General features: G+C 71.3%; 55 protein-coding genes (1 of these 55 only partly in view). 33 read left to right on the top strand and 22 right to left on the bottom strand.

The window, feature by feature from the left end; genetic code table 11:
- Positions 1-113, bottom strand: the start of a protein-coding gene (locus ACZ4EF_RS14930) for a maleylpyruvate isomerase family mycothiol-dependent enzyme (RefSeq protein WP_355339563.1). 712 nt of this gene lie to the left of the window's left edge; the window shows 113 of its 825 coding nt (coding positions 1-113); the start codon lies at positions 111-113; its stop codon lies off the left edge, out of view.
- Between the two features lie 133 nt (positions 114-246).
- On the opposite strand from ACZ4EF_RS14930, the gene ACZ4EF_RS14925 reads away from it, so the two are divergent.
- Positions 247-1,050 carry a carbon-nitrogen family hydrolase gene (locus tag ACZ4EF_RS14925; RefSeq protein WP_355339566.1) on the top strand — a complete coding sequence of 268 codons (804 nt, stop codon included), beginning with the start codon at positions 247-249 and terminating at the stop codon, positions 1,048-1,050.
- A gap of 121 nt (positions 1,051-1,171) precedes the next feature.
- Here ACZ4EF_RS14925 and ACZ4EF_RS14920 read toward each other — a convergent pair whose 3' ends face one another.
- Positions 1,172-1,666, bottom strand: a complete 495-nt coding sequence (locus ACZ4EF_RS14920; RefSeq protein ID WP_355339569.1) for an LURP-one-related/scramblase family protein — start codon at positions 1,664-1,666, stop codon at positions 1,172-1,174.
- Between the two features lie 39 nt (positions 1,667-1,705).
- Here ACZ4EF_RS14920 and ACZ4EF_RS14915 point away from each other — a divergent pair, with 39 nt between their 5' ends.
- Entirely contained in the window at positions 1,706-3,613 is a 1,908-nt protein-coding gene (locus tag ACZ4EF_RS14915; protein ID WP_467348126.1) for an NHL domain-containing thioredoxin family protein, read from the top strand.
- 99 nt (positions 3,614-3,712) lie between these two features.
- Complete coding sequence (locus tag ACZ4EF_RS14910; protein ID WP_467504734.1) at positions 3,713-6,787, top strand: hypothetical protein; 3,075 nt, start codon at positions 3,713-3,715, stop codon at positions 6,785-6,787.
- 48 nt (positions 6,788-6,835) lie between these two features.
- On the opposite strand, the gene ACZ4EF_RS14905 is transcribed toward ACZ4EF_RS14910, so the two are convergent.
- The 3 genes from ACZ4EF_RS14905 to ACZ4EF_RS14895 all read right to left on the bottom strand — a co-directional run bounded on the left by ACZ4EF_RS14905 (position 6,836) and on the right by ACZ4EF_RS14895 (position 10,491).
- Complete coding sequence (locus ACZ4EF_RS14905; protein WP_188282515.1) at positions 6,836-7,072, bottom strand: hypothetical protein; 237 nt, start codon at positions 7,070-7,072, stop codon at positions 6,836-6,838.
- 159 nt (positions 7,073-7,231) lie between these two features.
- Positions 7,232-8,524 (bottom strand): M18 family aminopeptidase, encoded by a 1,293-nt coding sequence (locus ACZ4EF_RS14900; protein WP_401717706.1) that lies wholly within the window; start codon positions 8,522-8,524, stop codon positions 7,232-7,234.
- Positions 8,525-8,664: 140 nt separating this feature from the next.
- The gene (locus tag ACZ4EF_RS14895) at positions 8,665-10,491 is read right to left on the bottom strand and encodes an acyl-CoA dehydrogenase (RefSeq protein ID WP_355339581.1); all 1,827 of its coding nucleotides are present in this window, start codon (positions 10,489-10,491) and stop codon (positions 8,665-8,667) included.
- A 136-nt stretch (positions 10,492-10,627) separates the two neighbouring features.
- Here ACZ4EF_RS14895 and ACZ4EF_RS14890 point away from each other — a divergent pair, with 136 nt between their 5' ends.
- The 3 genes from ACZ4EF_RS14890 to ACZ4EF_RS14880 all read left to right on the top strand — a co-directional run bounded on the left by ACZ4EF_RS14890 (position 10,628) and on the right by ACZ4EF_RS14880 (position 13,950).
- The gene (locus ACZ4EF_RS14890) at positions 10,628-11,071 is read left to right on the top strand and encodes an SseB family protein (protein WP_391041886.1); all 444 of its coding nucleotides are present in this window, start codon (positions 10,628-10,630) and stop codon (positions 11,069-11,071) included.
- Between the two features lie 181 nt (positions 11,072-11,252).
- Positions 11,253-12,215 (top strand): pirin family protein, encoded by a 963-nt coding sequence (locus ACZ4EF_RS14885; protein WP_467504731.1) that lies wholly within the window; start codon positions 11,253-11,255, stop codon positions 12,213-12,215.
- Between the two features lie 169 nt (positions 12,216-12,384).
- Complete coding sequence (locus tag ACZ4EF_RS14880) at positions 12,385-13,950, top strand: prenyltransferase/squalene oxidase repeat-containing protein (RefSeq protein WP_467504729.1); 1,566 nt, start codon at positions 12,385-12,387, stop codon at positions 13,948-13,950.
- Here ACZ4EF_RS14880 and ACZ4EF_RS14875 read toward each other — a convergent pair.
- On the bottom strand, positions 13,856-14,389 hold the full coding sequence (locus ACZ4EF_RS14875) for an NUDIX hydrolase (protein ID WP_391041883.1): 534 nt from the start codon (positions 14,387-14,389) through the stop codon (positions 13,856-13,858). The two genes, ACZ4EF_RS14880 and ACZ4EF_RS14875, sit on opposite strands and share 95 nt — an antisense overlap.
- A 211-nt stretch (positions 14,390-14,600) precedes the next feature.
- Between ACZ4EF_RS14875 and amcB the strand changes: the two genes are divergently transcribed.
- From amcB to ACZ4EF_RS14845, 6 genes are all read left to right on the top strand, one after another.
- Positions 14,601-15,752 carry a cyclophane-forming radical SAM peptide maturase AmcB gene (amcB, locus tag ACZ4EF_RS14870; protein WP_391041881.1) on the top strand — a complete coding sequence of 384 codons (1,152 nt, stop codon included), beginning with the start codon at positions 14,601-14,603 and terminating at the stop codon, positions 15,750-15,752.
- Positions 15,749-15,937 (top strand): multiple cyclophane-containing RiPP AmcA, encoded by a 189-nt coding sequence (gene amcA / locus ACZ4EF_RS14865; RefSeq protein ID WP_391041880.1) that lies wholly within the window; start codon positions 15,749-15,751, stop codon positions 15,935-15,937. Before amcB ends, amcA begins: the two co-directional genes overlap by 4 nt.
- Before the next feature lie 69 nt (positions 15,938-16,006).
- Positions 16,007-16,693, top strand: coding sequence for a pentapeptide repeat-containing protein (locus ACZ4EF_RS14860; RefSeq protein WP_467504726.1), 687 nt, complete (start codon positions 16,007-16,009; stop codon positions 16,691-16,693).
- A gap of 27 nt (positions 16,694-16,720) precedes the next feature.
- Entirely contained in the window at positions 16,721-17,452 is a 732-nt protein-coding gene (locus ACZ4EF_RS14855) for a hypothetical protein (RefSeq protein WP_467504724.1), read from the top strand.
- Positions 17,453-17,812: 360 nt separating this feature from the next.
- A complete protein-coding gene (locus ACZ4EF_RS14850; protein ID WP_467504722.1) occupies positions 17,813-18,082 on the top strand; it encodes a hypothetical protein in 270 nt (89 codons plus the stop codon).
- Between the two features lie 91 nt (positions 18,083-18,173).
- Positions 18,174-19,007, top strand: a complete 834-nt coding sequence (locus ACZ4EF_RS14845) for an NAD(P)H-binding protein (protein WP_391041872.1) — start codon at positions 18,174-18,176, stop codon at positions 19,005-19,007.
- A 13-nt stretch (positions 19,008-19,020) separates the two neighbouring features.
- Here the strand turns inward: ACZ4EF_RS14845 and ACZ4EF_RS14840 are convergent, their stop codons facing one another.
- Both ACZ4EF_RS14840 and ACZ4EF_RS14835 read right to left on the bottom strand, forming a co-directional pair.
- The gene (locus ACZ4EF_RS14840) at positions 19,021-19,212 is read right to left on the bottom strand and encodes a hypothetical protein (protein ID WP_391041870.1); all 192 of its coding nucleotides are present in this window, start codon (positions 19,210-19,212) and stop codon (positions 19,021-19,023) included.
- Between the two features lie 14 nt (positions 19,213-19,226).
- Positions 19,227-20,078, bottom strand: coding sequence for a helix-turn-helix domain-containing protein (locus ACZ4EF_RS14835; protein WP_391041868.1), 852 nt, complete (start codon positions 20,076-20,078; stop codon positions 19,227-19,229).
- Between the two features lie 224 nt (positions 20,079-20,302).
- Here ACZ4EF_RS14835 and ACZ4EF_RS14830 point away from each other — a divergent pair, with 224 nt between their 5' ends.
- Positions 20,303-20,755, top strand: a complete 453-nt coding sequence (locus ACZ4EF_RS14830) for an ATP-binding protein (RefSeq protein ID WP_467504718.1) — start codon at positions 20,303-20,305, stop codon at positions 20,753-20,755.
- Here the strand turns inward: ACZ4EF_RS14830 and ACZ4EF_RS14825 are convergent.
- Together ACZ4EF_RS14825 and ACZ4EF_RS14820 are read right to left on the bottom strand one after the other, a co-directional pair.
- The gene (locus tag ACZ4EF_RS14825; RefSeq protein ID WP_355339612.1) at positions 20,703-21,908 is read right to left on the bottom strand and encodes an acyltransferase family protein; all 1,206 of its coding nucleotides are present in this window, start codon (positions 21,906-21,908) and stop codon (positions 20,703-20,705) included. The two genes, ACZ4EF_RS14830 and ACZ4EF_RS14825, sit on opposite strands and share 53 nt — an antisense overlap.
- A gap of 221 nt (positions 21,909-22,129) precedes the next feature.
- Positions 22,130-24,247 carry an ATP-binding SpoIIE family protein phosphatase gene (locus ACZ4EF_RS14820; RefSeq protein ID WP_355339615.1) on the bottom strand — a complete coding sequence of 706 codons (2,118 nt, stop codon included), beginning with the start codon at positions 24,245-24,247 and terminating at the stop codon, positions 22,130-22,132.
- A 161-nt stretch (positions 24,248-24,408) separates the two neighbouring features.
- Between ACZ4EF_RS14820 and aspS the strand changes: the two genes are divergently transcribed.
- The 4 genes from aspS (at position 24,409) to ACZ4EF_RS14800 (ending at position 28,437) form a co-directional block, all read left to right on the top strand.
- Positions 24,409-26,187: an aspartate--tRNA ligase gene (gene aspS / locus ACZ4EF_RS14815; protein WP_355339618.1), complete on the top strand. Its 1,779-nt coding sequence runs from the start codon at positions 24,409-24,411 to the stop codon at positions 26,185-26,187.
- Positions 26,188-26,268: 81 nt separating this feature from the next.
- Complete coding sequence (locus tag ACZ4EF_RS14810) at positions 26,269-26,784, top strand: SigE family RNA polymerase sigma factor (RefSeq protein WP_355339621.1); 516 nt, start codon at positions 26,269-26,271, stop codon at positions 26,782-26,784.
- The gene (locus tag ACZ4EF_RS14805) at positions 26,774-27,598 is read left to right on the top strand and encodes a hypothetical protein (RefSeq protein WP_401305580.1); all 825 of its coding nucleotides are present in this window, start codon (positions 26,774-26,776) and stop codon (positions 27,596-27,598) included. The genes ACZ4EF_RS14810 and ACZ4EF_RS14805 overlap by 11 nt, the downstream gene beginning before the upstream one ends.
- Positions 27,599-27,627: 29 nt before the next feature.
- Positions 27,628-28,437 carry a hypothetical protein gene (locus ACZ4EF_RS14800; protein WP_467347722.1) on the top strand — a complete coding sequence of 270 codons (810 nt, stop codon included), beginning with the start codon at positions 27,628-27,630 and terminating at the stop codon, positions 28,435-28,437.
- A gap of 31 nt (positions 28,438-28,468) precedes the next feature.
- On the opposite strand, the gene metG is transcribed toward ACZ4EF_RS14800, so the two are convergent.
- Complete coding sequence (gene metG / locus ACZ4EF_RS14795; RefSeq protein WP_355339630.1) at positions 28,469-30,202, bottom strand: methionine--tRNA ligase; 1,734 nt, start codon at positions 30,200-30,202, stop codon at positions 28,469-28,471.
- A 256-nt stretch (positions 30,203-30,458) separates the two neighbouring features.
- Between metG and ACZ4EF_RS14790 the strand changes: the two genes are divergently transcribed.
- Positions 30,459-30,695, top strand: a complete 237-nt coding sequence (locus ACZ4EF_RS14790) for a DUF397 domain-containing protein (protein WP_355339633.1) — start codon at positions 30,459-30,461, stop codon at positions 30,693-30,695.
- Positions 30,696-30,734: 39 nt separating this feature from the next.
- On the opposite strand, the gene ACZ4EF_RS14785 is transcribed toward ACZ4EF_RS14790, so the two are convergent.
- Entirely contained in the window at positions 30,735-31,211 is a 477-nt protein-coding gene (locus ACZ4EF_RS14785) for an ATP-binding protein (RefSeq protein ID WP_355339636.1), read from the bottom strand.
- Between the two features lie 181 nt (positions 31,212-31,392).
- On the opposite strand from ACZ4EF_RS14785, the gene ACZ4EF_RS14780 reads away from it, so the two are divergent.
- Both ACZ4EF_RS14780 and ACZ4EF_RS14775 read left to right on the top strand, forming a co-directional pair.
- Complete coding sequence (locus ACZ4EF_RS14780; RefSeq protein ID WP_355339639.1) at positions 31,393-32,259, top strand: helix-turn-helix domain-containing protein; 867 nt, start codon at positions 31,393-31,395, stop codon at positions 32,257-32,259.
- 318 nt (positions 32,260-32,577) lie between these two features.
- Positions 32,578-34,041: an LCP family protein gene (locus tag ACZ4EF_RS14775; protein ID WP_355339642.1), complete on the top strand. Its 1,464-nt coding sequence runs from the start codon at positions 32,578-32,580 to the stop codon at positions 34,039-34,041.
- Between the two features lie 420 nt (positions 34,042-34,461).
- Here the strand turns inward: ACZ4EF_RS14775 and ACZ4EF_RS14770 are convergent, their stop codons facing one another.
- Positions 34,462-34,902 carry a PPOX class F420-dependent oxidoreductase gene (locus ACZ4EF_RS14770; protein WP_355339645.1) on the bottom strand — a complete coding sequence of 147 codons (441 nt, stop codon included), beginning with the start codon at positions 34,900-34,902 and terminating at the stop codon, positions 34,462-34,464.
- 32 nt (positions 34,903-34,934) lie between these two features.
- Complete coding sequence (locus tag ACZ4EF_RS14765; RefSeq protein WP_355339648.1) at positions 34,935-35,171, bottom strand: DUF2277 domain-containing protein; 237 nt, start codon at positions 35,169-35,171, stop codon at positions 34,935-34,937.
- 231 nt (positions 35,172-35,402) lie between these two features.
- Here ACZ4EF_RS14765 and ACZ4EF_RS14760 point away from each other — a divergent pair, with 231 nt between their 5' ends.
- From ACZ4EF_RS14760 to ACZ4EF_RS14750, 3 genes are all read left to right on the top strand, one after another.
- Positions 35,403-36,239: a chitosanase gene (locus ACZ4EF_RS14760; protein ID WP_355340133.1), complete on the top strand. Its 837-nt coding sequence runs from the start codon at positions 35,403-35,405 to the stop codon at positions 36,237-36,239.
- 105 nt (positions 36,240-36,344) lie between these two features.
- Positions 36,345-36,806, top strand: a complete 462-nt coding sequence (locus tag ACZ4EF_RS14755) for an RbsD/FucU domain-containing protein (protein WP_467504713.1) — start codon at positions 36,345-36,347, stop codon at positions 36,804-36,806.
- A gap of 96 nt (positions 36,807-36,902) precedes the next feature.
- Positions 36,903-37,265, top strand: a complete 363-nt coding sequence (locus ACZ4EF_RS14750) for a hypothetical protein (protein WP_355339653.1) — start codon at positions 36,903-36,905, stop codon at positions 37,263-37,265.
- Between the two features lie 7 nt (positions 37,266-37,272).
- On the opposite strand, the gene ACZ4EF_RS14745 is transcribed toward ACZ4EF_RS14750, so the two are convergent.
- The 3 genes from ACZ4EF_RS14745 to ACZ4EF_RS14735 all read right to left on the bottom strand — a co-directional run bounded on the left by ACZ4EF_RS14745 (position 37,273) and on the right by ACZ4EF_RS14735 (position 39,410).
- Positions 37,273-37,908, bottom strand: coding sequence for a TetR/AcrR family transcriptional regulator (locus ACZ4EF_RS14745; RefSeq protein ID WP_467504711.1), 636 nt, complete (start codon positions 37,906-37,908; stop codon positions 37,273-37,275).
- 45 nt (positions 37,909-37,953) lie between these two features.
- A complete protein-coding gene (locus tag ACZ4EF_RS14740; RefSeq protein ID WP_467504709.1) occupies positions 37,954-38,439 on the bottom strand; it encodes a GNAT family N-acetyltransferase in 486 nt (161 codons plus the stop codon).
- 122 nt (positions 38,440-38,561) lie between these two features.
- Positions 38,562-39,410 (bottom strand): helix-turn-helix transcriptional regulator, encoded by an 849-nt coding sequence (locus ACZ4EF_RS14735; RefSeq protein WP_391041848.1) that lies wholly within the window; start codon positions 39,408-39,410, stop codon positions 38,562-38,564.
- A gap of 101 nt (positions 39,411-39,511) precedes the next feature.
- On the opposite strand from ACZ4EF_RS14735, the gene ACZ4EF_RS14730 reads away from it, so the two are divergent.
- Positions 39,512-40,225 carry an SDR family NAD(P)-dependent oxidoreductase gene (locus ACZ4EF_RS14730; RefSeq protein ID WP_355339665.1) on the top strand — a complete coding sequence of 238 codons (714 nt, stop codon included), beginning with the start codon at positions 39,512-39,514 and terminating at the stop codon, positions 40,223-40,225.
- A gap of 70 nt (positions 40,226-40,295) precedes the next feature.
- On the opposite strand, the gene ACZ4EF_RS14725 is transcribed toward ACZ4EF_RS14730, so the two are convergent.
- Positions 40,296-40,769 (bottom strand): carboxymuconolactone decarboxylase family protein, encoded by a 474-nt coding sequence (locus ACZ4EF_RS14725; RefSeq protein ID WP_355339668.1) that lies wholly within the window; start codon positions 40,767-40,769, stop codon positions 40,296-40,298.
- Between the two features lie 158 nt (positions 40,770-40,927).
- A complete protein-coding gene (locus ACZ4EF_RS14720; RefSeq protein WP_467504706.1) occupies positions 40,928-41,584 on the bottom strand; it encodes a hypothetical protein in 657 nt (218 codons plus the stop codon).
- Positions 41,585-41,903: 319 nt separating this feature from the next.
- On the opposite strand from ACZ4EF_RS14720, the gene ACZ4EF_RS14715 reads away from it, so the two are divergent.
- The 6 genes from ACZ4EF_RS14715 (at position 41,904) to ACZ4EF_RS14690 (ending at position 48,909) form a co-directional block, all read left to right on the top strand.
- Positions 41,904-43,274 (top strand): efflux RND transporter periplasmic adaptor subunit, encoded by a 1,371-nt coding sequence (locus ACZ4EF_RS14715; protein WP_467504704.1) that lies wholly within the window; start codon positions 41,904-41,906, stop codon positions 43,272-43,274.
- Positions 43,271-44,389 carry an ABC transporter ATP-binding protein gene (locus ACZ4EF_RS14710; protein WP_467504702.1) on the top strand — a complete coding sequence of 373 codons (1,119 nt, stop codon included), beginning with the start codon at positions 43,271-43,273 and terminating at the stop codon, positions 44,387-44,389. Before ACZ4EF_RS14715 ends, ACZ4EF_RS14710 begins: the two co-directional genes overlap by 4 nt.
- Positions 44,386-45,603: an ABC transporter permease gene (locus ACZ4EF_RS14705; protein ID WP_467504700.1), complete on the top strand. Its 1,218-nt coding sequence runs from the start codon at positions 44,386-44,388 to the stop codon at positions 45,601-45,603. The genes ACZ4EF_RS14710 and ACZ4EF_RS14705 overlap by 4 nt, the downstream gene beginning before the upstream one ends.
- Before the next feature lie 51 nt (positions 45,604-45,654).
- The gene (locus ACZ4EF_RS14700) at positions 45,655-46,464 is read left to right on the top strand and encodes a hypothetical protein (RefSeq protein WP_467504699.1); all 810 of its coding nucleotides are present in this window, start codon (positions 45,655-45,657) and stop codon (positions 46,462-46,464) included.
- A 68-nt stretch (positions 46,465-46,532) separates the two neighbouring features.
- Positions 46,533-47,270 carry a response regulator transcription factor gene (locus ACZ4EF_RS14695; RefSeq protein WP_355339686.1) on the top strand — a complete coding sequence of 246 codons (738 nt, stop codon included), beginning with the start codon at positions 46,533-46,535 and terminating at the stop codon, positions 47,268-47,270.
- Between the two features lie 13 nt (positions 47,271-47,283).
- Entirely contained in the window at positions 47,284-48,909 is a 1,626-nt protein-coding gene (locus ACZ4EF_RS14690) for a sensor histidine kinase (RefSeq protein WP_467504696.1), read from the top strand.
- A gap of 497 nt (positions 48,910-49,406) precedes the next feature.
- Here ACZ4EF_RS14690 and ACZ4EF_RS14685 read toward each other — a convergent pair whose 3' ends face one another.
- From ACZ4EF_RS14685 to ACZ4EF_RS14675, 3 genes are all read right to left on the bottom strand, one after another.
- Positions 49,407-50,414, bottom strand: a complete 1,008-nt coding sequence (locus ACZ4EF_RS14685) for an aldo/keto reductase (RefSeq protein WP_355339692.1) — start codon at positions 50,412-50,414, stop codon at positions 49,407-49,409.
- 49 nt (positions 50,415-50,463) lie between these two features.
- Entirely contained in the window at positions 50,464-51,336 is an 873-nt protein-coding gene (locus tag ACZ4EF_RS14680) for a slipin family protein (protein ID WP_355339695.1), read from the bottom strand.
- A gap of 180 nt (positions 51,337-51,516) precedes the next feature.
- Complete coding sequence (locus ACZ4EF_RS14675) at positions 51,517-51,870, bottom strand: hypothetical protein (protein ID WP_355339698.1); 354 nt, start codon at positions 51,868-51,870, stop codon at positions 51,517-51,519.
- A 165-nt stretch (positions 51,871-52,035) separates the two neighbouring features.
- Between ACZ4EF_RS14675 and ACZ4EF_RS14670 the strand changes: the two genes are divergently transcribed.
- The 3 genes from ACZ4EF_RS14670 (at position 52,036) to ACZ4EF_RS14660 (ending at position 54,437) form a co-directional block, all read left to right on the top strand.
- Positions 52,036-53,025 carry a hypothetical protein gene (locus ACZ4EF_RS14670; protein ID WP_467504693.1) on the top strand — a complete coding sequence of 330 codons (990 nt, stop codon included), beginning with the start codon at positions 52,036-52,038 and terminating at the stop codon, positions 53,023-53,025.
- Positions 52,950-53,867 (top strand): aldo/keto reductase, encoded by a 918-nt coding sequence (locus ACZ4EF_RS14665; protein WP_467504691.1) that lies wholly within the window; start codon positions 52,950-52,952, stop codon positions 53,865-53,867. Before ACZ4EF_RS14670 ends, ACZ4EF_RS14665 begins: the two co-directional genes overlap by 76 nt.
- 120 nt (positions 53,868-53,987) lie before the next feature.
- Positions 53,988-54,437 carry a type II toxin-antitoxin system PemK/MazF family toxin gene (locus tag ACZ4EF_RS14660; RefSeq protein ID WP_355339707.1) on the top strand — a complete coding sequence of 150 codons (450 nt, stop codon included), beginning with the start codon at positions 53,988-53,990 and terminating at the stop codon, positions 54,435-54,437.
- Positions 54,438-54,600: the final 163 nt, after the last annotated feature.

Genomic DNA, 54,600 nt, shown 5'->3' with positions numbered 1-54,600 from the left:
TCGGTGTGGCGGTTCCACGCGCCGTCGGGCAGCGGCGTCACCAGTTCGTTGACGGATTCTATGGAGTGGGTCCAGGCGTCGATATACGGCTGGAGCTTGCTGTGGACGGTCACGGGACCCCTCGACGGTCGGTGCGCGGTCGTGGCGGTTGGCGCCTAAGTTACGCTGCGCGCGGGCGCCCACGCAGTGCTTTCGAGTGACGATGGTAGGCCCGGCTTGACGACCCAACGTATGGGCGGTGTCCGAGTGCGCGCAACGCTTCTTCAGATCGACGTGGACCAGAGGGAATCGGTCGCCTCGCGGCGCGACCGTGTGGCAGCGATGGTACGTGCCCACGCGGACGCGGATCTTGTCGTGCTGCCCGAACTGTGGCCGGTCGGCGCCTTCGCCGCCGAGGACTTCGCGGCCGAGGCCGAGACGGCGGACGGCGGCCCGACCGCCGAGGTGATGAGCGCGGCGGCGCGCGACGCCGGGGTGTGGCTGCACGCGGGGTCGATCGTCGAACGCGACGTCGTCGGCGGCGAATTGTTCAACACCTCGCTGCTCTTCTCCCCCGACGGCGCTCTCGCGGCCGTCTACCGCAAGATCCACCGCTTCGGCTTCGACCAGGGCGAGGCCGTCCTCATGTCCTCCGGGCACGACATCGTCACCGCCCGCGTCCCCGGTACCGTCCTCGGCCTCGCCACGTGCTACGACCTGCGCTTTCCCGAGCAGTTCCGGCTGCTGCTCGACGCCGGGGCGCAGACGCTGGTCGTTCCGGCGGGCTGGCCCGCGCGGCGGCTCGCCCACTGGCGGCTGCTGGTGCGCGCCCGCGCCGTCGAGTCCCAGGCGTACGTCCTCGCCTGCGGGACGGCCGGCACCCACGCCGGGGTGGAGCAGGCCGGGCACAGCATGATCGTCGATCCCTGGGGTGAGATCGTCGCCGAGGCCGGGCCCGCCGAGCAGGCGCTCTCCGCCGAGGTCGACGTCTTCCGCGTGGACGTCACCCGCGCCGATTTCCCCGTCCTCCGCGACCGCGTCCTCGGGGTCCCCACCCCGAAGCCCCGCTAGGGCCTGTCCGGCCGCGAGAAGGGCCCGCCGATCTTTCAGGGGCGCTGCGGGCACCCACCCGCGCGAGGTTCGGGCACAGGGGCGGCGCCCCGGAAAGACCGGGTCGCCGCCCTGCGCAGGGCTATTCGTCCTCGTGCTCCTTGTCGACCATGCGGTCGACGCACACCGCCACCGCGATCAGCATCGCGGCATCGGCGTCCTCGCGCTCGATGTCGATGGCGTAGGCGTCACGGAGGGTGAACCACTTGCGGGAGATGCGCGCGAGGCGCTCCCCCTCATACTCGATGTCGAACTCCTTGTCGATGATGTCGCCGCGCACTTCGAGTTCCTCGCCGGAGGCGAGCTCGGCGCGGAAGACGTCGCGGAGCAGGTGGAGGCGCTTCTTGCGGACGGTGACGAGGACGTCGCCGTCGCGCTCGATGGTCATGGCGTCCCGCAGGGACACCAGCTTCTTGCGGATGACGGCGACCTCGTTGCCGTCCGGGTCCTGGAGTTCGAGGGTGTCGCGGATCCGGAGGACCTTCCCGTCGACGTAGAAGGCCCTGCGGCCGTGCTCGTCCTCGATCCAGTAGTCGTCACCGATGGCGAACATCTTCTCTCGCACCACGTATTTCATAGGGAATGCCTACCCCGGCGGATGCTGTTGGATGGGGATATGACTGCACGTGCACGTGTCCGGGCGCCCGAGCTGACCGGCAAGGGCGGCTGGCTGAACACCGGCGACAAGCATCCGACCCTCGCTGACCTGCGGGGCAGCATCGTCATTCTGGATTTCTGGACGTTCTGCTGTGTGAACTGTCTGCATGTCCTGGACGAGCTGCGGGCCCTGGAGGAGCGGCACAGGGACACGGTGGTGATCGTCGGCGTGCACTCGCCGAAATTCGTGCACGAGGCCGAGCACCAGGCGGTCGTGGACGCGGTGGAGCGGTACGAGGTGCACCACCCGGTGCTGGACGACCCGCAGCTCTCGACGTGGAAGCAGTACGCCGTACGGGCCTGGCCGACGCTGGTGGTGATCGACCCCGAGGGGTACGTGGTCGCGCAGCACGCGGGCGAGGGGCACGCGCACGCGCTGGAGCAGCTCGTGACGGCGCTGGAGAAGGAGCACGCGGCCAAGGGCACCCTGCGCAGGGGCGACGGCCCGTACGTACCGCCCGAGCCGGTCGCGACCGACCTCCGCTTCCCCGGCAAGGCGCTCGCGCTGCCCGGCTCCGGGCACTTCCTGGTGTCGGACTCGACCCGGCACGCCCTGGTGGAGCTGGCGGCGGACGCCGAGAGCGTGGTGCGGCGGATCGGCACCGGCACGCGCGGGCTGGCCGACGGCAACGCGGAGACGGCCCGCTTCAGCGAGCCGCAGGGGCTGACGCTGCTGCCCGACGGCAGCGTGATCGTCGCCGACACCGTCAATCACGCGCTGCGCCGCGTCGACCTGGGCACCGGGCACGTGACGACGGTCGCGGGCACCGGAAAGCAGTGGTGGCAGGGCTCCCCGACGTCCGGCCCGGCCCGCGAGGTGGACCTGTCCTCGCCGTGGGACGTGGCCTGGTTCGACGACCGGGTGTGGATCGCGATGGCGGGCGTGCACCAGCTCTGGACGTACGACCCGGCGACGGAGACCGTACGGGTCGCGGCGGGCACGACCAACGAAGGGCTGGTGGACGGGCACGCGGCGCAGGCGTGGTTCGCCCAGCCGTCCGGGCTCGCGGCGGCGCCGGAGCGCGGCGAGGCGGGGGCGCCCCCGGCCGACGGCTGGGGAAGGCTGTGGATCGCCGACTCCGAGACCTCGGCGCTGCGCTGGGTCGAGCGCGCCGACGACGACCCGGACGCGGACGCGGACGCCGCAGGCGGTGACGGCGGTGAGCCGCGCCGCTACATCATCCGTACGGCCGTCGGCACCGGCCTGTTCGACTTCGGCCACCGCGACGGCCCCGCCGGGCAGGCGCTGCTCCAGCACCCGCTGGGCGTCACCGCGCTGCCGGACGGCTCGGTCGCGGTCAGCGACACGTACAACAACGCGCTGCGCCGCTACGACCCGGTGACCGGCGAGGTCACCACGCTCGCGACCGGCCTGCGCGAGCCCTCGGACGCGGTGGTCGTGGACGGCGACATCGTCGTGGTGGAGTCCGCCGGGCACCGGCTGACCCGGATGCACCTGCCGGAGGAGGCCGTCCGCGTGGAGGCCGTCGCCCACCGTACGCAGCGGGACGCGACCGACGTGGCGGCCGGTGCCTTCCGGCTCGACGTGGTGTTCACCGCGCCCGACGGGCAGAAGCTCGACGAGCGGTACGGGCCCTCGACGCGGCTGCTGGTCAGCGCCACCCCGCCGGAACTCCTGGCGGAGGGCGCGGGCAAGGGCACCGACCTCTTCCGCGACCTGGTCCTCGACCCGTCCGTCACCGAGGGCGTCCTGCACGTCTCCGCGATGGCCGCGTCCTGCGACGACGATCCGGCCAACCCCTACCCCGCCTGTCACGTGCACCAGCAGGACTGGGGCGTCCCGGTCCGCGTCGGCGCCGACGGCGACTCCCGGCTGGCGCTGGTCCTGGCGGGCCTGGACGCGTAAGGCGTACAGGCGCCGTACGGGCGTGCCCGGGCGGTGAGTAAGCTCCGGCCATCACTCTTGATCCGCCGGGGGGCGGAGCGTCACCTGGGGAGGGACCGAGTGCCTCGTCGCGCTCTCACACGCGGCTCCGTCGCGGCGGCCACCGTCGTCGTCATGGCCGCCGGGCTCGCCCCGGCCGTCACCGGCGGCACGGCGTACGCGGACGGTACGCCGTCCGGTACCGCGTCGCAGGAGACCGTCATACCCGCCGGTTCGCGGTGGCTGCCGCAGAGCGAGCCGCTGATCACCGCCGGGAACGACGGATACCTGGTCAGGGGGGCCAACGGCGCCCACTGGGTGAATCCGGCGGACGGCAGCGAGGGCCCGGTACTGCCGGATCCCACGCCCCTGGCCAACACCGGCCTGTCCGCGCACCTCATCCGCAACTTCCCGTCCCAGTCGGTGACGATCACCGACTACGACACCAACACCTTCCGCACGGTCACCGCGCCGGTGGGCCAGCGCTGGGTGCCGTTCGGCTTCAGCCTCGACCGCGTCCTCACCAGCGAGACCGCCGCCGACGGCACGCTCGCCGCGCTGCACGTGATCGGCGACGGCAAGGACGGTTCCGCCGACCTGACCGTCGCCGGGCTGCCCCCGGGGACCGCCGTGCCCGACTGGCCCGACCTGCTCGCGCAGAACCGCGACCACGCCGTCCTGCGGCTGACTTCGGGCGCCGCGCCCGGCACCGCGCACAATTACCTGCTGGACTACCGCACCGGCACGCTGCGCGCGATCCTCGCCGACGTGCCCGCCGCCGAGCAGACCACCGTCGTCCTCGGCAGGGACCGGGTGCTGGCGTACGGCGGCGCGGCCACGACGGCGTACACCGTACGGCTCGACGACCCGACGGCCCCCGTCGAGAAGACGCCGCTGCCCACCGACGGCCGGGACGGTACGCCGAAGCTCACCGTCACCGGGGACCGCGTCCTGGTGCTGGAGCGGTCGACGGACAGCCAGTCCGCGGGACTTCCGCTGCGGGCCGTCCCGGTCGGCGGCGGCCCCGCGCGGACCCTGCTGGCCAAGGTGGCCACGGACATGGCGACCGCGCCCGACGGCTCGGTGCTGGTCGAGGGCGGCACCGGACCCGACGACTGGGCGGTCCGCCGGATCACCGCGGCCGACGGCGCCGACGCGACCGTCACCGACCTCAAGACGCTGCCGCCGGTCGCGGCCACGGTCTACGGACTGTCCTACAGCGCCGGGCGGCTGGCGTACTCCGACACCACCCGGCCCTACCCGGCCCTGGTACGGCGCGATGTGGCCGCGGGCCCGGCGCCCGCCGTGTCGGAACCCGAACTGCTGTGGAGCTACGGTCCGAAGCCCGCCGACTGCGGCTCCGGCGTCGCCTGCGTGCACCTCCAGGGCACCGGCACCGGCACCGTGGCCTTCTCCGCCGCCAACATCATCACCGTGCCCCAGCCGCCGTCCCCGACCGATTCGCGCGCCGTCTTCCTCGGCGCGCCCGGCACGGTCACCGACGCCGCGGGACCGTACGTCGTGGTGCACACCGGCACCCCCGCGCGGCAGAAGGTCTTCGACCTCCGCTACGACGGCACCCTGTTCGACGGCCCGGTCACGGCCTCCGCGCTGTGGGGCCGCACCTTGTGGGTGCCCGGCAGCGCCACCGGCACCGTCCGCCCGTACGACCTGGAGCGGCGGACGTACGGCGCCACGGTCCAGACGGGCGCGCCGTGCGTGCCCAAGGAGCTTCAGGCGGACGGGCGTTGGCTGTACTGGTCGTGCGGCACCAGCGCCGGGGTGCACGACCGTACGACCGGCAAGAACGTGCCGGTGCCGACCGGGACCGCGCTGCTGGGCGACGGTTACGTCGTCCGGCACGACACGACGGCGGGCCGTCTGATGCTCACCGACGTGCACACGGGCTCGGCCGTCGGCAGCAACCTCGCGGAACTGGCAGCGAGCGACCTGACCGACGACCGAGGCGTGACGTGGGCGGTGGACAAGTACGGCGGCGGTGTCGCGTACGTCGATGCGCAACACCGCTTCCACGTGCAGCCGTTGACCTCGATACCGCGCAGCGCGGTGTCGGTGCTGAGCAGCGACGTCGGCCCGGCCGTCGTCGACGTCCTGGACCACCCCGAGGACTGGTACGGCAGGTGGACGCTGTCCCGGCCCGTCGCGGGCTGGAGCCTGACGGTCACGGACGAGGCGGGCAGGACGGTCGCCACCCGCCGCGGCTCCAAGGGCGCGCAGGTGTCGGCGAGTTGGAATCTCAAGGGCGCCGACGGGGCGTGGGTCAGGAACGGCCGCTACACCTGGACGCTGACCGCGCCCCCGGCCGACGGCGGCCCCGGCGGGCTCTCCCTCACCGGCCTGATCGTCGTCAAGGGCGCCGCGGGCGTGCACGACTTCACCGGTGACGGGACCGGCGACTTCTTCGGCCTCACCCCGTCCGGCCGCCTGGACCTGCGCGCCGGCAACGGCAAGGGCAACGTCAACGCGGCCCGCTCCACGTCCGGTTGGCCGACGTCCTCGCTGTACGTGCCCTACGGCGACCTCGGCGGCGACCGGGTCAACGACCTGCTGGTCAGGGACGCCTCGGGCCAACTGTGGCGCTACGACGGCAAGGCGGGCACGAACTTCACCCCGTCCCAGCCGCGCACGCTCATCGGCCCCGGCTGGAACGCGTACGACGCGCTGGCCTCGGTCGGCGACCTGACCGGTGACGGCCGCGCGGACCTCGTGGCGCGTACGCCGTCCGGCAGCCTGTACCTCTACGCCGCCGACCGCAACGGCAGGTTCGGGCCGCGCACCCTCATCGGCGGCGGCTGGAACACGTACAACCTGCTGATCGGCTCGCAGCACTCCGAATCCGTCGGCTACGGCCGTCAGCTTCTGGCCCGGGACAAGGCCGGGGTGCTGTGGGCCTATGACGGCGACGGCAAGGGGCACTTCGGGCCGCGCGTGAAGATCGGGTCCGGCTGGAACATCTACAACTCGATCGTGGGCGTCGGCGAAATCCGGCCGGTCCGGGGGGCGTACCTCACCGGACTGGTCGCCCGTGACGCGGCGGGCGACCTGTGGCGCTACGACGGCCGCGACAGCGAGCCGGGCTTTGCCGCCCGCGTCAGGCTCGGCGCGGGCTGGCAGATGTACAAGTCGCTGTTCTGAGATCCGGGGCTGACCTCACGTCAGAACGCCGGTGGTACTGGCCTGGTGTCAGTACCGCCGGTCACCCGGGTAGTAGCGCTCCTCGACGGGCGGGATGTCGCCGTCGGCCGTCGGGGGAATCCGGCGGCGCTTGAAGATGCTGACGTAAGCGGCGAGTCCGATGATGCCGACGGCCATCATGATCAGGCCGAGCAGATCCATGTTGACGCCCTTGGCGTGCCAGTCGGTGGCGAACGTGATGATCGCACCGACCGCGATCAGAATGATGCAGCCTCCGATGCCCACAATTACCGCTTCCTTTGGCCTAGTTGTGCTCCGGCGTTCTGAAGCAGCGCCTACCCCGGACCTCGGGGCACAAGCAGGCGCATCGGGTCGCGGGCGGGCCGGGGCGCGGCCCCGGCCCGGAAGCAGGCCCCGGAAGGCCCCGGGAAGCAGGCCCCGGAGTCAGGCCGCCAGGAAGGCCGTCAGGGCGCTGGCCAGCAGATGCGGGTCGTCGGCGCCGGACATCTCACGGGCCGAGTGCATCGAGAGGATCGGCACCCCGACGTCGACCGTGGTGATGCCGTGCCGGGCGGAGGTGATCGGGCCGATCGTCGTCCCGCAGGGCATCGAGTTGTTCGACACGAAGTGCTGGTAGGGGACGCCCGCGGTGTCGCAGGCCGCCGCGAAGACGCCGCGGCCGGTGCCGTCGGTGGCGTACCGCTGGTTGACGTTGGTCTTCAGGATCGGGCCGCCGTTGGCGCGCGGGTGGTGCGTCGGGTCGTGCCGCTCGGCGTAGTTGGGGTGCACGGCGTGGCCGGAGTCCGACGAGACGCAGACGCTCGCGGCCAGCGCGCGCTGCCGCTCCTCGAAGCCGCCGCCGCGCGCGTGCACCGAGCGGCTGAGGACGTTGCCGAGCAGCGGGCCCTGGGCGCCGGTGTCGGACTGGCTGCCGTTCTCCTCGTGGTCGAAGGCGGCGAGCACCGGGATGTACGTGAGGTCCTGGCCGCCCGCCGCGGCGGCCAGCGCGGCGGCGCCCGCGTGCACCGACAGCAGATTGTCCAGCCGGGGGCAGGCGAACAGCTCCTCGTCGCGCCCGAGGAAGGCGGGCGGCTGCGTGTCGTGCGTCATCAGGTCCCAGCCGACGACGTCCTCCGGGTCGAGGTCCGCCCGCTCGGCGAGGTAGCCGATCAGGTCGCCGTCCTGGGCGTCGCCCAGGCCCCACACCGGCTGGAGGTGGCGCTGCTTGTCCAGCGTCAGCCCGTCGTTCACGCCCCGGTCCAGATGGATCGCGAGCTGCGGCACCCGCAGCAGCGGGCGGTCGGTCGCGACCAGCCGCGTACTGCCGTCGCGCAGCGTCAGCCGGCCCGCCAGGCCCAGGTCCCGGTCCAGCCAGCTGTTCAGCAGCGGGCCGCCGTAGATCTCCACCGCCACCTGGCGCCAGCCCTGCGACCCCATGTCCGGGCGCGGCTTCACCCGCAGATTCGGCGAGTCCGTGTGCGCGCCGACGATCCTGAACGGTGTCTCCGGCCGTGCGCCGTCCGGCACGAACCACGCCACCACCGCGCCCCCGCGCAGCACATACCGCCCGCCCGGCTCGGCCCCCCACTTCTCCGTCTCCGCCACCCGCCGGAACCCGGCCCCCTCCAGCCGCTCCGCCACGGTCGCCACCGCGTGGTACGGCGTCGGACTCGCCTGCACGAAGGCGGCCAGATCTTCGGTGTGCTTACGGCCAAACGCCGGACGCTGAGAGCTCATGCCCTCAGCTTAGTTTTCGGCCACATGGCTCGCCCCGTTAGGGGCGCGGGGAGCTGCGCGAGCAACCCAACACCGGCGGGCAGTCCGGCGACCACCGGACTGCCCGCCGGGGCGGGTTGGAAGGAGTCCCCGGGGGCGGGTCAGAAGGAGTCCTCCGGGAGGTCCATGAGGCCGAGGTCGACGGATTCGGCCAGGGACCGAGCCGTCCCCACGCCGGGAAGGACATTGGCGGCGAAGAACTTCGCGGCGGCGACCTTCCCCGCGTAGAAGGCGGCGTCCTTGGCGGAGGCCCCGGAAAGCTTCTCGGCGGCCACGCCGGCCCCGCGCAGGAGCAGGTACCCGATGACCACGTCACCGGAGGCGAGCAGCAGCCGCGTGGTGTTGAGCCCCACCTTGTAGATCGAGCGGACGTCCTGCTCGGTGGCCGAAAGGTCCGTGAGCATGGCGCCGACGATCGCCTCCAGGTCCACCGCCGCCTTGGCGAGCTGGTCGCGGGCGGCGGCCAGGTCCTCCCCGCCCGTGGCCTCGGCGAGGAACTTCTTGATCTCCTCGCTGAGCGCCGTCATGGCCTGCCCCTGGTCGCGGACGATCTTCCGGAAGAAGTAGTCCTGGCCCTGGATGGCGGTGGTGCCCTCGTAGAGCGTGTCGATCTTGGCGTCCCGGATGTACTGCTCGATCGGGTACTCCTGGAGGTACCCGGAGCCGCCGAAGGTCTGGAGGGACTGGGCGAGCTGCTCGTACGACTTCTCGGAGCCGTAGCCCTTGACGATCGGCAGCAGCAGGTCGTTGAGCCCGTGCAGCCTCGTGGCGTCCTCGCCGGCCGCCTCGGCGACCTGGATGGCGTCCTGCACGGAGGCGGTGTAGAGCACCAGCGCCCGCATGCCCTCGGCGTACGCCTTCTGCGTCATGAGCGAGCGGCGGACGTCGGGGTGGTGGGTGATGGTGACCTTGGGCGCGGTCTTGTCCATGAACTGCGCGAGGTCCGGGCCCTGCACGCGCTCCTTGGCGTACTCCAGCGCGTTCAGGTAGCCGGTGGAGAGCGTCGCGATGGCCTTCGTGCCGACCATCATGCGGGCGAATTCGATGATCCGGAACATCTGCCGGATGCCGTCGTGCTTCTCGCCGATCAGCCAGCCCTTGGCGGGGAGCCCGTCGCCGAAGGTCATCTCGCAGGTGTTGGACGCCTTCAGGCCCATCTTGTGCTCGACGTTGGTGGCGTAGACGCCGTTGCGCTCGCCCAGCTCGCCGGTCTCGAAGTCGAACTCGTACTTCGGGACCATGAACAGCGACAGGCCCTTGGTGCCGGGTCCCGCGCCCTCGGGGCGGGCCAGCACGTAGTGGATGATGTTCTCGGACATGTCGTGCTCGCCCGAGGTGATGAAGCGCTTGACGCCCTCGATGTGCCAGGTGCCGTCGTCCTGCTTGACCGCCTTCGTGCGGCCCGCGCCGACGTCGGAGCCCGCGTCGGGCTCGGTGAGGACCATGGTGGAGCCCCACTGCTTGTCGACCATGAGCGCGGCGATCTTCTTCTGCTCCTCGGTGCCCTCCTCGTAGAGGATTCCGGCGAAGGCCGGGCCAGAGGAGTACATCCACACGGCGGGGTTGGCGCCCAGCACCAGCTCCGCGTAGGACCAGATCAGGGAGCGCGGCGCGGTGGTGCCGCCGATCTCCTCGGGCAGGCCGAGCCGCCAGTACTCGGCGTCCATGAAGGCCTGGTAGCTCTTCTTGAAGGACTCGGGCACCGGGGCGGTGTTGGTCTTCGGGTCGAAGACCGGCGGGTTGCGGTCGGCGTCGGCGAAGGACTCCGCCAGCTCGTTCTCCGCCATGCGCGCCAGCTCGGCGAGGACGTCCTTCGCGGTCTCCACGTCCATCTCGGCGAACGGACCCGTGCCGTAGAGCTGGTCGCGGCCGAGCACCTCGAAGAGGTTGAACTCGATGTCGCGGAGGTTCGACTTGTAGTGGCCCATGACGTCGGCTCCGTATCGCAAGTGGGGTGGTCGTGGCACTCGTGGAAAATAATGCTACCCGTCGGTAATAAGAAGCAACCCCGGAAGGGTCGGATGTGACCGTTTCCTCGTCCCGGGGGCCGTTACTCTTGAGGCCGTGTACGGCTACGAGCAGAGCGTGAATCCCGGACCCGGCCCGGTCCAGGGCGCCGCACCCATGCCCGGTGGCTATCCGGAGCCCTCCCCGCCGTCCCTGGCCGACGCGGTCCGCGCCTTCACCACGGGTTCGATGGCCGCCGAGGACTTCCAGGCGATCTTCGCCACGTCCAAGGTGTACTGCCCGCGCGGCGACAATCCGGGCTTCCTGGCGCTGCACGACACCCAGCAGCCGGTCATCCCGATGTTCACCTCCCTGAAGGAGTTGCGGCGGTACGCGGGCAAGGAGTCCAAGTTCTTCGTGATCACCGGCGCCGAGGTGCTGGACCTGCTGCCCACCGGCTACGGCTTCGTGCTGGACATCGACGGCCAGCATCGCATGGTCTTCGACGCCAAGGCGGTCGAGCAGATGGTCGACTTCACGATGCGCCGGATGTACGGCTGAGGCTGCCCGGCCGCACGCCTGAGGCCGTACGGCGGTACGCCTGAGACCGTACGGGCGCACGTCCCGGACCGTACGCCCGCGCTTTCGATCTTCCCCTCCGGTGAGTGCTGGAATAGTCACGCCTTGCGAGATGTTCAGTGTTCAACTACTTTGGAACCGGAGCATCCCGAAGGAGGCAGTCATGCCCGCCGTGACCGTAGAGAACCCGCTGACCCTGCCGCGTGTGAGCGCGCCCGACGACGCCCAGCCCCGCAAGGCGCTACAGGTGTCCACCGCCCCGAGCGGTTTCGAGGGGGAGGGCTTCCCCGTGCGCCGCGCCTTCGCGGGCATCGACTACCGCAACCTCGACCCGTTCATCATGATGGACCAGATGGGTGAGGTGGAGTACGCGCCGGGAGAGCCCAAGGGCACCCCCTGGCACCCGCACCGCGGCTTCGAGACCGTCACGTACATCATGGACGGCACCTTCATCCACCAGGACTCGCACGGCGGTGGCGGCACGATCACCAACGGCGACACGCAGTGGATGACCGCCGGGTCCGGTCTGCTGCACATCGAGACCCCGCCGGAGTCGCTGGTCACCAGCGGCGGCCTCTTCCACGGCCTCCAGCTCTGGGTGAACCTGCCGAAGGCCGACAAGATGATGCCGCCCAAGTACCAGGACATCCGGGCGGGCGGCCTGAAGCTGCTCACCTCGGGTGACGGCGGCGCGCTGATCCGGCTGATCGCCGGTGACCTCGCGGGCCACGAGGGCCCCGGCGCGACCCACACCCCGATCACGATGATCCACGTCTCGGTGAACCCCGGCGCCTCGGTGACCCTGCCCTGGCGCGCCGACTTCAACGCCCTCGCCTACGGCCTCGCCGGCCGCGGCTTCGCGGGCCCCGACGCCCGCCCCTTCCGTATGGGCCAGGCCGTCGTCTTCGGCAAGGGAGACTCCCTCACCATCCGCGCGGACGAGACCCAGGAGTCCCGCTCGCCCAACTTCGAGGTCGTCCTGCTCGGCGGCCTCCCGATCCGCGAGCCGATGATGCAGTACGGCCCCTTCGTCATGAACACCCACGCCGAATTGGCCCAGGCGTTCGACGACTTCCAGGCCGGCCGCCTCGGCACCATCCCCGCCGACAGCCCCCTCGGCCACTAGTCACGTCGCCCACGCGGTGCGGCCATCCCTTCGGGGAGATCCCGTGCCGCCGTGGAAACACGTACGGCTTCGTGAGCATGCACCCCGGTGCCCCCAGCCCTGGATACGCGTCCGCAGCGGGGAAGTTGGGTACGGTCCGACCGGGCCATCGGGTCGGTCACGGAGGCGAATGGTGAAGAGCGCGGGGTTAGGGCTCACGGCGTTCGAGAGCAGAGCGGGTCAGGCCGGTAGGACACTCCTGCGCAATCAGGGCTACGACGGTGGCTGGGGACTGACCCTGACGTCGGTGTCGTCGATCGTGAACACCGGCGAGGTCCTGACGGTCTTGCGGGCCGCCGGAATCGCCGGTCAGCCGGTACGTACGGCGCTCGGGTTTCTGACCGCCGCCGTTCCGGAGCACTGCCAGCCCCGGCACAAGGGCGGTCGTGGCGAGCACACCCGGTTCGTCGCGTTCGGCCTGGCCGGTCTGCTGTCCCACCCGGCATTCCTCCACCACGCCGGAGTCGCGGAGGCCGTGGTCCGGTGCGTCGGTTGGCTTGAGGGCCACGAGGTCGACCACGGCTGGCCCGAAGTGCTCGGCCTGGATGACACCTCGCTGCACCAGACAGCCCTCGTCGTGCACGCGCTGGCCCAACTCCGCGACATCCTCAACGGTTTCGGCCCCGGCGTCGTGCTTCCGGGCGGGGCCGAAACCGGGCGACTGCTCCATCGTGTCGAGCCGCTGATCGACCACGGCGTGCACGGTTTGCTCTACCACCGTCGTCCCAGCGGGGCGTGGGGATGGCGTACGTACGTCGACACCGACCCGAGCCCGAGCAAGACCGCGCTGTGTTTGCTCGCGCTCTCGGCCGTAGCCTCCGGTACTGGGCCCGGCGGCGAGCCCGCCTCTCGCGACATCCCCTGGGAAACCGGAGGAGTCAACGGCGCGGTGCGGACGAGGCGGCTGTCCGAGGTGGTCACGGAGGCGGGTCAGTGGCTGCTGTACAACCACCACCGTTGGGAGTCGTTCGTTGAGGACGACAAGGACGTGCAGGGCACGGCCTGGGAGCACATGGCGTACGCGCTGTGCACTCAGGCCGCTGTCCGGGCCGGAGCCAGTCCGCGCGATCCCCGGCTCGTCAAGGCATGGCGGCTGATGGACGACCTGTGGGATGCGGAGGCCTCGTTGTGGAACGAGCCGGGCGCCTCAGGCAAGCGAGCCACCATCCGGGCCGCCGCTTACACAGTGGCCGCCTACGAGGAGGCGATGCGGCGCCTGACGCGGTTGAGCCTGGTTGACGGCGATACCGAGCCTGCGGGCGAGGCACCGGCTGAAACGGCCATCGAACACGTCACGCTCGGACCCGGTCAGAGCATCGCTGTCACCGCACACGGCAGCGATACGGAGGTCGTCTGCGGTTTGTCGAACCGGCTGTTCGACCTGGTGCAGATCGTGCACGACGCCCCTGGGCAGGGGCTGACGACGGAGCGGATCGCGGGGAGGCTGTACGTTGCGCCGTCCTCGGTGCCCAAGTACGTCCAGCGCTTGAACCGGGCGGTGTCCGCAGCATTCGGCGGTGCTCCGGCCCGGCTGCTCCTGCCCGGGAAAGTCGGCGGGGCGAGTGGCTATCGTCTCGCGGGACGCGCGAATCCGAGCACCGTCACGCATTCGCCCGCGGCAGGGCGCGCTCCGCTGCCACCGGGTAGTTCAGCAGGGCGAACCGGGCCAACGACCGCACCTGGTCGAACGTCCTGAGACCGTCGATGTCGTCCAGACCGAACCAGGCCGCCCCGTACACCTCGTCGAGGTCCGCCTCCACGGCCTGTCCCCGGGTGCCCGGCTGCCGCCGGACGAAGTAGAACTGGAGCAGCGCCGGGGTTGGGAATCCTTCACGCTCGATGTCCACGTAGAACGGCACCGGCTCCGGGCTCGCGTTACCGTCGGCCGGGTGGATTACCGGCTGGGTGGAGATCGCCTCCACCAGCAGTCCGGTCTCCTCCTTGAACTCGCGCACCGCCGTGCCCGCGAACGACTCCCCGGGTTCGATATGACCGCCCGGCGGAACCCACTTGTCGAAGCGGTTGTGATGCACGAGCAGCACCTTCCCGGCCTCGACCAGGTAACCGGAGCAGCAGTACACCAGACCGGTATCGCGGGCGGTCTGGCCGTCGTGGATCAGAATCGAGCGGGGCACGCTCGCCACGATAGCCCACCGCCCCGCACCGAACTCCCTTGCCGATCAGGTGGGTTCACCGCACTGTCATCGCCCTCGCGATGACATGTCATCGGCAATGACACCGCGATGTCATCACGGGTACGTCTTCCCTGAACTGATGATGGCCGTATCCCGCCTCCGGCTCACACCGGGCCGCGGGCCGCCCTGTCGGCCGAGGAGAGGACCCGTGATGCGCACCCGTCCCGCCGCGTGGCGCACCCGGTACGAGCAGCGGTTCGCATCCCCGCAGACCGTGGTGGTGCAGCCTACGAGCTGGTGCAATCTGGACTGCCGGTACTGCTACCTGCCGTTTCGCAAGCTCACGCATCAGATGCCGGTGGACGTCGCCGTCGCCCTGGGCGCGGCGGTGGCCCAGTTCGAGGACGTCGGGCATCCGATCGGGATCGTGTGGCACGGCGGCGAACCGCTTGCGGTCGGCTCCGCATCGTTCGCGGCGCTGCTCGCGCCGTTCGAGACGCTGCGCCGGGCGGGACGGATCCAGCACTACGTGCAGACCAACGCGACGCTGATCACCGAGACGTGGTGTGATCTGCTGACCGCGTACGACGTCCGCGTCGGGGTGAGCATTGACGGCCCGGCCGCCATGAACGCCGAGCGGGTCGATCTGCGAGGCAATCCTGCCTTCGGCCGGATCCTGCGCGGAATCATCCGGCTACGCGAGCACGGCATCCCGTTCTCCGTGATCTCGGTCGTCGGCGCCGTCGGCATTGAGGCCCCCGAAGACCTGCTGGGCTTCCTCACCGAACTGGGTGCTCGCTCGGTGGGCTTCAACATCGAGGAAATCGAGGGAGTCAACACCGCCCGGAAGCCACCCACGCCAGTGCAGGCCGAGGAGTTCTGGCGGCGCACCCTGACCTGGGCCCGCGAGCACTCCGGCACCCCGCCCGTCCGGGAGATCGAACGGCTCGCCGAATACCTCCAACAGGTCCGCTCCGGACGGAAGGCCGAGTGGGACCGGCGCCGCCTCGACCCGATCCCCACCGTCTCCTGGAAAGGGGACGTCGTCCTGCTCTCCCCGGAACTCGCCGACACCACCGCCCCCGACTACGACAACTTCACAGCGGGCAACATCCTCGACCGTCCCCTGACGGAAATCCTGAATAGCGCCCACCGGCTGCGCTACGTGCGCGATTTCCTCACCGGTCTGGACCGGTGCCAGGCCCAATGCGAGTTCTTCGACTTCTGCCGTGGCGCCCAGGCCGCCAACCGCTACTTCGAGAACGGCAGCCTGACATCCACCGCGACCAACTACTGCCGGGTCTCCCGGCAGGCTCTGGTCACTGCCCTGTCCACGCTCGCAACCAAGGAGACAACCTCATGAGGATTCTGGAGGCGCTGGCCGCATCCGACGCGCCCGTCGTGATGGAGTTGGTGACTACGCACGACGCCCCAGCAGCAGAAATCGTTGAAGGGACATGGGACAACAAGCCCACCTGGGACAACTGGCAGAAATCCCCAGCTCCATTCGACAACCGCCCTACCTGGGACAATTGGAGCAAGAAGTAGCAGACGTATTCTGCGGCCGGCAGGCCCGCCCAGCACCACGGCAGCACCACCGCGCTGAAAGGCCCCCGGATGGACACCCGCACGATTCGCCGCACGACCGTCACGCTGCCCGCCCTCGGCGAGGAAGGCCTGCTCCTGTCCAACGTCACCTCGCTGGAGGGTGGCCGGGGCCGGGTGGACGGCTTCCGGTACGCCGACGCCGATCTGCGGGAACTCGACCTTTACGAGGCCCATTTGGCCAGCGGGCGGATCTCCGCTCTCAGGACCCAGCGCACCCGCCTGGACAAACTCCGCGTCGACTCTGTGGAGTTCACTGGCTGTGATCTGGCCTCGCTTCAGTGGACCGACAGCAAGATCTCCCGCACTGTCTTCCGCGACTGCAAACTCATGGGCGCCACCCTCACCGACGTCCTCCTCGACAACGTCCTGTTCGAGAACTGCAAGCTCGACTACAGCACCTTCACCCGCGTCCGGGCCACCGGTCCCGTGATCGTCGCCAAGACGTCGCTGCGCGAAACCACCTTCACCTCCGGCGATCTCGGCACCGCCCTGTTCGACGACTGCGACCTGCGGCTGACTGAATTCGACGGCGGGAGCTTCCGTGGTCTGGACCTGCGCGGCAACGACCTCTCCCAGATCCGCGGCCTGGCCTCGCTCAAGAAGATCGTCATCGACCCGGCCCAGACCCTCCAACTGGCCGGGGCCCTCACCACCGAACTGGAAGTCACCTTCGGAGACGACCTCGACGACCAGTAGCCCCGCATCTGCTCACGGAGGCATGCCATGGGTCCGCGACTGGCATTCGACACGTTCGACGACATACGCGGCCGGTGCGACATCGCGCCGGTCCGGCACACCCGTGACGTACCCGGATACGACGACGGCGCTCTCCTCCCCGACGACGACTGGACACTCCTCACCGCGCTCGACGCCGCGACGCTGCGCGCCGATGACACCACACCGGACAGCGTTCTGATCGAACTCGTCCGCCCACCGCTGCCCACCCTCTCCCCGGACGAACTCAACGGCCGCCTCGAACTCGCCGCCGGTCTCGACCCCCTCAACGGCCGCTGGCCGACTCGTCTCCTGGGATGCACAATCAGCCCCGCCCATCGCGCCACCACCACCGAGGACTTCACCACCGGCCGCCGCATCGGCCTGCACATCGACAACTTCGACCGCCTGCCGTACGCCCGGCGCCACGAGAGCCGCCGACGGCTCTGCCTCAACCTCGGCCCCGGGCCGCGCTACCTGCTCATCGGCGACCGCGACATCCAACAGATCTGCCGCACCCTCCACACCGGCACCGCACTGGAACGGCACTACCCCCACACCGACGACGTCCGCCGCTACGCTGCCGCAGGACACTCTCTGCGCTGCCTGCGTATCCGCCTCGAATCCGGCGACGGGTACATCGCCCCGACCGAACTCCTGCCGCACGACGGTTCCACCACCGGAACCGACATGCCGTCGGTCGCCGCCTTCTGGCTGGGCCAGCCACCGAGCGTTACCTGAGCGCAGGCGTTCCTGCTCTCTGTCGCTCGGCGTTCGGCGCCAGCCGGGTGAGCTCTTCTCGCAGACGTACGACGCCGGGAGCGGCCGGTGGAGATTTATCCGTCTCATGGGAACCCGGTCCGGTGCACCACCCTCTCTTCACTTGATTCGTTTCACTCTCGACCGTGAGAACCCTGTGATGACACGCTCGATCAGCCGCCGCTTACTTCTGGCCGGTGCGACCGCCACGGCACTGCTGACCCTCGGAGCCTTCGCCGGCAGCGCCAGCGCGTCTGCCGCCCCCGCCGCCACTCCTCCACGTCGGCCTCGGCCGCAGACTCCGGCTCCCTGTCCCCCGCCGATGTCGTCAGTCATCCGTTCGTGTTCTACATCAACGGTGTCTTCGCCGAGTACCTCGCGAACATCTCGGCGAGCGGCAACTATCTGACCGTGACACGCGGTGGTGGTGGTCAGGCGTTCACCGACTGGATCAACGTGAACAAGGTCGTGCGCAACCCGAAGAACATCAGCGTCGTGCTGCATGACTACGCCGACAACCCGGTCAGGACGTACAACTTCTACGCCGCGTATCCCGTCAGCACCGCCGGTACCCAAGTCACCCTCTATTTTTCGGCGTCCAGCGTGTCGTAGGCAGGCGGGGAGCGTCACTCCTTGACTTCAAGTGTGGTTGAGCTTCTAGCGTGTTCTTCGGTTGATCGACTGACGACGGGAGAAGGCGGGCATGATCCTCGTGACGGGGGCCACCGGGAACATAGGCGGGGCTCTGGTGAAGGAGCTGCACGGGTACGGTGCCGGGGCGGTTCGGGGGCTTACTCGTGAGGTGGCGCGGGCCGCGTTTCCCGAGGGGGTCGAGGCCGTTGAGGGGGACTTCGGTGAGGTCGCTTCTCTGAAGCCGGCGTTGGAGGGGGTGCGCGCGCTGTTTCTCGTGTCGCGTATCGGCTCGGACGCCGACATCCTCGCCGCCGCCCGGCAGGCCGGTGTGGAGCACGTGGTGCTGGTGTCGTCCATCACCGTCCAGACCCACCCCCACCTCGGCCCCGCCGGGGAGAACCTGGACGTCGAGCTGCTGCTCAAGGGCAGCGGCATGGCCTGGACGATTCTGCGGCCGACTCAGTTCGCCTCGAACGCCCTGTGGTGGGCCGCGGCGATCCGCGAGGGCCAAACGGTCCTGGCGCCGCATCCGGGCATCGGCATCCCCACGATCCACCCCGCGGACATCGCGTCCGTGGCGCGCGTGGCGCTGACCGAGCCCGGTCACCAAGGCCGGACGTACGCCCTGACCGGTCCCGAGCTCGTGACCGCCCGGCAGCAGGCGGAGGCCATCGCGGTCGCCCTCGGGCGCGAGGTGCCCTTCGCCGAGATCAGCCGCGAGCAGGCCCACCGGGACCTGGCCGTGTTCATGGGTGACGAGGCCGCTGACGCGGTGCTCGACGTGACGGGCGGGGACGTCAACGACGAGTTGGTGAAGGTACGCGACACGGTTTCGCGGGTCACCGGCTCCCCGGCCCGGCCGTTCCACCAGTGGGTATCGGAGAACGTCGCCGCCTTCCGCTGAGGCGTTCCCGTGTCTACAGCAGGTGGTCGGCCTTGCCGGCCTTGATGTCGGTGATCAGGGTGCGGAGGGCTTCGCGGGTGTCGGTGAGGGGACGGTCTTCTTGGCCGTTGACGGCTATGTAGCCGTTGCCGTCGGCGTCGGTGCCGAGGCGGAAGCAGGAGCTGCCTTCGCCGCAGAAGGGGGCTTCCCAGGTGATGTCGGGCATCGGGTCTGATCTCCTCAGAGCTGGTGCGCGATCTCGCGGATGAGGTCGCGGGACCGGTCGGCGGACACGGACAACTCTTCCAACAGGTCGAGTTGCGCTCGGTATTTCGCGAGTTGCGCCTCGGCGTGGAGGAAGACCGGTCCGTGGGAGCTGTCGACCTGCACGGTGTCGAGCTGGCTCACGGCGCCTTCGGCGTAGACGACGGTGTGACCCGCGCCGGGGAAGGCCCCGTGGGCGAAGGGGAGGACCAGCACGGTGACGTTGTCCCGCTCGGAGACCTCCAGCAGGTAGTCCAGTTGGGCGCGCGCCACGTCAGGTCCCCCGAACTGCATGCGCAGCGCGGCTTCGTGGATCACCGCGACGTACGGGAGCGTGCTGGTGCCGGTGACCAGTTGCTGGCGCTCCGATCGGTGGGCGAGGCGCAGGGCGACCTCGTGCTCCGGGAGCTTGGGCACCACGGCGCGGAAGATGGCTATGGCGTGGTCGGACGTCTGGAGCATGCCCGGGATGTGGACCGTGTTGGCGCCGCGCAGCCGTAACGCGCCTGCCTCCATTTCGGAGATGTCCAGGAACCCCTGGGGCAGGCTGCCCCGATAGCGCTCCCACCATCCGGTGCCGCTCGGTTCGGCCATCGCGGCCAAGGCGTTGACGTACCGCTCGTCCGTGCATTCGCAGTTGACGGCCAGCTTGCGCACGCGCTCCGCGCTGATCGCCCGAAGTCCCGACTCCATGTTGGAGATTCGGCTCCGGTCGACGCCCAGGAGTCCCGCCGCGCTCTCGGCGGACATGCCCGCCGCCGTGCGCAGCCTGCGCAACTCGCTTCCCACACGCTTCTGTCGCTCGGTGAGGACCGTCCTCGTCGGCATGCCCTTCCTCCCTGTGCGTGTCTCGACCGCCTGCCACGGTGAGCATAGGCGCATGGCCGGGAGGCCATTTATTTGAAGCGCCTGGCAAAAGTGGCCCCATCCCCCTACCGTAGTAGCGCGCAGCTACGCACAACTATGTCGGAAGCGCACCGCGAGTGACGGCGGCATGCCACCGGCGAACCCTCAAGACGCCACAAGACCCCTTCGACGCAACGGAGTTCGTCATGCCTGAAATCCCCCGCTTACCAGCACTCTGGCGCTTCCCGGCGCGGCCGGAGTCCGTGCGCCGGGCGCGGCATGCCGTCGCGGAGGCGCTCCCTCGTGGGGTGGAGCCCCAACTGGCCGCGGATCTGGGGCTGGTGACCAGTGAGCTGGTCACGAACGCCGTGCGGCACGGGGACCGGTGCGAGGAGGAGGCGGTCATCGAACTGGTGCTGTGGCCCGCCGACGGGCACTACTGGGTGGCGGTGTCCGACGGCGGGCCGGAGAAGCCGGAGTTGGCCGAGGCCGGGCCGGAGAGCGAGGGCGGAAGGGGGCTGGTGCTCATCGACGCGCTCGCGGAGGTCTGGGGAGTCGTGCCGCGCCCGGTGCGCGGGAAGTCGGTGGTCGCCGGGCTCAGCGACGTCAGCCGGTCGAGGCCGGGCGCGGTTCGGACAGGCGGTTGGCCTGGTGGGTGAGCGCGCGGCGCAGGATCGGCGTCAAGGGGCGTTCGACCAGGCGGTAGATGAGGTAGGCGAGCAGCAGCATCGAGCCGATGGCCAGAGCGAGCACGCCGTAGTTCGGTATGCCGGTGTGGGCCTTCAGCTTCTCGATGACAAGCGTGCCCAGGATCTCGTGCACCAGGTAGAAGGGGTACGTCAGGGCGCCCGCCGTGGTCAGCCAGCGCCAGTCGACGTCGGCGACGCGGCGCACGAGCGTCACCGCGGCGATGGCGGCGAAGCCCGCGGCGACGAGGGCGATGACGACGGTCGGCGAGCGGTGGAAGGTGACGGCCACACCGGGCTTGGGGACGAGGCCCAGGACCGCGTAGTGCTGGCCGAGCAGGAAGCCGGTCGCGACGACGCCCCAGGTCAGCAGGTCGTGGCCGAAGCGGCGCAGCAGGTAGAGGCCGATGCCGCCGATGAAGAAGGGCGCGTACTCGGGCATCAGGGCCAGCTTGAGGAACTCCTGGCCGGACGAGTCCGCGTACAGGGCGCCGATCGTCCACAGGGCGCAGAAGGCCAGGACGCGCTTGCGGGTGGCGCCGCGCCACAGGACGGTGACGGCGAAGAGCACGTAGAAGCGCATCTCGGCCCACAGCGTCCAGGAGACGCCCAGGACGCGCTCGGAGCCCGCCGGGGTCTGGAGCATCGTGAAGTTGGTGAGCAGGTCGGTGCGCGAGACGGTCTTGTAGCCGAGGACGAACAGGACGACGGTCACCAGGATCAGCGCCGCCCAGTAGGCCGGGTACAGGCGGCTGATCCGGGAGATCGCGAACGCCTTGACGCTGCGGCCCCAGCCGCTCATGCAGATCACGAAGCCGCTGATGATGAAGAAGAACTGCACGCCCAGCGGTCCGTACGCGGCGGCGTGCGACAGGTGCGGGAAGATCTCCAGCGGCTGTCCGCGCCAGGCTCCGCTGCCCCGGAAGGCCAGGTGGTAGATCGCCACCATGAGCGCGGCCACCAGCCGCAGCCCGTCCAGCGCCCGCAACCGGCCCTTCCCGCCGCCGCGCGGTGCCGGTGCGGCGGACGCCGCCGGTACGTGGCCGGGCGACGTCGGGTCGCCGGGCGCGGTCGGGTCGCCGGGCGACGTCGGATCGTCCGTGGGTGCGGGGAGTTTCAGGCTCATCCCAGTGCTGCCTTTTCGCCGGCGTGAGTGTCAGGGCGCGCGGTCGGCCGTACGATCGCCCGTCACGTAGGCGTTCAGGCTAGGTGGAGGCACCGGCCCCACGGGGCGTTGGAGCGGGCCCAACCGCTCTGTGCGACCAGTGTTTTCCTCCGTTTCACGGCCGGTTCACACGACCGTGACGGATTCGCGTCCGCGGCCGACCCCGCCCCCCCGCCGGGCGGTCACCCGATCGACGGGCTCGTCGCCTCGTACAGCTCGAACCAGATGGACTTGCCGTCGCCGCGCGGGTCGACGCCCCAGGCGTCGGCGAGCTCCTCGATGAGCATCAGGCCGCGGCCTGAGGAGGCCATCTCGCCGGGGGAGCGGCGGTGCGGCATGTCGTCGGAGCGGTCGCCGACCTCGACGTGGAGGCGGCGGGTGCCGGGCATGCCGGTGACCATGGCGGTCAGTACGGCGTCCTCGTCGGTGTGCACCAGCACGTTGGTGACGAGTTCGGAGACGAGCAGGACGGCGGACTCGACCTGGTCGGCCGAGGTCCAGTCGTGCAGCAGGGCGCGGATGTCGTCGCGGGTGGCGCGGATGCGGCCCGGGTCGGTCTGCGAGACGGTCAGCACCGCGCGGCGGACCGGGACCGCGCAGGTCGGGCCGTCGGGGTCGCGGCGCAGCAGGACCAGCGCGATGTCGTCCTCGCGGCGGTCGGCCAGCGGCCCGGTGGTGTGGTGGGAGGCGGGCCCGTGCACCGCGCGGATCAGGGAGTCGGCCAGCTCCTCCAGATCGCCCGCGGGCCCGGCCTCCAGCACATCGCGCAGCCGCTGCCAGCCGGTCTCCAGGTCGTGGCCGCCGGTCTCGATCAGGCCGTCGGTGCACAGCAGCAGCACCTCGCCGGGCTCCAGGACCAGCCGGGTCGTCGGGTAGTCGGTGTCCGGCTCGATGCCCAGCGGCAGGCCGCCCGCCGTACGCCGGACGATCGTCGTACCGTCGCCGAGCCGGATCGCGGGCTCCGGGTGCCCGGCGCGCACCACGTCGAGCGTGCCGGTCAGCGGGTCGGCCTCCAGATAGAGGCAGGTCGCGAAGCGTACGTCGGCGGACTCGTCGGCGCTCAGCCCCTCGTGCAGGCCGTCGCGCAGCCCGTCCGCCGGCCCGTCGGGGAGCCCGTCGTGCAGCCCGGCCAGAAAGCGGGAGGTGCGCGAGAGCACCGCGTCCGGGTGGTGGCCCTCGGCCGCGTAGGCGCGCAGCGCGATCCGCAGCTGGCCCATGATCCCCGCGGCCCGTACGTCGTGGCCCTGGACGTCGCCGATGACGATCGCGGTTCGGCCCGACGGCAGCCCGATCACGTCGTACCAGTCGCCGCCGACCTGGAGGCCGCCGCCGGTCGGCACGTACCGGGCGGCCACCGCCATGCCCTCGATGCCGGGCCTGCGCGCGGGCAGCATCGTGCGCTGGAGGCCGTCGGTCAGGGCGCGCTCCGACTCGTGCAGATGCGCGCGGGACAGCGCCTGCGCGAGCATCCGGGCCACGGTGGTGAGCACCGAGCGCTCGTCGGGCGTGAAGGCCACCGGGTCGCGGAAGGCCGCCATCCAGGCGCCGATCGTGGACCCGGCCACGACCAGCGGGAGATACGCCCAGGAGGAGCGGCCGAACGGTTTCACCAGCGGCCAGGTGACGGGGAAGCGGTCCTCGTACGCGGCCGGCGACGGCAGATAGACCGCCTGGCCGGTACGGACCACCAGCGCGGCCGGGTAGTCGGTGTCCAGCGGCATGTCGAGGAAGGGGTCCTCGGTGCCCGCCGCCTGCCCGTGGTGCCCGATCACCGACAGCCGGTCGCCGTCCGTGCCGAAGACGGCGAGGCCGTCGGGCGAGAAACCCGGCATCGACAAGGTGGCCGCCACCCGCAGCACCTCGGCGGTGGAGTCGGCCTCGGCCAGCGCGCGCCCCGCGTCCAGCAGGAACGCCTCCCTGGCCCGCCGCCAGCCGCCGCCCGCCTGCGCCGCCGCCCGTGAGGGCCCGCCGCGCACCTCGTGCAGCGTGCCCGCCATCACCGTGCCCTGCGGGCGCACCCTGGCCCGTACCGTCCGCAGGGTCGCGCCGTCGTCGCCCACCACCCGCACCAGCGCCTCGGCGACCGTGCCCTCCGAGTAGGCCAGCGAGACCGCGCCGGCCAGCGACACGTAATCGGCGGCGTGCAGGCACGCCCGAACGGCGGACGTCCGGTGCTCGGCCGGGCCGCCGGACAGCCCGAGCAGGCGCGCGGCGCGGGCGTCGACCGTCACGGTGCCGGTGGCCTCGTGCCACTGCCACAGCCCGGTACCGACTGCGGCCAGGACGTCCTCGGTGCGCATTGTGCCAGTTTATGAGAATTGGGGCGTTATGGCCTAGTAGGGCGGCCTTCGTGGCCTTACGCCCCACCGAATCCGGAGTGAGGCCGGTGTGCGGGCGCCGGTAAGCTGTGCTGGGCCGCTGGCCCGGCCACCCACCCAACATCCAGCGTCGAGGACGAATGATGCACCGGTACCGGTCCCACACCTGCGGCGAGCTGCGCGCCACCGACGTCGACACCGACGTCCGCCTGTCCGGCTGGCTGCACAATCGCCGCGACCTGGGCGGCATCCTCTTCGTCGACCTGCGTGACCACTACGGCTTCACCCAGCTCGTCGTCCGCCCCGGCTCCCCGGTGTACGACCAGCTCAGCGGCCAGTCCAAGGAGTCCGTCGTCCGCGTCGACGGCCGCGTCCTGGCCCGCTCCGCGGAGAACGTCAACCCGGAGCTGCCGACCGGCGAGGTCGAGGTCGACGTGACCGCCCTGGAGGTGCTGGGCGCGGCCGACCCGCTGCCCTTCCCGGTCTTCCCCGAGGACAACGCGAACGAGGAGATGCGGCTCACCAACCGCTTCCTCGACCTGCGCCGCCAGCGCATGCACCGCAACATCATGCTGCGCACCCAGGTCATCTCCTTCCTGCGCCGCGAGATGACCGCGCTCGGCTTCAACGAGATGGCCACCCCGATCCTGTCGGCCACCTCCCCCGAGGGCGCCCGCGACTTCCTGGTGCCCTCCCGCGTGCACGCCGGGAAGTTCTACGCGCTGCCGCAGGCCCCGCAGCAGTTCAAGCAGCTCCTGATGATCTCCGGCTTCGACCGCTACTTCCAGATCGCGCCCTGCTTCCGCGACGAGGACTCGCGCGCCGACCGCTCGCCCGGCGAGTTCTACCAGCTCGACGTCGAGATGAGCTTCGTCGAGCAGGAGGATGTCTTCGGCGTCATCGAGAAGGTCATGACCGACCTCTTCACCGAGCTGGGCGGCGGACGCACGGTCACCTCGCCGTTCCCCCGCATCCCCTTCCGCGAGTCGATGCTCAAGTACGGCAACGACAAGCCGGACCTGCGCACCACGCTCGAACTGGTCGACGTCTCCGACGTGTTCGCCGGGAGCGGCTTCAAGGCGTTCGCCGGCAAGCACGTACGCGCGCTGGCCGTGCCCGACACCGCCGAGCAGCCGCGCAAGTTCTTCGACCAGCTCGGCGAGTACGCGGTCTCGCTCGGCGCCAAGGGTCTGGCCTGGGTCCGGGTCGGCGACGGCAACGCGTTGACCGGCCCGATCGCCAAATTCCTCACCCCCGAGGACGTCACCGCGCTGCTCGCCGCCGTCGGCGCGAAGCCCGGCACCGCGATCTTCTTCGGCGCCGGTGAGTTCGACGAGGTCTCCAAGATCATGGGCCCGGTCCGGGTCGAGGCCGCCAAGCGCACCGGCCAGTTCGAGGAGAACGTCTTCCGCTTCTGCTGGATCGTCGACTTCCCGATGTTCGAGCGCAACGAGGACACCGGGGCCGTGGAGTTCTCGCACAACCCCTTCTCCATGCCGCAGGGCGGCCTCGAAGCCCTCAACACCAAGGACCCGCTGGACATCCTGGCCTGGCAGTACGACATCGTCTGCAACGGCATCGAGCTGTCCTCCGGAGCCATCCGTAACCACGAACCCGCCGTCATGTACCGCGCGTTCGAGATCGCGGGCTACACCCGCGAGACGGTGGAGGCCGAGTTCGGCGGCATGCTCCGCGCCTTCCACTTCGGCGCGCCGCCGCACGGTGGCATCGCGCCGGGCGTCGACCGTATGGTCATGCTCCTCGCCGATGAGCCCAACATCCGCGAGACGATCGCGTTTCCGCTCAACCAGAACGCCCAGGACCTGCTCATGGGCGCGCCCTCCGAGGTCGAGGAGGCGCGGCTGCGCGAGCTCCACATCCAGCTCCGCCCTTCGGCAGGGCGCCCTTCCGCGGGGCGCTAGGACGGCGTCTCGGGAGGGGCGAGCCGGGGGGCAACCCCGGAGGCGGGTCACCGCGTTGAAGGGGTGTGGAGAGGAACAACGGTGTCGCACCCCGGTTTCGAGGAGTTCGTGGCGGCCCGCGGCCCCAGACTGCTGCGGGTCGCGTGGCTGCTGACCGGCGACCCGCACCTCGCAGAGGACCTGCTCCAGACGGTGCTGGCCAGGGTCTGGCCGAAGTGGCACCGGATCGCGGGCGACAGCCCGGAGGCGTACGTACGCAAGGCGCTGGTGCACACCCACGCCTCGTGGTGGCGGCGGCGCTGGCGCGGCGAGGTGCCGCACGGCGAGCTGCCCGACCGCCCGCAGCCGGCGGACCCGTACGGGGACGTGGACCTGGAGCAGGCGCTGGCCGCGGCGATACGGGAACTGCCGGTACGCCAGCGCGCGGTGGTCGTGCTGCGCTACTTCGAGGACCTGAGCGTGGCCGACACCGCGGATGTCCTCGGCTGTACGGAGGGCACCGTCAAGAGCCAGGCGTCCAAGGCGCTGCGGGCGCTGCGCGGACGGCTGCCCGAAGCGGTCGACACGGGCGTCGGAGGTGAACACCATGCCGGATGAGCGTTTCGCGGAGGACGAGCTGCGCGACCTGCTGGAGCGCGCGGTGCCCCAACTGCCCGCCCCCGTACAGCGGTTGGAGCGGGTCAAGGAGCGTGCGCTGCGCCGTCGCAGGCGCCGCGCGGTCGGGATGTCCGCCGCCGTCGTGGTGGCGGTCGCGGCGGCCGGGACGGTGCTGCCCGGTCTCGGCGGCGCGGCGAGCGCCCCGGCGCCGCCCGCCGTCGTCACCTCGCTCGCGCCGCCCGCGTCCGGCAGCGGCGGCCCGACGGCGAGCGCTCCGACGGCGACCGGCCCGGTGGACAGCGGCCCGAGCCCGACCCCGAGCCCCGGACAGACCACCCGCGCGACCGAGTCGGCGTCCGCCGCGTCGGCGGCGGTCACGTACCACTTCCCCGAACTGGCCGGTCTCGACCTGCGGTTGCCGCCCGGCTGGACGACGGTCGTCGCGCCCAAGACGGGTGACGTCTTCGCCTCCTCGCAGGCGCTCGGCCTGCCCACCGACGGCTGCGTCAAGCCGCTGGACGGCTTCTGCACCCCGCTGGTCCGCACCCTGACCCGCGGCGGGGCGCTGATGATGCTGACGCTCCGGCACAGCAAGACGACGGTGGACAAGCTCAACGCCGACGGCCACCCGGTGACTTCGTCCGTCGTCGTCAGCGCCTGCCGGGCGGTCGGCGGCACCGCGCAGACCAAGGCCCTGCTCACCGACGCGTCCGGCTCCGACGTCCTGATCGAGGTCTCGGTGTGCCTGGCCGACGCCACCGACGCGCAGCAGTCCCAGATCAACGACGCGCTGAAGAACGCCGTCTTCTCGTGAAGGCTCCCGTGAAAGGCCCCCGCCACGTCATGCGCACCACCCGCCGCCCCCGCCGTCTCCTGGCCGCCGCCGTCCTGACCGCGCTGGCCGCCGCCCCGCTGGTGTCCGGCTGTGTGGCCGGTGGCACGGGCGTGCGGGCGTCGAAGGTCGGCGACGAGGGGCCGCTGAGCACGGTGGTGAGCGGTCCCGCGGGCCGGGCGGGCAGGTCCGCGCCCGAGCCGGTGCGCACGACACCCGCGCCGCCCGCCCAACTGCCGGGCCTGGGGCCGAAGACGCGCTCGCAGATCCCCGCCGACGCGCGGCAGGCCGTCCTGGTCACCGGCGCGGGCCCCGACTCGCCGGACGCGAAGGTCACCTTCTACACCCGCGAGAACACGGCCGGTTGGCGGCCGTCGGGCCCGGTGTGGGCCGCGCACAACGCGCTGCGCGGCTGGACCGACACCCACCACACCGGCGATCTGCGCTCACCGATCGGCGTCTTCGGCCTCACCGACGCGGGCGGCCACCTCCCCGACCCCGGCACCGAACTCCCCTACGACCACGCGCCGATCGGCTTCAGCGTCTCCGGCACCGGCTTCAGGGGCGAGCCGCTGGCGGGCTCCTTCGACTACGTCATCGCCATCAACTACAACCACCTGCCCGGCACGTCACCGCGCGACTGGACGCGTCCGCTGGGCGCCTCGCGCGGCGGCGGCATCTGGCTGCACGTGGACCACGGCGGCCCGACCCAGGGCTGTGTCTCGCTGCCGCAGCAGGCCATGCGGACGCTGCTGCGCACCCTGGACCCGAAGCTGCACCCGGTGGTGGTGATGGGCGACGGGGCCGCGCTGGCGCGCTGAACGGCCGTACGCACGGCCCCGATCGCGTTCCTCAGGCGGCCGGTGCGTCCGGGTCGCCGCCGAACCGCTCGATGTACGACGCCAGGTCCTCGTCGGAGATCTTCGCGAAGAGCACCGGCGGCACCGTGAAGGGGGTGCCCGCGGGCACCGAGTCCAGCGCGCGGGCCTCGTCGGCGGTGACCCAGCGGGCGTCGTCGGCGGGCAGCGCGAAGGCGGCCCGCATGGCGGCGGCCGAGGCCGGGATGAACGGCTCGGACACCACCGCGTAGAGGTGGATGAGATTCATCGCGGTACGCAGCGTGAGCGCGGCGCCGTCCTGGTCGGTCTTGATCTCCATCCAGGGGGCCTTCTCCTCCAGGTAGGAGTTGCCCGCACTCCACAGCGCTCGCAACGACTGCGCGGCCTTGCGGAATTGCAGCGTCTCCATGTGGCCCTCGTATTCGGCGAGCAGCGCGGCGATCTGCTCGCCGAGCTTCGCCTCGGCGGCGCCGGCCGCCGAACCCGCGGGCACTTCGTCGCCGAATCGCTTGCGCGAGAAGGACAGGACGCGGTTGACGAAATTGCCGAGGGTGTCGGCGAGGTCCTTGTTGACGCCCGCCGCGAACAGCTCCCAGGTGAAGGAGGTGTCGTCGGACTCCGGCGCGTTCGCGATGAGGAAGTAGCGCCAGTAGTCGGCGGGCAGCAACTCGAGGGCGGCGTCGGTGAAGACACCGCGGCGCTGCGAGGTGGAGAACTTGCCGCCGTAGTAGTTCAGCCAGTTGAAAGCCTTGACGTAGTCGACCTTCTTCCACGGTTCACGGGTGCCCAGTTGGGTCGCCGGGAACATCACGGTGTGGAAGGGCACATTGTCCTTGGCCATGAACTCGGTGTAACGGACCGTGTCGTCGGCCTCGTACCACCACGACTTCCAGTCCCGTACTTCACCCTCGGACGCGGCGTCGGCCCACTCCTTGGTGGAACCGATGTACTCGATGGGTGCGTCGAACCAGACGTAGAACACCTTTCCGTCCGCGGCCAGCTCCGGCCAGGTGTCGGCCGGTACGGGAACGCCCCAATCCAGGTCACGGGTGATGGCCCGGTCCTGGAGTCCCTCGGTGAGCCATTTCCGCGCGATGGACGAGGCCAGGGTGGGCCAGTCGGCGCCGTTCGCGTCGATCCACGCCTCGACCTCGCCGGCGAGCTTGGACTGGAGGAGGAACAGGTGCTTGGTCTCGCGGACCTCCAGCGCGCTGCTGCCGCTGATCGCGGAGCGCGCGTCGATGAGGTCGGTCGGGTCGAGTACCCGCGTGCAGTTCTCGCACTGGTCGCCGCGGGCCTTGTCGTACCCGCAGTACGGGCACGTGCCGACGATGTAGCGGTCGGGCAGGAAGCGCTCGTCGGCGAGCGAGTAGACCTGCCGGACGGCCCGCTCCTCGATGAAGCCGTTCTCGTTGAGCCTGCGCGCGAAGTGCTGGGTGATGTCGCGGTTCTCCGCCGAGGAGCTGCGGCCGAAGTGGTCGAAGGACAGCTCGAAGCCGTCGTAGATCGCCTTCTGCGCGAGGTGGGCCTGGCCGCAGAAGACGTCGACCGGCAGGCCCGCCTCCTTGGCGGCCAGCTCGGCGGGGGTGCCGTGCTCGTCGGTGGCGCAGATGTAGAGGACGTCGTGGCCGCGCTGCCGCAGATACCGCGAGTAGACGTCGGCCGGGAGCATGGACCCCACCATGTTGCCCAGATGCTTGATCCCGTTGATATAGGGGAGGGCTGAGGTGATGAGGTGACGCGCCATTGCGGGCTGCTCCCAATTCGTTGCGGGGAGTGAGTAATTCCTCTACGGACGGTCAATATCGTATCGGACGACCGGGGGGCATCCGCCGCCCCTTTTCCGGGTAGCCGGGCTGTGAAGGGCTGTGAACAGCCCCGGGGGGTCGAGCCCTGAAGATCACAGCGAGTGACTGCACGTGCACATGCACGTGCACATGCACGTGCCTGCCCAACGAGTTATGATCTGCCGTACCAGACATGGCACTTATGGGGAGTGGCTGATGCGCCGGACGCACAACGGAATGGCTGCAGAAGACCTACGTGGAGTGGTCTGGCAGAAGAGCCGTCACAGTAATGCCAATGGAACGTGCGTCGAGTTCGCCGCCCTGCCCGACGGCGAGGTCGCCGTACGGAATTCGCGCTTCCCCGAGGGTCCGGCGCTGATATACACACGTGCGGAGATCGAATCGATGATCATCGGCGTGAAAGCCGGTGAATTCGACCACCTGGTCCCGTAATGCGCCGGTTGCGCCGCGACCCGCGTGGAACCGGCGGAACTAACAGGGTCCGCCCGGTGTGAGAAAAAGCGCCCAGACGACCTTTCCCGTGCCGCTCAGCGGGTGCCATCCCCAGTTCTCGCTGAACGAGTCCACCAGATGAAGTCCGCGGCCGGTCTCGGCCACGAAATCAGGGTCCTTGGCGACGGGCGCCACCCCGCTGGGGTCACGCACCGCACACACCACGCGCGAGGTCCAGCGCACCAGGCTCAGCCGTACCGGGGCGCCGGGCGCGCCGATCGGCACCGCGTACCGCAGCGCGTTGGTCACCAGCTCGGACGCGACCAGTTCGACCGAGTCGCGGAGCGTGGACAGATCCCATCGTTGGAGCGTCGCGCGCGTGAAGTGACGTGCCTCACCCACTGACTCCAGGGCGGCGGGCAGCTCACAGGTGGCTCCGTTACCCGAGGCCACGCGCTCAGGCGCGAGCACTCCCTGCCATAACGGCTCCAGCACGGCGACTGCCTCTGCCTTCATACGTGCCCCCGGGGTATCTGCACGTCCACCATGCTCATGGATCAGCACCCTCCGATGCAAGAGCGTCTGCACGTGCATCTGCAAGGAATTGATGCACGTGTCGGTGGAGAGTGACCGAACGGGTACACCGCGCAGTCCGTTAGTGGCAGACTGCTGATGAACCAAGGGCGGAGCGTGACCTATGAGCGCAGGGCAGCCGGGAGGCGGGTCCATCGTGCGACGAATGCTGCTCGGAGCGCAGCTGCGGCGGCTGCGTGAGTCCAAGGGCATCACCCGCGAGCTGGCGGGCTACTCGATCCGGGCCTCCGAATCGAAGATCAGCCGCATGGAGCTGGGAAGAGTCAGTTTCAAGGAGCGTGACGTCGCCGATCTGCTGACCCTCTACGAGGTCACCGACGAAGCCGAGCGGGCGGCCATGCTGGGCCTGGTCCGCGAGGCCAACGCGGCCGGCTGGTGGCACGGATACGGCGAGGTCATGCCGACGTGGTTCCAGACGTACGTGGGCCTGGAGGAGTCGGCCGCGCTGATCCGCACCTTCGAAGTGCAGTTCGTGCACGGCCTGTTGCAGACCGAGGACTACATAAGATCGGTGATCCGGCTTGGTCACCCCGAGGCAGCCGTGCCCTGGGTGGAAAGACGAGTCGGTCTACGCCTGGAGCGGCAAAAGCTTCTCGTCTCCGAGCAGGCGCCCCACTTCGTCGCCGTCATGGACGAGGGCGCGCTGCGCCGTCCGTTCGGCGGCCGGCAGGTGATGATCGACCAGGTGCGGCACATCCTGGAAGCCGCCGAGCGGCCCAACGTCGACGTCCGCATCCTGCCGTTCGCCACGGGCGGGCACGCGGCGGGCGGCGGCGCCTTCACGCTGCTGAGCTTCCCGGAGTCCGATCTGCCGGACCTGGTCTACCTGGAGCAGCTCACCGGGGCGCTCTACATCGACAAGCCCGACGAAGTGGTCGAGTACCAGAAGGCGATGAACGCGCTGAGTGATGTCGCGCTGACGCCCACCGCTTCCCTGGACTGGCTGAACTCCTTCCAGCGCGAACTGTGAGCCGTGCGCCCGGGGCCGACTTCCGCCGATGACGGCGGGAGCCGGCCCTTTGCGTGCGCCCCGCGCCCTTTGCGTGCGCCCCGGCCCTTCGCGTGCGCGCCGCGCCACGGACAGCCGCGGATGCGGAGCTTCCGCTCCCGATTCCGTCACCCTCCCCGCATTGACGATTACCGAAATGCGCACCACGTACAGTGTCTCGCCGGGCAATTCCCCCGAGGCGGAGCCGGTGTGACGCGCGTCATACGAGCGGGATGGTTCAAGTGGTAAACGTTGGGGCTTCGTCGTGTGCGTGCGAGCCACCGGACTGAAGGTGTGGGAATGGGCGTTCGTGGGCGCAAGCGAGAACCCAAGCGCAGTCGCAAGCGCTGGATCATCGCGATATCCGTCGCCTTCGTGGTGCTGCTGGCCGGCGGCGCCGGCGCGATCTACCTGAAGCTCAACGCCAATATCTCGACGTTCGACTCGGCGGGGCTGAGCAAGAACCGGCCCAAGGCCGGGCCCGCGGACGCCAACGGCCACACCGCCGTCAACGTCCTGCTGATCGGCTCCGACACCCGCTCCGGCGCGAACGGCAAGCTCGGCGGCTCCGCCTCCGGCGACATCGGCCGCTCGGACACCACGATCCTGCTGCACGTCTACCCCGACCACAAACACGCGGTGGGCATCTCCGTACCGCGTGACTCGATGGTCGACATACCCCCGTGCCTGCTGCCCGACGGCAAGTGGTCGCCGGACCAGCCCAGGGCGCAGTTCAACTCGGCGTTCTCGATGGGCGACACGGCCAAGGGCAATCCGGCGTGTACGCAGAACACCATCGAGAAGCTGTCCGGGCTGCGCGTGGACCACACCATGGTGGTCGACTTCGAGGGCTTCGCGTCCATGACCTCCGCCGTGCACGGCGTCGAGGTCTGCGTGCCGAACAAGATCTACCAGGGGGACATGAACCCCAACCGCGGCAGCAAGGGCAAGGTCGTCCTCGACGCGGGCATGCAGAATCTCCAGGGCCAGCAGGCACTGGACTACGTCCGCGTACGGCACGGGGTCGGCGACAACTCCGACGTCGGCCGCATGCTGCGGCAGCAGGCGTTCCTGTCCGCCCTGATCGCCAAGATCAAGGGGCAGGGCATGAACCCGACGACGCTGCTGCCGCTGGCCGACGCCGCCACCAAGTCGCTCACCGTGGACCCGGGGCTCGGCAGCGCCACCAAGCTCATGTCCTTCGGGCTGTCGCTGAAGAACATCGACCTCAAGAACATCCAGTTCATCACCGCGCCGTGGAAGTACGACGGGCCGCGCATCGACCTCGTCCACCCCGACGTGGACGACCTCTTCGCGGAGCTGCGGGCCAACCGGACCCTGGAAGGCGTCGACGCCTCGGGCAAGCCGAAGTCGACGGCCTCCCCGACGCCCGCCGCCACGGTCGACGGCACCGGCGTCTCGGTCGGCGTCTTCAACGGCACCACCGTGGACGGGCTCGGCGGCAAGGCCGCCGACAAGCTCAAGGGCTCCGGCTACACCGTCACCGGTACCTCCACCGCCAAGTCCCAGGACCACGCCACCACCCGTATCGAGTACGGGCCAGCCGACAAGGCGCACGCCACCGAGCTCGCCAAGCTCTTTCCCGGCGCGGAGCTCGCTCCGCTCGACATCTCGGGCATCAATCTCGTCGTCGGCCAGGATTTCGCCTCGGCGGCGAGCAAGCCGAAGCCGTTGCCGACCAATCTCACGCAGCAGGCTCGCGCCGCGGACACCGACCCCTGCAAAAAACTCTCCTACGGCTAGCCCCCCGCCGGGCCCCTCCCGGCCAGGGCCCTCTTCCAGGGGCCCGACCCCCGGGCGGTTCCTCTGCGCTGGTCGGCACGCCGATTTTTTAGGGCGCGGGCCTGGGCGGTTCTTCTGCTGGGGCGGCAGCCACGTGTTTTTGGGGCGCGGCCCTGGTGCGGTTCTTTTGCCGGGGGGGCCAGCCACGTGTTTTTAGGGGCGCGGGGAACTGCGCGCTCAGCCACGGCGTTGGTGCGCCGTGAGAACCGGCCCCAGCGGGGCAGATGCGGTTGTTTTCGGGCTGAAAGCCCGGTGGGGGCTGGTCGCGCAGTTCCCCGCGCCCCTAAAAAGATCGGCCCACCGTCCGGGCCACGTGCGGGTGCGGGGGCGGGGCCCGGGAAAGATCGGCTTACCGTCCTGGGTGGGGGCGGGGCCCGGGGGCTAGTCGGCTACGGCGGCTTGGGCCGTGACACGGTTGATGCGGCCACGGACGAGATATTCACCGGGAACGGCGTTGCGGGCACCGAATTCGGCCCCCCGGGCGGAGCCCATGTAGCGGGAACCGATCTTGGTGGACCAGTGAAGCAGGGCGGCGGGGTCCTCGACGAGCTCGGCGGTGCACTCGAAGAGGACGTAGGAGTAGGGCGGCTCCTGATCGTCCACGCAGAGCGCGAAGCGGGCGTCGCGGCGCAGGGCCTTGCCCTTGAGGGAGTCGCTGCCGGTGTTGAAGACGACGCGGATGTCGGAGGGGTCGGTGTCGTCGAGCAGGAACCAGACGGGCGTGACGTGGGGACCGCCGTCCTTGCGCTGGACGGCGAGCTTCCCCGTGCGGGTACCGGTGGAGGCGAAGGCGCGCCATTCGGCCTCGGTCATGTGCTGCATGGGGTCAGGTTAGGGCCGGGCGGGTCCGGGGGTCAGGCCGCCCCGCCGTGGGCGCGGGCGGCGGCGCCGCGTACCTCCAGGCCGTCGAGGAGGTCGGCGGTGGCCGCGGCGACGGCGGCCACGGCGGCGTCGAAGACCTCCCGGTTGTGCGCGGCGGGCGCGCGGAAACCGGAGATCTTGCGGACGTACTGGAGCGCCGCCGCTTCGATGTCGTCCTCGTCCGGATCGGGCGTCATCGGCGGTCGCAGGGTCTTGATGCTTCTGCACATGCCTCCAGTGTCGCGCGGGGGTACGACATCGCGACCCGAACTCGGTCGCGGCGGCCCCTTGGCGTGCGGCCGTCGCAGTGCTTCAATGCTCTCCATTGGTTAGGAACCTTTCCTAACTGCACAGCAGGCCCCCGCAGTTGGCCGTTCCTCCGACGGCCGGAAACGGAGACGCACGTGCACCGATCCCCCCACTCGCACCGCTCGAACCGGCGCCCCAGCCGCCGGATAGCCATGATCGCCGCCGTCGGCGTACTGGCGGGCGGCGGCGCCTCGCTGGCCCTGGCCACGGCGGGCAACGCGGCCACCGCGCCCGGCGCGCACGCCGCCGCCGTCGCGCCCAAGGCGGCGGCAGCCGGTCTCGCCGACCCGCACAAGAAGGAAATCGCGATGGAGCTGGTCTCCAGCGCGGAGAACTCCTCGCTGGACTGGAAGGCCCAGTACAAGTACATCGAGGACATCGGCGACGGCCGCGGCTACACCGCGGGCATCATCGGCTTCTGTTCCGGCACCGGCGACATGCTGGACCTGGTCAAGCACTACAACGACCTCAAGCCCGGCAACGTCCTGGCCAAGTACCTCCCCGCGCTGGAGAGCGTCAACGGCTCCGACTCGCACTCCGGCCTCGGCTCGGCCTTCGTGAGCGCGTGGAAGACCGCCGCCAAGGACACCGTCTTCCAGACCGCGCAGAACGACGAGCGCGACCGCGTCTACTTCAACCCGTCGGTCAACCAGGCCAAGACGGACGGCCTCGGCACCCTCGGCCAGTTCATCTACTACGACGCCATCGTGATGCACGGCCCCGGCGACGACTCCGTCAGCTTCGGCGGCATCCGCAAGACCGCCATGAAGAAGGCCAAGACCCCGGCCCAGGGCGGCAACGAGACCACGTACCTCAATGCCTTCCTCGACGCCCGCAAGGCCGCGATGAAGACCGAGGACGCCCACGACGACACCAGCCGCGTCGACACCGAGCAGCGCGTCTTCCTCAACGCGGGCAACCTCAACCTGGACCCGCCGCTGAAGTGGAAGACGTACGGGGACTCGTACCAGATCCTGACGCTTCCGTAGCGCCCGACGCTTCCCGCCCCCGGCCCGCCGACCCTTGTGTCGGCGGGCCGGGTACGCTCCCGGGGTCGGATGCAGAGATCGGATGTATCGAAGGAGCCGCCGCCCATGCTGCGCTACGGACTGACCCACCCCGCGATCCTCGCCGCACTCGCCGCCGCGGGCCACGGCTCCCGCGTCCTGATCAGCGACGGCCACTATCCGCACACCACGGGCGCCAACCCGGCCGCCGAGCGCGTCTACCTCAACCTCAGCCCCGACCGGCTGCTGGTCACCGAGGTACTGGACGCCCTGGTCGACGCGGTCCCGATCGAGGCGGCGGCCGTCATGACCCCGCCGCCTGACCGTGACGACAATTCCGAGACGTCCGACACTTCCGACCTTTCCGCGCCGGAGATCTTCGCGGAGTTCCGTGCCGCCCTCCCCGGCCTCACCCTCGACGGCCTCGACCGCTTCGCCTTCTACGACGCGGCCCGCGGCCCCGACACCGCCCTCGTGGTGGCCACCGGCGACCGGCGTACGTACGCCAATCTGCTGCTCACGATCGGAGTGCGGTCGGAGGACCGCTGAGCGGCGGACGGCCTTCGCCCCCTGCCGTCCCGGCCGGGTGGCGGCTTACGCTGGGGCCCACACGCTGTGCACGCTCGACACGGGGGTTCCTTCCGTATGAACTGGCTCTGGTGGGTGATCGCCCTCTTCGCGGTCGGCGGTTTCACCTCGATCGCCGACACCGTCCGCACCGCGCTGCGCACCCGGCACGAGCGCACGATGGAGCGCCTTGAGGCGGACCGCAAGGAGCGCCGCGAGCTGGAGGCGGCGGGGCGCGGCCCCGAGCCGGTCTGCGGCTGCACCCACCACCTGGCCAAGCACGACAAGTCCGGCCGCTGCCACGAGACCGTCGAGGTCCCCACGGCCTGGGACGCGGACAAGAAGCCCACGCACTACGAGCCGGGCACGTGCAACTGCCAGCAGTACGTGGGCCCGCAGCCGCTCACCACGCTCTACGCCCAGGAGATCACCGACCTCTGACGACGCGTCAGCGCGGCTCTCGCGCGACGGTCGGCAGCGCGCGGGCCAGGGCGCGGGCGGTGCGCGCGGCGCGGGACTCCGCGCGGGCGACGGCGTCCGGCGCCGGGCCGAGCAGACCCTCCGCGAGGAAGAGGACCATGCCGTGCGCGGCCGAGGAGACGTCCAGTATCAACTCCACCGCGCGGTCGCCCGAGGTGAGGCGGCGGGCCGTCGGGAGCACGGCGGTCAGCACCTGGTCGCCCGCCGAAGCCAGGTTCGGATAGCGGGACTTGTCGAGTCCCGCGCTGAACGTGATGTCGAACAGGGCCCGTTCCTCCACCGCGAACCGGACGTAGGCGGCGGCGAAGTCCGCCAACTGCTCGACCGGGTCCGAGGATTGACGGACGGCGGCCGAGAACCGGCGGTGCTGCTCGCGGTACCCGCGCTCGGCCAGCGCCGCCAGCAGCGCGTCCCGGTCGGCGAAGTGCTTGTACGGCGCCGCCGCGCTGACCCCCGCCCGCCGGCTGGCCTCCGCGAGCGTGAAGCCGTGCGGCCCGCGCTCGGCGACGAGGCCGAGGGCGGCCCGCTCCAGGGCGTTGCGGAGGTCGCCGTGGTGCTGTCCACTGCGGCGGGCCGGTGCGGTGCGCTCGGCGGGAGGCGTCATATCCGCAGGTTAACACCCGTCACCACAAGGTGAATCACCGTAACCTCAGGCGTTCGCGACCGGCGAGGGGCGCACCATGAACACGTCGACCGCGTCCTCCGTCTCCAGGACGAAGCCCCATCGTTCGTAGAGCCGCCGGGCGGCGCTGCCCTGGAGGACGTTCAGCCGTACGTCCTCGCCGCGCGCGTCGGCGCGGCCCAGCAGTTCCCGCAGCACGGCCGAGCCCAACCCGCGCCCCTGGTAACGGGGTTCCAGATAGAAGTGTTCGAGCAGAGCGCCGCCGGTCTCGGCGGGCCGCAGCGTCACGCACCCGGCGAAGTCCCCCTCGACGGTGACGACCGAGGTGTACCGCGTCGAGAACGAGTCCCACAGCCGCTGCCGTACCCGGTGCCCGTCGTACCGCCCGAGCCGTTCCAGATCCGCCCGCATCACGACGGCCCGCAGCTCGGCTATCGGCTCCACGTCCCCCGCGACGGCCGCGCGCAGCGCCCACCGCAGGTCAGCGCTCTGTACCGCCCCATTCGTCCGCATCCCCCAAGTATCCGCGAGCGCCCGCGCCGCCCCGCCCCGGCCCCCCCACGCGCCACCGCCCCGGCAGCAGGGCTCGGGAGAGTCGTCCGCGCCGTCTTCCGCGAGGCGTACGGAGGCGCGGGTCAGGTGCCGGGGGTCCCGACGGGGCTGAGCGCCTGGGTGCCGACGACGCCGAGCAGGGTGAGGCGTTCGGCGTCCTCGGTGCCGGGCTCGGCGGTGTAGACCATGATCCGCAGATCGCTTCCGGCGACGCTGAGGATGTCGCAGTCCAGGGTCAGCGGGCCGACCACCGGGTGGTCGATCGTCTTGCGGGAGGCGTCGTGCCGGGTGACCTCGCCGGATTCCCACAGCTCGGCGAAGCGCGGGCTGCGGGCGCGCAGCTCGGCGACCAGGCGGCGCAGGCGCTGGTCGGCGGGGTAGCGGTTGGCGGTGGCGCGCAACTGGGCGACCTGGGAGATCTCCAGCAGCCGCAGCGACTCGGGGGTGTGGCGGACCCGGGAGCCGGAGCCGAGGAAATTGCGCCAGATCGCGTTGCGGTCGTTGCCCTGCTGCTGCCCCATCAGGGCCACGTACAGGGGGTTGGCCAGCAGCAGCGTCCACGCGGCGTCGCTGACGGCGACCGGCGTCCCGGTCAGCCGGTCGAGCATGCGCTGCACGCTCGGCGTGATGTACGCGGGGACGGTGCCCTGGCCCGGCGGGACGAGTCCGGCGACGTGGAAGAGGTGCTCGCGCTCGGCGGTGGTCAGCCGCAGCGCGCGGCCGAGCGCTTCGACGACCTGCTCGGAGGGGTTGGCCGCGCGGCCCTGTTCGAGCCGGGTGACGTAGTCGACGGAGATCCCGGCGAGCAGGGCCAGCTCCTCGCGGCGCAGCCCGGCCGCCCGCCGGTGGCCCCCGGCGGGCAGCCCGGCCGCCTCGGGGGAGACCCGGTCGCGCCAGCGCCGTACCGTGTGCCCGAACTCCGTGGTCGCCATGGTTCCACTGTGCACCGTGCGGCCCGCGCCGTCCTGGTACCGGCAGTCCCAGGAAGACCGGGCCACTGGCTGCCCCGGCGGGCCTGCCGCACCGTGGACGTATGACAACGACACTGATCACCGGAGCGAACAAGGGCCTCGGCTTCGAGACCGCCCGCCGCCTGCTGGCCGCGGGGCACACCGTCTACGTGGGCAGCCGGGACGCCGACCGCGGGCGGGAGGCCGTCGAGCGGCTGGGCGCGGGCGCGCGGGCGGTCCGGCTCGACGTCACCGACGACGCGTCCGTCGGGGCCGCGGCCGAGGCGATCGCGGCGGACGGCGGCCTCGACGTCCTGGTCAACAACGCGGGCATCGAGAGCAGGACCGCCGACAACGGCGTCGTCGGCGCCGCCGACCTGACCGCCGACGTCATGCGGGAGACGTTCGAGACGAACGTCTTCGGCCTGGTGCGCGTCACCCACGCGTTCCTGCCGCTGCTGCGCCGTTCGGCCGCGCCGGTCGTGGTCAACCTCAGCAGCGGCCTGGCCTCGCTGTCCCGGCTCAGCGCCCCCGGCACCCCCGCCTACGCGTATCCGGGCGTCGCGTACCCGGCGTCGAAGACCACCGTGAACATGATCACGGTGCAGTACGCGAAGGCGTTCCCCGAGATGCGGATCAACGCCGTCGAGCCCGGTTTCACCAAGACCGATCTGAACGGGAACACCGGGGTCCAGACAGTCGAGCAGGGCGCCGAGATCATCGTCCGGATGGCGCAGGTGCCGGCCGACGGCCCGACCGGCGGGTACTTCGACGCCGAGGGGCCGCTGCCCTGGTAGCCGCGGCCCCTGACGGGGCGGCCCCGACGGCCCCTGTACGCCGGGGCCGCGGGTGCCGCCCGGCTGGGTCTCAGCCGAACATGCCCGGCTCGTAGTCCCCCGCGGGCTGCTGAATGATCACGTTCAGCCGGTTGAAGGCGTTGATCAGGGCGATGCCCGTGACGAGGGCGGCCAGCTCCTCCTCGTTGTAGTGCTTGGCGGCGTTCGCCCACACCTCGTCCGCGACCCCCCCGGCCGCGTCGGCGATACGGGTGCCCTGCTCGGCCAGCTCCAGGGCCGCGCGCTCGGCGTCGGTGAAGACCTTGGCCTCGCGCCAGGCGGCCACCAGATTGAGCCGCTGCTGCGTCTCCCCGGCCGCCGCCGCGTCCTTGGTGTGCATGTCGGTGCAGAATCCGCAGCCGTTGATCTGGCTGGCGCGCAGCCGTACCAGTTCCTGGGTGGCGAGCGGCACCGTCGAGTCCGCCAGCACTTTGCCGGCCGCGGTGAGGTGCCGCAGCGACTTCGCGGCGAGCGGGCTCTCGAAAAGGTTCAGACGGGCTTCCATGGCGTTACTACTCCTCGCGCTCGTGCGTTTCCGCGCCGCCGCCGCCCTTCCACGACGTCCCCGGCGCACGCACCTCCCTGACGCCCCGCCCCACCCCGATGTGACCGCCCCCCGAAGTGACCCCCGTCTCCCCTCCGGGGGCGCGGGCGGGCGGGCGGTTATGTCGCTGAGGGGGAGGCGGGCGGGCGGGTGGGGAGGAGGGGTTTGCAGGTGGTGTAGGCCTTGGCCGTCTTCGGGTCGGAGGTGTTGAGGTCGCCGAAGCCGAAGCCGCCGCGGCGGGTGGTGGGGGAGGAGGTGGGGAGGGTGACGCCGTGGTCCTTGAGGCAGCTCGTGAACGCCTGGAAGGCGGAGCTGTCGCCGCCGGGGCCGCCGCCGCGCTGGCCGTTGAACTGGGGGCGCAGCGAGGCGCATGCCTCCATGGCCTTCTGGGTGGCCGGGTCGGCGGACTCGCCGCCGAAACCGCCGAAGCCGCCTGAGCCCCCGCCGAATCCGCCGCTCGGGCGGCCCGAGGGACGGCCCGAGGGGCGGCCGGACGCGCGGTCGGAGGGGCGGCCGGAGAAGGACGGCAGCTTCACGCCGTGCTGGGAGAGGCAGTCGCGGTAGGCCGCCATGTCCTGCGCGCCGCCGGGGGCGCCCTTGGCGGAGGACGACGGCGAGGACGAGGACGACGCCTTCGCGTCGGCGGACGCCGAGCCAGAGGAGCCCGACGACGAGCAGGCGGTGAGCAGCAGCGCGCCCGAGGCGAGGACGGCGACGCACGCGCCCGCCCGCAGCGCGGAGCGGCGCGCGGACTGCCGGGTGGTGGTCAGGGTCATGACCGTGGTCTCCTCGGATGCGGGGGCGGGGGGCGCCGCTCACCCACGCGCACGCGCGGGACACGAGCACCCATGAGTGGCGGCGCATGAGTGAACCGCCGCGAGTTAGGCACAGCCAGGGCGCGAGCTGTGAGTTCCCGGGGAGCCGGGGCGCGCGAGTCGGCCGCCGCGACCCGTACGGGCCCGCCGTACGGTCCGGTTGAGGCGTAAAGCGACCGCTTCGTGCCGTGGCGGGGCGGCCTCGCGCACGGCGCCGTTCCCAGGAAACTCCCAGCCTTCTCCCAGGCCATCAAAGGCGTCGGCGGCCAGGATGCGCGCCATGAAGGTGCTCCCACGGCGGCGCAGGGCCGTCCTGATCAACTCGGTGCTCGGCGTGGTGGTCCTCGCGGGCGCAGGCGGCGCCTACGCGGCGGTCAACAACGGTGACAGCGGCAACACCCGTGGTACGGGCGCGCGCGTGGTGACGGTGTCCAAGGGCACGGTGCTGGCGACGGTGTCCGGCTCCGGCACGCTCGCCTCGCCCAGTGACGCCGGTGTGGACTTCACCACGGGCGGCACGCTCACCGAGGTCGACGTGAAGCCGGGCGACAAGGTCACCAAGGGCCAGGTGCTGGCGAAGGTCGATCCGACCGACGCCGAGGAGACGTTGCAGCAGGACCAGGCGACGCTGACGGCGGCGCGGGCCAACCTCACCAAGGTCGAGGCGGGCGAGCTGGTCACCTCCACCACGGGCTCCGGCAGCGGCTCCGGCACGGGCTCCAACACCGGCTCCGGCGGCTCGCGGGACGCCGCCCCGACGCCCACGCCGTCCCCCACCTACACCGTCGACCCGGCCCAACTCGCCCAGGCGCAGGCCCAGTTGACCCAGGCCCAGAACGCCGTGGACGCCGACCAGCGCGCGGTGGACGGCACCACGCTCAAGGCCCCGGTGTCCGGCACGGTCGCCTCGGTCTCGGCCGCCAAGGGCCAGACGGTGTCGGGCACCGGCGGCACCGGCAGCGGCTCGGGCGGCCAGGGCTCGAACTCCAGCAGCTCCAACTCCACGTCGAGCAGCAGCGGTTCCAGCACCCCGTCCGGCTTCGTCGTCCTGACCAACCCCACCGGTATGCAGGTGACGGCGAACTTCTCCGAGGCCGACTCGCTGAAGGTCAAGGCGGGCCAACCCGCCACCGTCACCCTCAACGCGCAGTCGAGCACGGTGCTCAACGCCAAGGTGCTGTCGGTCAGTTCGCTCCCGGTGAGCAGCGGAAGCGGCAGCGGCGGCGGGAGCGGCAGCGCCGTGCAGTACGCGGCCACGCTCGCCATCACCAGCCCCACCGCGGACCTGCGGACCGGCCTGAGCGCCAGTATCCAGGTGATCACCGGCTCGGCGTCCGGCGCGCTGAACGTGCCGACCGCCGCGGTCTCCGGTACCGGCGCCAACCGTACGGTCACGGTGGTCAACTCCGACGGCAGCACGACCCGTACGTCCGTGACCGTCGGTGTCGAGGGCGACACCGCCGACCAGATCACCAGCGGTCTGAAGGAGGGCCAGCAGGTGCAGATCGCCACGGTCGCGTCCTCCGGCAACGGCGGTTTCCCGAGCGGCGCGTTCCCCGGCGGCCTCGGCGGCGGCGCGAACCGGATCGGCGGCGGGGGCGGCGGTTTCCGTACCGGCGGTGGCGGCGGTGCCGGCGGTGGCCGCGGATGAGGCCCGCCCTGCGGCAGCGCCTCGGCGGCCTGCGGCCCGGCGCCCGTACCGGTGACGCCGAAGAGAGTCCGGGCGCGGAAGAGACCTCGGGCGTCGAGCGGACCTCGGGCGTCGAGCAGACCTCGGGCGTCGAGCAGATCTCGGGCCGCGAGGAAACCGCGGGTGTCGAGGGGGACGACGACAGCCCCTGGGGCCGCCCGCCGGTCATCGAGGTGCGGTCGCTGCTGAAGACGTACGGGCACGGCGACGCCGCCGTGCGCGCGCTCGGCGGCGACCCCGACCCCGTCACCGGCGTCTCGCCCGGCGTGAATCTGCTGGTCGAACAGGGCGACATGGTGGCCGTGATGGGCAGTTCCGGGTCCGGCAAGTCGACCCTGATGAACATCCTCGGCTGCCTCGACATCCCCACCGAGGGCCGCTATCTGCTCGACGGCATCGACGTCGGCGGCCTGGACGAGCACCAGCTCTCGCTCGTCCGCAACCGTAAGATCGGCTTCGTCTTCCAGTCGTTCAACCTCGTGCCGCGCACCCCCGCGCTCGCGCAGGTCGAACTCCCCCTGGCCTACGCGGGTGTGCGGTCCGCCGAGCGCAGGAGGCGCGCGCTGGCGGCGCTCGCGCTGGTCGGCCTCGCCGACCGCGTCGACCACCGGCCGAACGAACTCTCCGGCGGCCAGCAGCAACGCGTCGCCGTGGCAAGGGCGTTGGTCACCGCACCGGCCATGCTGCTCGCCGACGAGCCGACCGGAAACCTGGACAGCCACAGCACCGAGGAAGTGCTCGCCATCGTCGACCGGCTCAACGCCTCCGGGCGCACCGTCGTACTGATCACGCACGAGGACGAGGTCGCCCGGCACGCCAAGCGGGTGATCACGCTGGTCGACGGCCAGGTGGTCGAGGACCGGCGCCAGGCACCGGCCGACGGCCCGCCGCCCGCGCTGCGCGACCCTGCGTCCTTCGCCGCGCACCACCCGCAGGACCCGGTAACCGGCGGCCGGCGTCAGGCCCTCACCGGAAGCCGCCACGGCAACGGCGGTACGGGCAACGGCGGTACGGGCATAGGCAATGCGGGCAACGGCAATACGGGCAACGGCTTCGGAAGCGGGGGCACCGCGTGAACCCCTTCGAGACCCTCCGCTTCGCCTTCGGCGGCCTCGCCGCCAACAAGGTCCGCTCCGGACTGACCATGCTCGGCGTCCTGATCGGCGTCGCCGCCGTCATCATCCTGCTCGCGGTCGGCAACGGCTCCTCGCAGTCCGTCAAGGACTCCATCGAGAAGCTGGGCACCAACTCGCTGACCATCTCCTCCGGCGCCGGATTCGGCGGTTCGTCCTCGTCGGCGACCACCGTCAAGCCGCTGACCGTGGACGACGCGCGGGCGCTCGCCGACCCGACGGCCGCGCCCAGCATCGAGTCCGTCGCCCCCGAGGTGACCACGTCCTCGCAGACCGCGCTGTACGAGGGCACCTCGCACGACGTCGCGCAGGTCGTCGGCACCTACCCCGCGTACTTCAAGGCGTCCAACAGCAAGGTCGCCAAGGGCGACTACTTCAGCGCCGACGACGTCCTCAACTCCCGCAAGGTGGCGGTGATCGGCTCGACCACGGCCACCGACCTGTTCGGCACGGCCGACCCGGTCGGCAAGAAGGTGGTGCTCGGCGGGACGCCGTTCACGGTCGTCGGCGTGCTGGAGACCAAGGGCGGCACCGGCTTCCAGGACCCGGACGACATCCTGGTCGCGCCGCTGCCGACCGTGCAGAACGCCTTCACCGGCTTCGGCTCGGTCAACCAGATCCTCGTGGAGGCCACGTCGGCCGACGCGACGACCCCGGCGCAGAACGAGATCACCACGATCCTGATGGGCACGCACGGCATCAAGGACGCCAACGCGCTGGACTTCCGGGTCAGCAGCCAGCAGTCGCTGCTCAGCACCCAGTCCGACACCAACAGGACGTTCACGGTGCTGCTCGGCGCGGTCGCGGCGATCTCGCTGCTGGTCGGCGGGATCGGCATCACCAACATCATGCTGGTGACGGTCACCGAGCGGACCCGCGAGATCGGCATCCGCAAGGCGATCGGCGCGCCCAAGGGCGTCATCCTCGGGCAGTTCCTCGCCGAGTCGACCCTGTTGTCGCTGGTCGGCGGCGGGCTCGGGGTGGTGGCGGGACTGATCGGCTCGCGCTTCACGATCGTCGGCATCAAACCGGTGATCATCCCGGAGTCCGTGTGGGGCGCCTTCGCCATCGCGGTCGCCATCGGCCTGTTCTTCGGCAGCTACCCCGCCAACCGGGCCGCCGCCCTGCGCCCGATCGAGGCCCTGCGCCATGAGTAGGCCGTCCACCACCACACCGCACGACGTACGAGGGACGAGGGAGAACCGGACATGGCGCGACGCCGCACCGAACTCGTGAAGGCCGACGCCGACACGGAGCTGCTGCCGCTCACCGACACGTTCGGCGAGGTGGAGATCGTCGAGCGGCCCGGCGAGGCGGTGCTCACCGAACGGCCGGAGGACGTCCTGTCCGAGCCGCCGGACGCCCGCGACATCTCGGCCGAGCTGGCCGCGCCGCCGCGCCGCAAACTGCCTTGGCTGACGCTGCTGCTGTCCGCGGGCGTCGTCGCCGCGGCGGCCTTCGCGGGCGGCGCGCTGGTGGAGAAGAACCACCTCAACGGCCGTTCATCCGGCGGCGGTTCGGCCGCGGCCCGCGACTTCGCCTCGGCCTTCGCGGGCGCCAACGGCCGTACGGGCACGGGCTCGGGTACGGGTACGGGCACGGGCACGGGCTCCGGTACGGCGCCGGGCGCGGCTCCCGGCGCGGGCGGCGGCACAGGCACCGGCGGCACCGGCTCCGGCGTCACCGTCGGCACCGTCAAGCTGGTGGACGGCGACACCATCTACGTCACCGACGCCCAGGGCAGCATCGTCAAGGTCACCACCGGCGGCTCCACGAAGGTCACCGTCACCAAGGACGGCAAGACCTCGGATCTCCAGCCCGGCCAGAGCGTGACCGTACGCGGCAGCGCGAACTCCTCAGGCGACATCGCCGCCACCACCGTCACCGAGGGCGCGGCCACCGCGGGCGGCTTCGGAGGCTTCGGAGGCTTCGGAGGCCGTGGCGGCGCCGGAGGCGCGGGCGGCGGTACGGGTACGGCGGGCGGCGCGGGCGGCTCGGGCGGCGGTACGGGCAACTGACCCCGCCTTCACAGGACGGGAGCGTACGGTGCGAAACCGCACCGTACGACGGGGGCCAGGAGGACTCCATGGACACGACGCCCGAGGCCAGCCTGCTGGTCGTCGACGACGAGCCCAACATCAGGGAACTGCTCTCCGCGTCCCTGCGCTTCGTCGGCTTCAAGGTGGTCTCCGCCGCCTCGGGCGCCGACGCGCTGGCCGCCGTCGCCCGTGAGCGCCCCGACCTGGTCGTCCTCGACGTGATGCTGCCCGACATGACCGGTTTCGCGGTCGTCCGGCACCTGCGCGAGGAGTCGGGGCCGCACGCGCGCCCCGGCAGCGGCGCCGCCGACCGGCTCCCCGTGCTGTTCCTGACCGCCAAGGACGGCGTGGACGACAAGATCAGCGGCCTGACGGCGGGCGGCGACGACTACGTCACCAAGCCGTTCAGCCTGGAGGAGCTGATCGCCCGCATCCGCGCGATCCTGCGCCGCACCGGCGGCCCCACCGACGAGGGGCGGCTGGTCGCGGGCGACCTGGAGCTGGACCCGGTCGGCCACCAGGTGCTGCGCGCCGGCCGCCCGGTCTCCCTCTCACCCACAGAGTTCAAACTGCTCGCCTACCTCATGGCCAACGCCGACCGCGTCGTGTCCAAGCTCCAGATCCTCGACCACGTGTGGGCGTACGACTTCGGCGGCGACCTCAGCATCGTCGAGTCGTACATCTCGTACGTGCGCCGCAAGGTCGACTCCGGCGCCGACGGCACGGTCAAGCTGATCCATACGGTGCGCGGCGTCGGGTACGTGCTGCGCCGACCGCAGGGCTGACGCCGTGCGCACCGTGCGGTCTCTCAGCTCCCTCAGGTCCCTCCGCTCGTTGCGGCTCTCCGCGCTCTCGCTGCGCTCCCGGCTGGTGCTGCTCTGCCTGGTCCTCGTCCTGCTCGGCCTCGCCGTCAGCGACACCGTCGTCCTCGGCACGGTCCGCGGCCAGCAGGTGCGGCGCGTCGACCAGCAGCTCCAGCGGTACGGCGAACCGCTCGCGCGGCGGCTCGGCACCGACGGGGTGCCCGCGCCGCGCTACGTACGGCCGGGGCCCGGCGCGCCGCGGCCGTGGCTGCCCAGCCAGTTCGTGGTGGCCTTCGCCGCGGCGGACGGGCGGGTCTCCGACCAGTTCCGGCTGCCGGTCTCGGCCGGGGACCCGCGCCCGCTGTGGCCGACGATGGACGCGGGGTCGCTGCGCGAGCGGCTGGGCAAGCCGTTCGACGTCGCCAGCGACCACGGCGGCGGGCGGTGGCGGGTGCTGATCGAACCGGTCGCCGCGGGCACGGCCGCCCCCTCCGCCGACCTGCCCGCGGGCGTCGTGGTCGCCGCGTCCCTGGACGAGGTGTCCTCCACGGCCTCCCACCTGCGCACCGCGTTCCTGCTGATCGGCGCGGTGGTCGCGGCGCTGCTCGGGGTGGCGGGCTGGTTCGCGGTACGGGCCGGGCTGCGGCCGCTGCGGCAGATCGAGGCCACCGCCGCCGAGATAGCCGCCGGGCGCCCGCTGTCGCACCGTATGCCCGCCGCGTCCCCGCGCACCGAGGCCGGGCGGCTGTCCGCCGCGCTCAACGGGATGCTCGCGCAGATCGAGTCGGCCTTCGCGGCGCGCGCGGAGTCCGAGAAGCAGATGCGCCGGTTCGTCGCCGACGCCAGCCACGAACTGCGCACCCCGCTGGCCGGTATCCGGGGCTTCGCGGAGCTGTACCGGATGGGCGCGCTGCCCGACGAGGCCGACGTGAAGCGGACGATGACGCGGATCGAGAGCGAGGCCGTACGGCTCGGCGGCCTGGTCGAGGATCTGCTGACGCTGGTGCGGATGGACGAGCAGCGGCCCGTGCAGCTCGCTCCGATGGACCTGCGCACCCTGGCCGTGGACGCCCTGCACGACACGACCGCCCTCGATCCGTCCCGGCCGGTCTCCCTCACCGGGCCGGGCGGGTCCGGCTCCGGCCCCGGCCCCGGTCCCGGTCCCGGTCCCGGCCCCGGTCCCGGTCCCGGCACCGGTCCCGGTCCCGCACCCGTGCTCGGTGACGAGGCCCGGCTGCGGCAGGTCGTCGCCAATCTCGTCGGCAACGCCGTCGCCCATACGCCTCCCGGCACGCCCGTCCGGATCGGCGTCGGCACCGTCGGCGGACACGGGGTCCTCGAAGTCGCCGACGCCGGGCCCGGGCTCGGGCCCGACCAGGCCGCGCGGGTCTTCGAACGCTTCTACCGCGTGGACGCCTCCCGCAGCCGGGGCGCCGGGGGCGGCGCCGGTCTCGGGCTCTCCATCTGTGCCGCGTTCGCTGCCGCTCACGGTGGGTACATCGAGCTCGACACGGCTCCCGGCCAAGGCGCCCTCTTCCGCCTCCGCCTCCCCTCCGCTTCCCCGCCCCCACCGGCCGGTGGCCCGGACACCACCGAACTGCCCCTCCGGGGCGGGCGGTGACCTGCGGCACGTCGGCTCGCCGCCCGGCCGAAAGACGGTGCGCCCCGTCAGGGGCGCGGGGAACTGCGCGGGCAACCCACCACCGGCCGGTGGTCCGGGAACAGCCGATCTGCCCCGCTGGGGCGGGCGGTGACGTGCGGCAGCGTCGTGGCTGGTGGCGCAGTTCCCCGCGCCCCTTAAAAGATCGGCTCGCCGTTCGGGCGAAAGACGGTGCGCCCCTAAAGGCACGTGGCTGAGCGCGCCCACGCGGCGGCAGCCGCAGATCAGGAACAGTCCCGCGCCCCTTAAAGGATCGGCTCGCCGCCCGGACGAAAGACGGTGCGCCCCGTCAGGGGCGCGGGGAACTGCGCGGCCAGCCCCCACCGGCCCGGTGGTCCGGACACCACCGAACTGCCCCGCCGGGGCGGGTGGTGACGTGCGGCAGCGTCGTGGCTGGTGGCGCAGTTCCCCGCGCCCCTTAAAGGATCGGCTCGCCGCCCGGGCGGCGGCGGTCGGGGCTACCAGGCGAAGGCTTCGGGGGAAGGGCCGGGGCCCGGGAAGATGGCGTCGAGGGCGGCGAGAAGGTCGACGGAGAGGTGGAGATCGAGGGCGCGGAGGGCGCCGTCGAGGTGGGCGGGGGTGCGGGGCCCGATGATGGGCCCGGTCACGGCGGGCCGGGTGAGGAGCCAGGCGAGGGCCACCTCCCCGGGGTCGAGCTCGTGCTCGGCGAGCAGATCCTCGTAGCGCTGAACCTGGTCGCGGACCACCGGATCGGCCAGGCCCCGCGCCGAGCGCCCGGCGTGGGTGCGGGAGCCGCCCCCCTCACGGGACTTGCGGATGGCGCCGCCCAACAGCCCCTGGTGCAGCGGGGACCAGGGCACGACACCGAGCCCGTACGCCTCGGCGGCCGGGAGGACGTCCATCTCGGCGGTGCGCTCGAAGAGGTTGTACAGGCACTGCTCGCTGACGAGCCCGAGCGAACCGCGCCGCGCCGCCGCCTCGTTGGCCTGCGCGATGTGCCAGCCGGCGAAGTTGCTGGAGGCGGCGTAGAGCACCTTGCCCTGCTGGATCAGGACGTCGATCGCCTGCCAGATCTCGTCCCAGGGCGTGGCCCGGTCGATGTGGTGGAACTGGTAGACGTCGATGTGATCGGTGCCCAGCCGCTTCAGGCTGGCCTCCACCTCGCGGCGGATGTTGAGGGCGCTCAGCCGCTGGTGGTTCGGCCAGGGCTCCTCCTGCCAGGGGTTGCCCTGCGTCATGTTCCCGTACAGCTTGGTGGCCAGCACCACCTTGTCGCGCCGGTCGCCGCCCTGGGCGAACCAGCTTCCGAGGATCTCCTCGGTGCGGCCCTTGCGCTCGTCCACGCCGTAGATGTTCGCCGTGTCGAAGAAGTTGATGCCCGCGTCCAGCGCGGTGTCCATGATCGCGTGGCTGCCGGGCTCGTCGGTCTGCCCGCCGAAGTTCATGGTGCCGAGGACGAGGCGGCTGACTTTGAGGCCGGTGCGGCCGAGCTGGGTGTACTTCATGGCTCCACAGCCAACACCTTGGAGTGCGCTCTATCGCAAGGGGCGGGTCTCAGTGATGGACGAGCCTCGGCCGGTCCGGCGGGACGTTCTCGTCGACCGGGCCCGTACGGGCGTCGGGGCCGGTGTCCGGTTCCGCGTGGCCCGCGCCGTCGGTGGCCGTGTCCCCGGCCACGCGGTCGAAGAAGCGCAGGATCTCGACCGGGAACGGCATCACGAGGGTGCTGTTCTTCTCGGCGGAGACGTCCACCACGGTTTGCAGCAGCCGCAGTTGGAGGGCACCCGGAGTGTTGGCCATCGTGGCGGCGGCGTCGGTCAGGCGCTGCGACGCCTGGAATTCGCCCTCGGCCGCGATGACACGGGCCCGCCGTTCACGTTCGGCCTCCGCCTGCTTGGACATCGACCGCATCATCGACTCCGGCAGCGCGATGTCCTTGATCTCCACGCGCTCGATCCGCAGGCCCCAGGGCTCCTCGGTCGGCTCGTCCATCACCGTCTTGAGCTCGGCGTTGACGTGGTCGCGGTCCGACAGCAGCGTGTCGAGGTCGGCGCGGCCGATGACCGACCGGAGCGAGGTCTGCGCGATCTGGGAGACGGCGCTGGGGTAGTCGTGCACGTTGACCAGGGCCTTGACCGGGTCCAGGACCCGGAAGTAGACGACGGCGTCGACGGTCACGGTCACGTTGTCGCCGGTAATGGCGCCCTGCGCCGGGACGCCGAGCACCTCGGTCTGGATGGAGACCTTGCGCATCCGGTCGACGATCGGGCGGATCGTCCGCAGGCCCGGCTGCCGCAGGTTCGGCAGCAGACGTCCGAAGCGGAAGACGACGCCCCGCTCGTACTGCTGCACATCGTGCAGGCTCATGGCGAGCAGGATCAGTCCGATCAGGACGACCACCACCAGCACAGTGATCAGAGCAACCATCGATCTCACGACCTTTCGGCGTGGCCGAAGACAGGCGCGCGCCGCACAGGCACGTGCCGCACCGCCACGCTCACCTGCACTTTCAGCCTACTCCGGCAGCCGCTTCCGGGGGCTGTCACCGGTCGCGGGCCGACTCCTCGGCCGACTCGAACTTCTGGGGCCAGGACGTGAGCCGGGTGGTCAGGCCGCCCACGGCGGTACCGGGTCGTGCAGGTGCCGCGCCCGCTCGACGAATTCCACCAGCGCCACGCGCTGCCCCGGGCTCAGCTCCCCCGCGAGCCCCGACTCGCGGATGTGCGCCCGCACCAGCAGGTAGTGGCTGTCGAACATCCCCATGCCCGGCAGCGCCCGCAGCAGCGCCTCCACCCGGATGCCCGCCGCGTCCTCGTCGCCCGCCGCCGCCCTGCGCAGCACTCGCGACAGCCCCACCATCCCCTCCGCCGCCACCTCGCTCAGCACCAGGGCCCTGCGGTGACTGGCCTCCCAATCCTCAGGGTCCGTGGTCCCACGGTGACGCGACCCCATGATCGTCATGGCCACCACCTCGCTCCCTTTAGTCCCTTTTATCCCTCTCCCCGGACGAGCGTACGCCCGTCCCCCCGCTCCGCAAACGGCTCACTCCCCGTGCCCGTACCGGGCCCCTGCGTGGGTTTTCCCAAGGCCGGGTCACCGGCGGCGGCCGTCGGTTACTGTGCGCGAATGTCTTACGCGCGGATGGACGGCGGGCGGAGCGCGCGGGGCGGCCCCGCCGGGCAGGGCGGATACGGCGCGTACGGCGGCTATCGGACGGGCCTGCTGTGGCTGGGCGCGGGCGCGGCCTTCGCGGTGCTCGCACTGGGCCTCGCGGTCGCGCTGTTCGGCATGATGGAGTTCGACGAGCGGTGCGCGCAGGGGATGACGAAGGGCCCCGGCCCGCTGGTGCGCACCCGGAACCAGGCGTTTCCGCCCGCCACCGTCTGCGAGTTCCGCGACGGCGACGTGACCTCCGTCGGCGGCGGCGCGGTGCTCACCGGACTGCTCTGGGCCGCCTTGCTGTTCATGACCGCGTGCGTGTTCCTCGCGCTGCTCGCCGAGTGCTTCGAGCCGCCGCTTCGCGGAGCCTTCGCCAGCGAGCTGGTCGTGCCGATGTCGCGGGACGAGAAGGTCCGCCGTACGGGGGCGGCGTTCTTCGTCACCGGCTCCTTCTTCCTGATGATCTACGCGCTGGCGGGCTGGAAACTGCTGGCCGGGCCGTCCTCCGCGTGCTCGGCGGGCGCCGACTGGGGCAGCGGCCCGCCGCGCACCGTGACGTACAGCTTCTTTCCGCCGCAGGCCACCTGCCAGTACACCAGCGGCATGACCGACCGGATCAACCCCGACTGGCTGGCCTCGCTGACGGCCGAGATGATCGCCCCCGCGCTCCTGGCGGGGCTCGGGTTCTTCCTCGCGTGCCGCCGCAGGAGCGCGGAGCGCCGGGGCGACCGACGGGGCGACCGACGGGGCGACCGGCCGGGCGACCGGCGGACGCCACGAGCGGGGACCGGACACCGGCGACGTAGCATCGCCGCATGGAGCAGCGGATTCTTGGCAGGACGGGCCGGAAGGTGTCCGTCGTCGGGCTCGGGACATGGCAGTTGGGTGCCGACTGGGGCGAGGTGCGCGAAGCGGACGCCTTCGCCGTGCTCGACGCGGCCGTCGCCTCGGGCGTGACCTTCTTCGACACGGCCGACGTGTACGGGGACGGCCGCAGCGAGCAGTTCATCGGGCGGTATCTCAAGGAGCGCCCGGACGCCGGGGTGTTCGTGGCCACCAAGATGGGCCGCAGGGCCGAGCAGGTGCCCGAGAACTACGTACTGGCCAACTTCCTCGCCTGGAACGACCGTTCGCGCGCGAACCTCGGCGTCGACACCCTCGACCTGGTGCAGCTCCACTGCCCGCCCACGGCCGTCTACTCCTCGGACGAGATGTACGACGCCCTGGACACGCTGGTGGCGCGGGGGCGCGTCGCGGCGTACGCGGTGAGCGTCGAGACGTGCGAGCAGGCGCTGACCGCCCTCGCGCGGCCCGGCGTCGCGAGCGTGCAGATCATCCTGAACCCCTTCCGCCTCAAGCCGCTTGAGGCGGTGCTGCCCGCGGCGGCCGAGGCGGGCGTCGGCATCGTCGCGCGGGTGCCGCTGGCCTCGGGGCTGCTCACCGGCAAGTACACCCGCGACACCGTCTTCGCCGCCGACGACCACCGTACGTACAACCGGCACGGCGAGGCGTTCGACCAGGGCGAGACCTTCTCCGGCGTGGACTTCGAGACCGGCCTCGACGCCGCCGCCGAATTCGCCGCGCTCGCGCCCGAGGGCGCCACGCCCGCGCAGACCGCGCTGCGCTGGATCATCCAGCAGCCGGGCGTCAGCAGCGTCATTCCCGGCGCGCGCGATGTCGCCCAGGCGCGGGCCAACGCCGCCGCTGCCGCGCTGCCGCCGCTGACCGACGCCACGCTGGACGCGTTGCGCGAGCTGTACGACCGCCGCATCAGGGCGCAGGTGCACGGCCGTTGGTGAGGCACGGCTGAGGCACGGCTGAGGCGCGGCTGAGGCACGGGTGCGCCGCCGGGCGGTTCGTGACCGACGGGTTGCGACCCGCTCGCCGGGCCGCCGCCCGCAGGGCCTACCGTCTTGCGGATGACTGCGAATGCTGCCAATGCTGAATTCCCTGGCGCCAGCGGGCCGTACGCCACCACCGAGGCTGAGCCGCGCGAGGTGGGCCGGGTGCGGACGTCGTACGCGCCGGATCACGACGGTGACCCCGACCCCGGGGAAATCGTCTGGACCTGGGTGCCGTTCGAGGAGAACGACGGGCGCGGCAAGGACCGGCCGGTGCTGGTCGTGGCGCGCGAGGCGGGCGGCACGGTGCTCGCCGTCCAGCTCTCCAGCAAGCGCCACGACAACGACCACGAGTGGGTGCCGATCGGCACCGGGCCCTGGGACCGTGAGGGCCGCGAGTCCTGGGTCGCCGTCGACCGCGTCCTGCGTCTGCACGACCAGGGCATGCGGCGCGAGGCGTGTGCCCTGGACCGGGGCAGGTTCAACCTCGTCGTGAACCGGCTCAAGGAGTTGTACGGCTGGGCGTGAGCCCCCGGTCCCGCATGACGCGTCGGGCAGCCGCGTCGGGCAGCCGCGTCGGGGGGGGGGGGGGGGGGGGGGGGGGGGGGGGGGGGGGGGGGGGGGGGGGGGGGGGGGGGGGGGGGGGGGGAGGGGGGGAGGGGAGGGGGGGGGGGGGGGGGGGTGTGGGGGA

The organism is Streptomyces sp. NPDC025721, assembly GCF_055558595.1.
Note: the sequence above shows the minus strand (reverse complement) of the source record. Positions and strands in the feature narration are given on the sequence as shown.

Coding starts and splice junctions, on each gene's coding strand:
- ACZ4EF_RS14920 (WP_355339569.1), bottom strand. CDS start 1,666: ATGAAATACGTGGTGCGAGAGAAGATGTTCGCCATCGGTGACGACTAC.
- ACZ4EF_RS14915 (WP_467348126.1), top strand. CDS start 1,706: ATGACTGCACGTGCACGTGTCCGGGCGCCCGAGCTGACCGGCAAGGGC.
- ACZ4EF_RS14900 (WP_401717706.1), bottom strand. CDS start 8,524: ATGAGCTCTCAGCGTCCGGCGTTTGGCCGTAAGCACACCGAAGATCTG.
- ACZ4EF_RS14895 (WP_355339581.1), bottom strand. CDS start 10,491: ATGGGCCACTACAAGTCGAACCTCCGCGACATCGAGTTCAACCTCTTC.
- ACZ4EF_RS14885 (WP_467504731.1), top strand. CDS start 11,253: ATGCCCGCCGTGACCGTAGAGAACCCGCTGACCCTGCCGCGTGTGAGC.
- ACZ4EF_RS14880 (WP_467504729.1), top strand. CDS start 12,385: ATGGTGAAGAGCGCGGGGTTAGGGCTCACGGCGTTCGAGAGCAGAGCG.
- amcB (WP_391041881.1), top strand. CDS start 14,601: ATGCGCACCCGTCCCGCCGCGTGGCGCACCCGGTACGAGCAGCGGTTC.
- amcA (WP_391041880.1), top strand. CDS start 15,749: ATGAGGATTCTGGAGGCGCTGGCCGCATCCGACGCGCCCGTCGTGATG.
- ACZ4EF_RS14860 (WP_467504726.1), top strand. CDS start 16,007: ATGGACACCCGCACGATTCGCCGCACGACCGTCACGCTGCCCGCCCTC.
- ACZ4EF_RS14855 (WP_467504724.1), top strand. CDS start 16,721: ATGGGTCCGCGACTGGCATTCGACACGTTCGACGACATACGCGGCCGG.
- ACZ4EF_RS14845 (WP_391041872.1), top strand. CDS start 18,174: ATGATCCTCGTGACGGGGGCCACCGGGAACATAGGCGGGGCTCTGGTG.
- ACZ4EF_RS14840 (WP_391041870.1), bottom strand. CDS start 19,212: ATGCCCGACATCACCTGGGAAGCCCCCTTCTGCGGCGAAGGCAGCTCC.
- ACZ4EF_RS14835 (WP_391041868.1), bottom strand. CDS start 20,078: ATGCCGACGAGGACGGTCCTCACCGAGCGACAGAAGCGTGTGGGAAGC.
- ACZ4EF_RS14830 (WP_467504718.1), top strand. CDS start 20,303: ATGCCTGAAATCCCCCGCTTACCAGCACTCTGGCGCTTCCCGGCGCGG.
- ACZ4EF_RS14825 (WP_355339612.1), bottom strand. CDS start 21,908: ATGAGCCTGAAACTCCCCGCACCCACGGACGATCCGACGTCGCCCGGC.
- ACZ4EF_RS14820 (WP_355339615.1), bottom strand. CDS start 24,247: ATGCGCACCGAGGACGTCCTGGCCGCAGTCGGTACCGGGCTGTGGCAG.
- aspS (WP_355339618.1), top strand. CDS start 24,409: ATGCACCGGTACCGGTCCCACACCTGCGGCGAGCTGCGCGCCACCGAC.
- ACZ4EF_RS14805 (WP_401305580.1), top strand. CDS start 26,774: ATGCCGGATGAGCGTTTCGCGGAGGACGAGCTGCGCGACCTGCTGGAG.
- ACZ4EF_RS14800 (WP_467347722.1), top strand. CDS start 27,628: ATGCGCACCACCCGCCGCCCCCGCCGTCTCCTGGCCGCCGCCGTCCTG.
- metG (WP_355339630.1), bottom strand. CDS start 30,202: ATGGCGCGTCACCTCATCACCTCAGCCCTCCCCTATATCAACGGGATC.
- ACZ4EF_RS14790 (WP_355339633.1), top strand. CDS start 30,459: ATGCGCCGGACGCACAACGGAATGGCTGCAGAAGACCTACGTGGAGTG.
- ACZ4EF_RS14785 (WP_355339636.1), bottom strand. CDS start 31,211: ATGAAGGCAGAGGCAGTCGCCGTGCTGGAGCCGTTATGGCAGGGAGTG.
- ACZ4EF_RS14780 (WP_355339639.1), top strand. CDS start 31,393: ATGAGCGCAGGGCAGCCGGGAGGCGGGTCCATCGTGCGACGAATGCTG.
- ACZ4EF_RS14775 (WP_355339642.1), top strand. CDS start 32,578: ATGGGCGTTCGTGGGCGCAAGCGAGAACCCAAGCGCAGTCGCAAGCGC.
- ACZ4EF_RS14770 (WP_355339645.1), bottom strand. CDS start 34,902: ATGCAGCACATGACCGAGGCCGAATGGCGCGCCTTCGCCTCCACCGGT.
- ACZ4EF_RS14765 (WP_355339648.1), bottom strand. CDS start 35,171: ATGTGCAGAAGCATCAAGACCCTGCGACCGCCGATGACGCCCGATCCG.
- ACZ4EF_RS14760 (WP_355340133.1), top strand. CDS start 35,403: ATGATCGCCGCCGTCGGCGTACTGGCGGGCGGCGGCGCCTCGCTGGCC.
- ACZ4EF_RS14755 (WP_467504713.1), top strand. CDS start 36,345: ATGCTGCGCTACGGACTGACCCACCCCGCGATCCTCGCCGCACTCGCC.
- ACZ4EF_RS14750 (WP_355339653.1), top strand. CDS start 36,903: ATGAACTGGCTCTGGTGGGTGATCGCCCTCTTCGCGGTCGGCGGTTTC.
- ACZ4EF_RS14745 (WP_467504711.1), bottom strand. CDS start 37,908: ATGACGCCTCCCGCCGAGCGCACCGCACCGGCCCGCCGCAGTGGACAG.
- ACZ4EF_RS14740 (WP_467504709.1), bottom strand. CDS start 38,439: ATGCGGACGAATGGGGCGGTACAGAGCGCTGACCTGCGGTGGGCGCTG.
- ACZ4EF_RS14735 (WP_391041848.1), bottom strand. CDS start 39,410: ATGGCGACCACGGAGTTCGGGCACACGGTACGGCGCTGGCGCGACCGG.
- ACZ4EF_RS14730 (WP_355339665.1), top strand. CDS start 39,512: ATGACAACGACACTGATCACCGGAGCGAACAAGGGCCTCGGCTTCGAG.
- ACZ4EF_RS14725 (WP_355339668.1), bottom strand. CDS start 40,769: ATGGAAGCCCGTCTGAACCTTTTCGAGAGCCCGCTCGCCGCGAAGTCG.
- ACZ4EF_RS14720 (WP_467504706.1), bottom strand. CDS start 41,584: ATGACCCTGACCACCACCCGGCAGTCCGCGCGCCGCTCCGCGCTGCGG.
- ACZ4EF_RS14715 (WP_467504704.1), top strand. CDS start 41,904: ATGAAGGTGCTCCCACGGCGGCGCAGGGCCGTCCTGATCAACTCGGTG.
- ACZ4EF_RS14710 (WP_467504702.1), top strand. CDS start 43,271: ATGAGGCCCGCCCTGCGGCAGCGCCTCGGCGGCCTGCGGCCCGGCGCC.
- ACZ4EF_RS14700 (WP_467504699.1), top strand. CDS start 45,655: ATGGCGCGACGCCGCACCGAACTCGTGAAGGCCGACGCCGACACGGAG.
- ACZ4EF_RS14695 (WP_355339686.1), top strand. CDS start 46,533: ATGGACACGACGCCCGAGGCCAGCCTGCTGGTCGTCGACGACGAGCCC.
- ACZ4EF_RS14685 (WP_355339692.1), bottom strand. CDS start 50,414: ATGAAGTACACCCAGCTCGGCCGCACCGGCCTCAAAGTCAGCCGCCTC.
- ACZ4EF_RS14680 (WP_355339695.1), bottom strand. CDS start 51,336: ATGGTTGCTCTGATCACTGTGCTGGTGGTGGTCGTCCTGATCGGACTG.
- ACZ4EF_RS14675 (WP_355339698.1), bottom strand. CDS start 51,870: ATGACGATCATGGGGTCGCGTCACCGTGGGACCACGGACCCTGAGGAT.
- ACZ4EF_RS14670 (WP_467504693.1), top strand. CDS start 52,036: ATGTCTTACGCGCGGATGGACGGCGGGCGGAGCGCGCGGGGCGGCCCC.
- ACZ4EF_RS14660 (WP_355339707.1), top strand. CDS start 53,988: ATGACTGCGAATGCTGCCAATGCTGAATTCCCTGGCGCCAGCGGGCCG.